The following is a 57671-nucleotide window of genomic DNA, read 5'->3' on the forward strand; positions in this document are numbered from 1 at the left end:
ACGTCCTCGTCCAGGACCGCGGCCTCGCCGTGCACGTGCGCGTCCACGAACCCCGGCAGCACCAGCCGCCCGCCCGCGTCGAGCACCACCACATCCTCGGGCAGCGCCCGCGCCCCGGCCGCGGGGCCGACGCTCTCGACCCGGCCCCCACGGACCGTCACGTCCACCGGGGAGGAGGCACCGCCGTCGGGCCCGACCAGCCGGGCGCCACGGACCACGAGCGCGCTCACGCGGGGCCTCCCTCGTCCTCGTCGCGGCCCTCGACCCAGCCGCCCACACCGCGCAGGCCGCCCGCGGCGAGCTCGGCCGCGCGGTCGCGCGGCCAACCCGCGACGCCCGGGCGAGTCTGCCACGGGTGCGGCCCGTCGAGCGGGCGGTACTCCACGCCGGCCGCGTCGAGGCGCGGCAGGTGATGCGTCACCAGTCGCTCGCGGAACGCGCGCGACGCGGGCGAGCCGGGGGACCGGTCGGCCTCGGGTGACCACATGACCTCCGCGAACGCCGCGAGGCGCGGGAACGCGGCGTAGTCGACCCGGCGGGCGGAGTCGAGGTGCTCGGACCAGAGCTCGGCCTGGCCGCCGAGCAGGACGCCCGGCCGGTCGCTGCTCGCGTGGGGCTCCGAGTCCGCTCGCGAGCCGGCGAGCTCCGACGGCAGCGGCTCGAACGCGTACACGTCGTCGAGGGTCGTGAGGAAGCCGACGGGCACCGGCTCGTCCGGGGTGTCGCCGCCGCGGTGGTCGAGGTAGACGACCTGCTCCGGGGCCATGACGACGTCGTGGCCGGCGGCGAGCGCGTCCGCCCCGACCGCCCAGCCGCGCCACGACGTCACGACCACGTCGCGCGGGAGCGCGGGGCCGAACGCCTCGTCCCACACGACCGCGCGGCGCCCGCGCGACGCGACGTGCTCCGCGAGCCGTGCGAGGAACCAGCCGTGCAGCCCGCCGACGTCGTCGAGGCCGAGCGCCTCGGCGCGCGCCACGATCGTGGGGTTCTCGCGCCACAGCGTCGTCGGCACCTCGTCGCCGCCGATCGCGACGAACGGGGCGTCGAACACCTCGAGCACCTCGTCGAGCACGTGCCGGAAGAACGTCAGCGACTCCTCGGACGGGTCGAGCACCTCCGTGCTCACCCCCCACGTGGTGCGGACCTCGTGCGGCTGCTTGCGCGTGCCGAGCTCGGGGTACGCCGCCACGGCGGCCTCGACGTGACCCGGGGCGTCGATCTCCGGCACGACGGTCACGCCGCGCTCGCGCGCGTACGCGACGATCTCGCGCAGGTCGTCCTGCGTGTAGAAGCCGCCGTGCGGGCGGCCGTCGAAGACACCGGCGCGCCACGTGCCGACGCCCGACTCGCTGCGCCACGCCCCGACCTCGGTGAGCCGGGGGTAGCGCGCGATCTCCATGCGCCAGCCCTGGTCGTCGGTGAGGTGGAGCTGCAGCACGTTGAGCCGGTGCGCGGCGGCGAGGTCGACGAACCGCAGGACGTCGGCCTTGGGCAGGAAGTGGCGCGCGACGTCGAGCAGCACGCCGCGCCAGGGGAACCGGGGGTGGTCGGCGATCGTGACGTGCGGGAGGGCGAGCGTCGGCGTGGCCGCGGCGTCGGCCGGGGCGCGGCGGAACGCGCCCGGGCCGGCGAGCTGGCGGAGCGTCTGCGCGGCGGCGTGGGCGCCGTCGAGGTCGCCGGCGTCCACGCGGACCCCGGCGGCGTCGACCGTGAGGCGGTAGCCCGACGGCGGCAGGTCGCCGTCGAGCCCGAACCTCACCACGGGAGGGGCGTCGGAGGGCGCCGGTGCCGTGCGGTCGACCGGGAGCGGGGTCGGGGGCCCGACGGGGAGAGGGGTCGAGGGACCGGCCGGCACGAGATCGAGGCCGAAGGCGTCCTCGGTCGTACGGCGCCACCAGCGGGCGGCGGCGCGCAGCGCCGGGTCCGCGACGACCCGCGTCCCGTCGAGGATCGCCGTCGTCCCTGCGCCGGGCGTCAGCGCCACCGGAGCAGGGAGGATCCCGAAGGGGTCCGTGATGGGCTCGGGGCGTGGCGCGGGCACCTTTTGAAAGGACACCGAACGAGCCTAGCCGCAACCCCCGTTGACTCCCCACCCCCCACCCCCCCACCCGCGCCGCCCCCACCCCCGTCCGGCCCCGACCACGCCCCGACCACGCCCCGACCCCGCGCCGAGCACGACATGGCGGTCGGTATGAGCGCCAGAACGACCGTCATGTCGTGTTCGGCAGAGGCGGGGGGCGGCGCGGAGCCGCGCGAACCGTCTTGACGCAAGCGTGCGTTCGGGTGGGCCGGAATCACGCAAGCGGCTTGCAATGGCGCGTATAGTCGACGGCATGTCGAGACGTCTGGCGGAGGTCGCCACCAAGGTCGGTGTCAGCGAGGCCACGGTGAGCCGCGTGCTCAACGGGAAGCCCGGCGTGTCGCAGGCGACGCGCGACGCGGTGCTCACCGCGCTCGACGTGCTCGGCTACGAGCGGCCGACCAAGCTGCGCGGCGAGCGCGGGCGCCTCGTCGGGCTCGTGCTCCCCGAGCTCGTCAACCCGATCTTCCCGGCGTTCGCCGAGGTCATCGGCGGCGCGCTCGCGCAGCAGGGCTTCACCCCGGTGCTGTGCACGCGGACCGCGGGCGGCGTGACGGAGGCCGAGTACATCGACCTGCTCCTGGGGCAGCACGTGTCGGGCGTGATCTTCGCGGGCGGCTTCTACGCCGAGCGCCTGGCCGACCACGCGCACTTCCGCCGCCTCGAGAAGCTCGGCCTGCCGGTGGTGCTCATGAACGCCTCGATCGAGGACCTCGACTTCCCGCGCGTCTCGTGCGACGACCTCGTCGCGATGAACCAGGCGCTCGGCCACGTGCTCTCGCTCGGCCACGAGAAGGTCGGCCTGCTGCTCGGGCCGGCGGACCACGTGCCGTCCGAGCGCAAGCTCGCCGCGGCGCAGGCGTTCGCCGAGCGGCAGGGCCACGTGCTCGACCCGGCGCTCGTCGTGCACAGCCAGTACTCGCTCGAGAGCGGGCAGGCCGCGGCGAACCGGCTGCTCGAGGCCGGCGCGACGGCGATCGTCTGCGCGAGCGACCCGCTCGCCCTGGGCGCCGTCCGCGCGGTGCGGCGTGCCGGCCTCGACGTGCCGAGCGACGTCTCCGTCGTCGGCTACGACGACTCGAACCTCATGAACTCCACCGACCCGGCGCTGACGACGGTCCGCCAGCCCATCGAGCCGATGGGCCGGGCCGCCGTCGACCTGCTCGCGAGCATGATCGCCGGCGCCGACGTCTCGCGCGACGAGCTCCTGTTCGAGCCCGAGCTCGTCGTGCGCGGCTCGACCGCCGCCGCGCACGCCGCCGGCCGCGAGGCCACCTCCTCCTAGCCTGCACCCCACCCCTCCAGGGCCTCGGCCCGGCCGCTCGCGCGCCGGCCCGGGGCCCTCGTCGTCGTGCCCTCGCGTCGACGTCGAACCCGGGATCTCTCCTGACCCGTGCTCGTGCGTGGGGAGAGAGCCCGGGTTCGGCGCCGGCGGGACGCGTCGTCGGCGCGGGCGGGCTCCCGCGAGGAGGGCTTCGCAAGCGGGCGTAGGTCTCTCGACGTCGAGAGATAGCGTTTCGATAACGGCACTGTCGGGTTCTTGCGCGTATCCTGTCGTCTAGTTACAGTCGTCCACGACGGCGCGGTCGGGCACCCGGTGCACGACGGCCGTCCCGGGGACCCACCCGGTCGGAACGACGCAGTGCGCAGCAGCTGGCGAAGGCACGGACCCACGGACGTGCAGCCCACGAACTCACGGAAGAGGACGCGGTGAGCAACGATCACCCCCGAGTCGCCGACGGCGAACCCACCCCCGACGCGACCCTCGCGCAGGCGGTGCGGGAGCCGGGGGCGGCGTCGCCCGACTGGTGGCGCAGCGCCGTGATCTACCAGGTGTACGTGCGCAGCTTTGCGGACGGGAACGGCGACGGCACGGGCGACCTCGCGGGCGTCCGCCAGCACCTCACCTACCTGCGCGACCTCGGCGTCGACGCGATCTGGTTCACCCCCTGGTACGTGTCGCCGCTCGCCGACGGCGGCTACGACGTCGCGGACTACCGCGCGATCGACCCCCAGTTCGGCTCGCTCGCCGAGGCGGAGCAGCTCATCGCGGAGGCGCGCGAGCTCGGCATCCGCACGATCATCGACGTCGTCCCCAACCACGTCTCGTCCGAGCACGAGTGGTTCAAGGCCGCCCTCGCCGCCGGCCCCGGGTCGCCCGAGCGCGAGCGCTTCTGGTTCCACCCGGGCAAGGGTGAGGACGGCTCCCAGATCCCGACGCGCTGGGTCTCGGAGTTCCAGGGCAGCACGTGGACGCGCACGACGAACCCCGACGGCACGCCCGGCGAGTGGTACCTGCACGTGTTCGCGCCCGAGCAGCCGGACCTCAACTGGAACCACCCCGACGTGCGCCGCGAGCACGAGGACATCCTGCGGTTCTGGTTCGACCGCGGCGCCGCGGGCATCCGCATCGACTCGGCGGCCCAGCTCGTCAAGGACCCGGCGCTGCCCGAGGTCCCGGCCCACCCCGGCCCGGGCGAGCACCCGCACGTCGACCGCGACGAGCTGCACGACATCTACCGCGGCTGGCGCGCCGTCGCGGACTCCTACGAGGAGCCCCGCGTGCTCGTGGGCGAGGTGTGGCTCGCGGACCGCGCCCGGTTCGCCCAGTACCTGCGCCCGGACGAGATGCACACGGCGTTCAACTTCGACTTCATGGCGCGCCCGTGGGACGCGAAGGCGCTGCGCGAGTCCGTGCAGACGACGCTCGACGCGCACGCCCCGGTCGCGGCGCCCGCGACGTGGGTGCTCTCGAACCACGACGTCACGCGCCCGGTGACGCGGTACGGCCGCGAGGACAGCTCGTTCGCGTTCGCGACCAAGCGCTTCGGCACGCCGACGGACCTGGAGACCGGGCGCCGTCGGGCCCGCGCCGCCGCGCTGCTCTCCGCCGCGCTGCCCGGCTCGCTCTACCTCTACCAGGGGGACGAGCTCGGGCTTCCCGAGGTCGAGGACCTGCCGCTCGACGCGATCCAGGACCCCATGCACTTCCGCTCCGACGGCGTCGACCCCGGCCGCGACGGCTGCCGCGTCCCGCTCCCGTGGACGCGCGGCGGCACGAGCAACGGGTTCGGGCCCGACGGCGGCGCGCGGCCCTGGCTGCCCCAGCCCGCGGGCTGGGGGGAGCTCTCGGTCGAGGCGCAGGCCGACGACGAGACGTCGATGCTCACGCTCTACCGCCGCGTCCTCGCGACGCGGCGCGCCGAGCCCGCGCTGCACGGCGAGGCGTTCCGCTGGCTCGACTCCCTGGGAGGGGTCGCGCTCGGCGACGACGTGCTCGCGTTCGTCCGCGAGGACACCCGCGGCGACGACGACCGCGCGGTCACGTGCGTCGTCAACCTCGGGGCCGAGGACGTGCCGCTGCCCGCGGACGCCGAGGTCCTCCTCCACAGCGGCACCTCGCACGGGGCGGACGTGTCGGAGCCACCGACGCGCCTCGCCCCCGACACCGCGGTCTGGCTGCGCGCATGACACCGCGCACGGGCCGGCACGCGGCCTGACCGCCACCAGTCCCCGGGCCGCGAGCCGGTCGGCCCGGACACCCAGCACCCACCCAGCACACCCAACCAGCACCACCGGAACACAGGAGTGACGATGAAGTCCACACGTCAGGCGATCGCCTTCACCCTCGCGGGGGCGCTCGCGATCAGCACGCTCGCCGCGTGCTCGAGCGGCGGCTCGGGCAGCGACGACGAGAGCAGCGGCTCGGACGGCGACGGGAAGGTCACCCTCAAGGTGGTCTCCCTCCTCCCGGGCTCCGAGCAGGAGGCGATCGACGCCTTCAACGCGCAGGTCGAGGAGTTCGAGGCCGCGAACCCGGACATCGACATCGTGCCGGAGGAGTACGAGTGGAAGGCGACGACGTTCGCCCCCCAGCTCGCCGGCGGCACGCTGCCCGACGTCTTCGAGATCCCGTTCACCGACGCGAAGACGCTCGTCGAGAACGGCCAGCTCGCCGACCTCGACGAGCAGTTCCGCACCCTGCCCTACGCCGACAAGTTCAACCCGGCGATCATCGAGGCCGGGACGGGCGCCGACGGCCACGTCTACGCGATCCCCGCGAAGAACGTCTACGGCGTGGGCCTGCACTACAACCGCGCGCTCTTCGAGTCGGCCGGGCTCGACCCCGACCAGCCGCCGACCACGTGGGACGAGGTCCGCGAGGACGCGAAGAAGATCGCGGACGCCAACCCCGGCGTCGCGGGCTACATGCAGATGTCGCAGAACAACACGGGCGGCTGGCAGCTCACGGTCAACACGTTCGCGCGCGGTGGCCGCACGCAGGAGGTCGCGGAGGACGGGACCGCCACCTCCACGCTCACCAACGACGGCACCAAGGAAGCGCTCGAGTGGCTCAAGGCCATGCGCTGGGAGGACAACTCCCTCGGGAGCAACTTCCTCCTCGACTGGGGCACGATGAACCAGGCGTTCGCCGCCGGCCAGGTCGCGATGTACACGTCGGGCTCCGACGTCTTCACGTCGCTCGTCCAGACGAACGCGGTCGACCCCGCCACCTACGGCCTCGCGGCGCTCCCGCTCGAGGGCGACGACGCGGGCGTCCTCACGGGCGGCACGCTCGCCGCGATGCCGGCCAACGTGGACGAGTCCAAGAAGGAGGCCGCGATCAAGTGGATCGACTTCTTCTACCTCGCCAAGCTCGTCGACGAGAAGCGCGCGGTCGCCGACGCCGAGACGCTCGTCGCGAACGACCAGCCCGTGGGCACCCCGGTCCTGCCGATGTTCTCCCAGGAGCAGTACGAGCAGAACCAGGAGTGGATCAAGGACTACATCAACGTCCCGCTCGACCAGATGACGAGCTACACGGACACGATGTTCGACCTGCCGCTCGTCGGTGAGCCGTCGCAGAAGACGCAGGAGATCTACGCGCTGCTCGACCCGGTCGTCCAGGCCGTCCTGACGGACGAGAACGCCGACGTGGACGCGCTGCTGGAGCAGGCGAACACCGAGGCGCAGGCCCTGCTCGACCAGGGCTGACGCCCCGCGGTCGCGCGGTCCGTACGGGCCGCGCGACCCGCAGACCCGGGTCGGCCGGCAGCGCCCCCTGCCGGCCGACCCGAACCCCGCCGGTGCCCGACGGCGCGACGCACCTCGCGTCGTCGGGCACCTCCCCACCGCACCGAAGGACGTTCGCCCGTGACCGCCACCACCGCCCCGCCGCGACGGGGACCCGCCTCCCACGCGCGGGCCGACCGCGACGGCCGACGCCGCAGCCCCGTGACGTGGTTCCGTGGCGGCGGCCTGAGCAACCTCGTGTTCCTGCTGCCGCTCATCCTGATCTTCGGCGTCTTCTCGTGGTTCCCCATCGTGCGCGCGGTGATCATGAGCTTCCAGGAGACGAACCTCGTGAGCGACCCGACGTTCGTCGGGCTCGACAACTTCCGTCAGGTGCTGAACGACCCGCTCCTGTGGAAGGCCGTGAAGAACACGCTGTACTTCGCGTTCCTCGCGCTCCTGTTCGGGTACCCGATCCCGCTGATCGCGGCCGTCCTCATGCGCGAGGTCCGCCGGGCGCGCGGGCTGTACTCCGCGCTCGCCTACCTGCCGGTCGTCGTGCCGCCGGTCGTCGCCGTGCTGCTGTGGAAGTTCTTCTACAACGGCAGCCCGACGGGCGTGTTCAACACGATCCTCGGCTGGGTCGGCCTCGGCCCGTACCCGTGGCTCCAGGACGCCTCGACGGCCATGCCGTCGCTGGTGCTCGCCGCCACGTGGGCCGGCGCGGGCGGGACGATCATCATCTACCTCGCCGCCCTGACGAGCGTGCCGCCCGAGCTCTACGACGCCTCCGAGGTGGACGGCGCGGGGCTGTGGCGCAAGATCTGGCACGTCACGCTCCCGGCCCTGCGCGGCGTCCTGTTCATCACGCTGATCCTCCAGGTCATCGGGACCGCGCAGGTGTTCCTCGAGCCCTACCTGTTCACGGGCGGCGGGCCGAACAACGCGACCCTGACGATCCTGCTGCTCATCTACCGCTACGCCTTCCAGAACAGCCTCGGCGGCGACTACGGGGCGGCGACCGCGCTGTCGATCATGCTCGCGGCCGTCCTCGCGGTCTTCTCGATCCTCTACTTCCGGCTCACCCGGTCCTGGAGCACGTCATGACTCTCTCGCCCACCGACAACCCGAGCGAGATCGGCGTCGTCTCGCAGGACTCCGCGGCGACGGCCGACAGCACGCCGGCGGTCCCGACGGACGGCACGGGCACGGCCCGACGCGCCGCCGAGGCGAGCCGCTCCCGGCGCGAGTCCGAGCGCCGCAGGGTGCGCGCCCGCCGTCGCAAGGCGCTCGACGGCGTCGAGGACCGTGGCGCGCTCTCCGAGGCGGACTGGCGCCGCCCGTCGATCCGGTGGGGGATGGGCAGCACGCACGTGCTGCTGCTCGTGATCCTCGTGGTCGCCGGGCTCGGCCCGATGCTGCTGCTCGCCAAGTACGCCGTCACGCCGACCCAGGACATCCTGCGCACCCCGATGGCGATCTTCCCGAACGGCATCGCGTGGGACAACCTCGACAAGGCGTGGAACGACGTCCAGGTCAGCCGGTACTTCCTCAACACGATCTGGCTCGCGGTCGGGTCGTGGGCGTCGCAGATCCTCGTCGCGACGACGGGCGGCTACGCGCTGTCCGTCCTGCGGCCGAAGTACGGGAAGGTCGTCCAGGCGCTCGTCCTGTCGACCATGTTCGTCCCCGCGATCGTGCTGCTCGTCCCGCTGTACCTGACGATCCTCGACCCGCCGCTGCTCGGCCGGTCGCTCATCAACAGCTTCTGGGCCGTGTGGCTCCCGGCGGGTGCGAGCGCGTTCAACGTGCTGCTGGTCCAGCGGTTCTTCGACAGCCTCCCGCGCGAGGTGTTCGAGGCCGCCCGCATGGACGGCGCCGGGCCGTACCGGCTGTTCTGGTCGATCGTGCTGCCGATGTCCAAGCCGATCATCGGCGTGGTCTCGGTCTTCGCGGTCATCGCGGCGTGGAAGGACTTCCTCTGGCCGCTGCTGGTCCTCAAGGACCCGGCGATCCAGCCGCTGTCCGTGCGCCTGCCGTCCATCGAGGCGTCGACCGACCTCGGCGTGTTCCTCGCGGCCCTCGCGATCTCGACGCTCATCCCGGTGGGCCTGTTCCTCGTCTTCCAGCGCATGTTCCTCCAGGGCGCCGGCCTGGGCGGAGCGGTCAAGGGCTGACCTTCGGCCCGCTGCCGAACACGACTTCGGTGTCGTCGTCCGAGGGATGACGACACCGAAGTCGTTCTCGACCGAGAGCAGGGTCGTCGGGGGAGCGGGGCCCGACGGCGGGTTGTCACCAGCGGTTGTGGACCTCCTCGGCCCAGCCGACGAGGCCGTCGAACCGCACCGGCTCCGGTGCGGCGTCGCGGTCGGTCCCCGCGGCGGGTGGCGTGAACGTGCCGGACCAGTGGCCGAAGCACTGGTCGGTCGACGACGAGACGACGCCGAGGTGCGTCCGCGTGACCTTCGTGTGGAAGGGCTCGAACGTCGCGTCGAGCCCGCCGCCGGTGACCCGCCACGGCCGGTGCGGGTGGGCGAGGTCGTAGTCCCACGCGAGCTCGTCGGGGAGGTGCTGGATCCGCCCGTCGACGAGGACCGCGTTCTCGGTCGACCCCGTGCCGACGGTCCACCGTCCGCCCACCTGGATCCCGACGACCCGCCCGTGGCTCTCGCCCGAGCCCGCGCCCCAGTTCCACCGGACGTCGTACGGCCAGCGCCCGCGGCCGTGGTCGAGGACGGCCCACGACGACCCGGCGGGAACGTCGACCGTCCGGCCGTCGACCCACAGCGTGCCGTGCGCCGGGCGGGCGACGTCCTTGACCGTGTACTGGAAGCGCGAGTCGCTCCACGGCACGACGACGGCGAGCCGCTCGTGCCCGGGCGGCAGCTCGGCGACGACGTCGAACGAGACGTCGCGGGTCCGCGCCCGCAGGCGCGTCCCGCCGTCGACCTCGTCGAGGTCGATCGCGAGGTTCTTCGCCCGTGCGCGGGCGGGACCGTCGCCGAGCGAGCCGGGCAGCTCGACGCCGCGCGCGGGCACGACGGTCGCGCCCGCGCCCCACGTGCGGCCGGACTCCCGGTCCAGTGCCCAGACCTCGTGCACCGCCGCGTAGTCGAGCGAGGACACCGTCAGCGCGAGCACGTGCGTCGGGGTGACGACGCCCCAGTACTCCCAGCGCTTGTTCCGGCCCGCATGGCGGCGGCCGTCCCGCGCGACGCCGGACGTGTCGACGAGCGGCTGGCGCGCCCAGCCGATCGAGCGGCGGTCGAGCAGGCCGTCGGGCAGGGTGAGCGGCACGCGCTCGGTGATCTCCGGGAGCGGCACCGCTCCACCTCCACGTGGTCCGGCTCGGGCGGTCCTGCGCGGCGGGCGACGGTGCCCGGTGCCCGGCCCGAGGAGCGAGCGAGGCCGAGTCTAGGGGGCCGGGCGAGGTGACCGGACGAGGTGACACTCTGTCCCGTCAATGTCACGTCCCTCCGGTCCGCTTCCGGGCGGGCGGGGGTCGGAGCAGGTGCCATGATCGGGAGCATGCCCCCGTTCTCCCCCCAGGACGTCGCTGCCGACACGGGCCGGGCCGCCGCGCCCGCTGCGTCCGCCAGCGCCCCCACGAGCGACGTCGACCCCGGTCCCACCCCCGACCTGCGCCCCTACGACGCCCTGCTGCTCTACTCGTTCGGCGGGCCCAACAAGCCCGAGGACGTCGTGCCGTTCCTGCGCAACGTCACCGCGGGCAAGGGCATCCCGGACTCGCGCCTCGAGGAGGTCGGCGAGCACTACTACGGCTTCGGCGGCAAGAGCCCCATCAACGAGCAGAACCTCGCGCTCAAGGCCGCGCTCGAGGCCGAGCTCGCGCGCCGCGGCGTCGAGCTGCCCGTCGTGTGGGGCAACCGCAACTGGGAGCCGTACACGACCGACGCGATCGACGAGCTCGAGGCGCTGGGCGCGAAGAACGCGGTCGCGCTCGTGACGTCCGCGTACTCGTCGTACTCCGGCTGCCGCCAGTACCGCGAGGACCTCGCGGTCGTGCTCGACGGGCGCGGCCAGCTCGGCCCCGACGGCTCGACGGGCGTGCAGTTCGACAAGGTGCGCTCCTACTTCAACCACCCCGGCTTCGCGCAGGCGAACGTCGACGCCGTCCTCGACGGCTACGCGGCGCTCGCGGCCAAGGGCGGCGACGGCGCCGCCGCGCGCCTCGTGTTCGTCACGCACTCCATCCCGGACACGATGGAGGCCGCGTCGCGCGTCTCGCACGCGACGTACTCGGAGCAGCACCTCGACCTCGCGCGCGTGATCGCCGCCGAGGTGTCGGCGCGCCTCGGGCACGACGTCGCGTGGGACCTCGCGTACTGCTCGCGCTCGGGGCCGCCGAGCCAGCCGTGGCTCGAGCCCGACGTCAACGACCACCTGGAGGCCCTCGCGCAGGACGGCGTCCGCGACGTCGTGCTCTCGCCGATCGGCTTCGTGTCGGACCACATGGAGGTCGCGTACGACCTCGACACCGAGGCGATGGAGACGGCGACCGGGCTCGGGATGACCGCGGTCCGTGCCGGGACCGTCGGCACGCGCGAGCCGTTCGTGCGCGGGCTGGTCGACCTGCTCGTCGAGCGCGCGGCCCTCGCGCGCGGCGAGGCCGTCGAGGAGGCCACCGTCGGCGACCTCCCGGCGTTCCGGTCGGTGTGCGCGCCGGGCTGCTGCCTGCGTCGCGACGGCGAGCCGAGCGGCGTCCCCGCGCTGTGCAGCACCGACATCCACAGCTGAGCCACCGCGGCGAAGATCCCGCACCGACCAGGGAGGAACCCCGATGAACGACGCCGCGCGCGTCCCCGCGGACCACGAGCAGATCAACACCACCATCCGCTACGCGATGTGGTCCGTCTTCGCGACGGCGGCGCCCCTGCCCGCCGACGCCGACGAGCGGGCAGGCCTCGTGGCCGACGCGCTGACCGCGGTCGGCGGCGGCGACGACCCGGCGGCGACCGACGGCGACCTCGTCGTGCGCGGGTGGTACGACGTCGCGGGCCTGCGCTCGGACGCCGACCTCATGGTGTGGTGGCACGGCCCGACGATCGAGTCCGTCCAGGGCGCCTACCAGCGCCTGCGCGCGAGCGGCCTCGGGGCGCACCTGGAGCCGGTGTGGTCGAACGCGGCGCTGCACCGCCCGGCCGAGTTCAACCGCGGCCACGTGCCTGCGTTCCTCGCGGGGGAGGCGCCGCGCGACTACCTCAGCGTGTACCCGTTCGTGCGCTCCTACGACTGGTACCTCCTGCCCGACGCCGAGCGCCGCACCATGCTGCGCGACCACGGCCTCGCGGCGAAGGACTACCCGGACGTGCGCGCCAACACGGTCGCGTCGTTCGCGCTCGGCGACTACGAGTGGATCCTCGCGTTCGAGGCCGACGAGCTGCACCGGATCGTCGACCTCATGCGCGAGCTGCGCGCCACGGAGGCCCGCCGCCACGTGCGCGAGGAGGTCCCGTTCTTCACGGGCCCGCGCACGACGCTCACGGCCTGGGCCGACCGCCAGCCCCTGTCCTGACCGCCTCGGCCCCCGGCCCCACCGAGTCGAACACGACATGAGGGTCGTTATCCACGGGACAACGACCCTCATGTCGTGTTCGACGGCGGGCCCACGGCGTTCTCATGCCGGTGCGCGCCGCTCTGGACGTCAGCCGGCGGGTACGGCGTCAGGTTCGCCCTCGCGGACGAAGGCCGCCAGCAGCTGCGCGAGCTCGAGATCGGCGTCGTCGTGGCTCAGGACCGTCTCGCGGACCACGTTCAGCCGCAGGCGCGTGCCGTCGCGCAGCACGATCCGCGCGCGCAGAGGCCGGACCTTGCGGAGCTCGACGCGGGCGATCTCGTCGAACTCGACGAGCCGGTGGCGCGCGACGAGCTCCTCGACCGGTGTCTGGAGCAGGACGGCGAGCCGCGAGCCGGCGCTCTTGAGCATGACCTTGCGGCGGACGAGGACGATGCCGTGGCGCAGGACGACGACATCGTGGGGCAGCCCGCCCACCGTCACGGGCGCCAACCCGCCGCGGGCGCCGCGGGGCACCCGTACCGTGGGGCGCCCCGGCGAGGGGGAGGCGACCTCGATCCCGAGCCCGTCCAGGTGGCGCGGCACGTCCTGAGCCGTGGCCGGGTCGAGAGCGAGACGTGCCGTGCCGGACAGGTCGAGGACGTCGCCCTTCGGGCCGGTCAACTCCATCGGGCCGCTCCAGGACAGGCGCCAGGTCGCGACGCCCGACGAGACGGCGGCTGCACGCAGGGCCGCCTCTGTGATCCCCACGAGCTGCTCGTGCGCGTCCTCCCGGGGTGTGGCCGGGATCAGCACGCGACGGACATCGTCCAGCCGGCCCGTGCTGACAGCGCCGAGCAGTGTGGAGAGGTCGGACCGGCCGGTGCCCGTGGCGCTCGCCGCTGCTCCGAAGAGCGCGTCGGCGACTTGTTGGTCGTTGAGGGGCATCGATGCCGCCACAAGCGTGGCCCAGTCGACCTGGCGGCGGGTGCCGTAGTCCACCGACTGCCGCACGAGGCGGCTGGCCAGCTCTGAGAAGTCGGGGAGCAGTGCGGTCGCCGACCGGTCGTCCACCGGAGCGGGGACGTCCCGGGCCGCCGCCATCGCGGCGACTCGTGCGGAGATCGGGGGATGGGAGTCCCATAGCGAGCGGGCTGCCGGAGGCGCCGAGTCCCGGAGGGCTGTGAGCTCTTCCCCGCGCTCGCGCAAGAAGTTCTCGAACCCGTCGAAGACCGATTCAGGGGTGGGTGCGTATCCCACCTCCCAACCGATCTCGACGTAACGGGCCAGGAAGTGGCGCCAGGCCGCGTCGAGCGCCGGGAGCTCCTGCAATGCCCTCTGCGCCGTGTCACGTCCTGCGACACGGACGGAGAGCAGATCGGCCTCCAGCTCCTGCCTGCGGCCGACGGCGGCTGAGACGAGAGCGAAGAACTTGGCGTACTGCGCGAGAATCCAGGCGACGACCGTGCCATCGAGCTCCCGCACGACAGAAACCATGGACTGACGGCCGCGGTACGTGAGCGGGCCGAGGCGGGTGTGGGACCGGGAGTAGTGGCCGAGCTCGTGCGCGAGGACCGACCGGAGCTGGGCGGCGGTCAGGCCCTGCAGCAGCGGGACGCCCAGGTACAGGCGGCGCGTCCCGCCGACGAGACCGAGCAGGCGCGTGTCCTCGCTGACGGCGGCATTGACGTCGGCGACGAGCCGGATCTCGTCGGGGGCGCGCGTGTCCGCGACCTGCGCGAGCTCGCGGACCGTGGCCCAGAGTTCCGGGGCGTCGTCGTCCGTGAGCGGCATCCCGCCGGGCTCCTGCTTCTCTGCCCGCGCGACACGGACGAGCGCGACGACGAGTCCGACCGCGACGACCACGGTGATGAATCCGAGCTTCGCGGCGCCGCCGCCGATGTGCGCCGAGAAAGCCCACACGGTCGCCGCGCCGAGGCCGACGACGGCGCCGAGCGCGAGGACGTAGAACCCGACGAGGAGGAGGACCGACAGCGCGGCGCGCAGGGTCGTGGTCATGGGCGTGCCTCTCACGATGCGCCGCACCCGCGCGGCGGTCTGGCGCCGGAGCATAGTGGCCCGTGTGCCCGGGGCACCAGTTCCGTCCGCCGGCCCCTCCCCGGATGCTCAGCATGCTGATCGATGCGACGGTGGAGCATGACCACCGCAGCCGTCCCGGCGGGCGCCGTCCCCGCGCCCGCGCCCTCCGACCGCGTCCGTCAGGTCGTCGTCCTCGTCGGCTCGCTCGTCGCCGCCGGTGCCGCGGCCTACGGCGCGGGCGCGTTCGGCGGCACGGCCGTCGAGCAGACCGCCGGAGGCGCGCTGTCCTCGACCGCGACGCCCGTGGCGCCCGACAACCCGGCGTTCCGCATCTGGTCCGTGATCTACCTCGGGCTCTTCGCGTTCGCGGTCTACCAGGCGCTGCCGCGGCACGCGACCAGCCCGCGCCTGCGCGCGACCGCGTGGTGGGTCCTCGTCTCCATGGTCCTCAACGCCGCGTGGATCGGCGTCGTGCAGGCCGGGTGGATCCCGTTCAGCGTCGTCGTCATCGCGGCGCTGCTCGCGGTCGACGCGGTGGTCGTCGTGCGGCTCGTGCGCCGGCGGCCCGAGTCGACCGCGCAGGCCGTCGTCCTCGACGGGACGACGGGCCTGTACACCGGCTGGGTGAGCGTCGCGACGCTCGCGAACGTCGCCGCGGCGCTCGCGGACGCGGGCGTCGGCGAGCTCGGCCTCGGCGCGACGGGCTGGTCCGTCGTGCTCGTCGTCCTCGCCGCGGCGCTGTCGGTCGCGTGGGCGGCGTTCGCCGCCGGGCGCCGCGCGGTCGCCCTCGGCATCGGCCTCGCGATGTCGTGGGGTCTCGCGTGGATCGCCGTCGGGCGCTTCCAGGGCGAGCTCGTGGACACCGCCGTGGCCTGGGCGGCCGTCGGCGCGTCCGCGGTCGCGCTCGTCGCCGCGGTCGTCGCGGCGACCCGCCCGGCGCGCGCCTGATCACCCGCCGAGCACGGGATCCGCGACCGGATCGAGCCCAGGACGGTCGCGGAGCCCGTGCTCGGCGGGGCCGAGCCTCGCGGGTCAGGGGTAGAGGCCTCGGATCTGGTGCGCCTCCGCCACACGCTGGACGCCGATGACGAGCGCGGCGTCCCGCAGGCTCAGCTCCTCGCGGCGTGCGAGGGTCGCGACCTCCTCGTACGCGTGGAGCATGCGGTGCTCGAGCTTCTCGCCGATCTCCTCCGCGGTCCACCAGTACGCCTGGTTGGCCTGCACCCACTCGAAGTAGGACACGACGACGCCGCCCGCGTTCGCGAGCACGTCCGGCACGACCGTCACGCCGTTCTTGGTGAGGACGCGGTCGCCCTCCGCGGTCGTCGGACCGTTCGCGCCCTCGACGACCCACCGGGCGCGCACGGTGCGCGCGGTGTCACCGTCGAGCACGCCCTCGACCGCGGCCGGGACGAGCACGTCGACGTCGAGCGCGAGCAGCGCGTCGTTGTCGACCGGATCGGCGCGGTCGAACCCCACCACGCTGCCGGTCGCGGCGACGTGCTCGAGCAGCCCGCGCACGTCCAGCCCGTCCGGGTCGTGCACGCCCCCGTACTGGTCGGACACCGCGACGACGCGCGCCCCGCGGGCCGCGAAGATCGCGGCGGCGTGCGACCCGACCTTGCCGAAGCCCTGGATCGCGACGCTCACGTCGGACAGCGGCACGCCCGCCTCGTCGAGCGCCGCGGCGGTGACGTGCACGACGCCCGCGCTGGTCGCCGTCGTGCGGCCGAGCGACCCGCCCACGGTGATCGGCTTGCCGGTCACGACGGCCGGGATCGTGTAGCCCTGGTTCACCGAGTAGGTGTCCATGACCCAGGCCATGGTCTGCTCGCTCGTGCCCATGTCGGGCGCCATGATGTCCCGCTCCGGGCCGATGACCGGCATGATCTCCGACGTGTAGCGGCGCGTGACGCGCTCGAGCTCGGCCTCGGAGTAGCAGCGCGGGTCGATCGCGACGCCGCCCTTCGCCCCGCCGTACGGCAGGTCGACGAGGGCGCACTTCCACGTCATCCACATGGCGAGCGCGCGCACCTCGTCGATGTCGACGCTCGGGGAGTAGCGCAGCCCGCCCTTGCCGGGGCCGCGCGACACGTTGTGCTGCACGCGGTAGCCGTGGAAGAGGACGGTGCGGCCGTCGTCGCGCCGCAGCGGGACGGCGACGTTCACCTCGCGCCGCGGCGTCGCGAGCATCTCGTGCAGACCCTCGTCGTAGCCGAGGAACCCGACCGCGCCGGCGAGCTGCGCGTGCGCGGTGTCGAGGGCGGACGCGGGGGCGTGCTGCGGGGTCGTGCGGGGGGTGGGGTCGTGCGGGGTGGGTTCGCCGCTCGTGAGGGTGGGCGGCACGGACGTCGTCGTCACGGTTCCTCCGGTTCGAGGTTCTCCTCGGTGCCGCGGGGGTGTGCGGCACCGAGGGTCACGCTACCCCCGGCGCGGGCGCTCGCCGCTCACGCGCCCCGGTGGTGTCCGAGCGCGTCGATCGCCGCGAGCTCGTCCGCCGTGAGCCTGAACCCGGTCACCTGGAAGTTCGCCTCGATGCGCTCCGGCGTCACCGACTTGGGGATGACGACGAACCCGTGGTCGAGGTGCCAGCGCAGCACGACCTGCGTGGGCGTGACGCCGTGCGCCGCGGCGACCTCCGCGAGGACCGGCGCGTCGAGGTCGGTGCGCTTGAACGGGCTGTACCCCTCGAGCACGACGCCGCGCTGCGCGAGCTCGTGCGCGAGGCGGTGGTCGTAGTCGGCGGGGCTCCAGGGGATCTGGTCGACGGCGGGTGCCTCACCGACCTGCTCCGAGACGACGTCGACCTGCTCGACCGAGTAGTTGCTCACCCCGATCGACCGGGCCTTGCCCTCGTTCCGCAGCTCGACGAACCGCTCCCACACCCACGGCGACGCCTCGCCCGCCGGCGGCCAGTGGATGAGCCACAGGTCCACGTGGTCCGTGCCGAGGTCGCGCAGCGACGCCTCGAGCGTCTCGCGCTCGCGCCCCGCGGCGTCCGGCGGGAGCTTGGTCGTGACGAACACGTCGTCGCGGTCCACGGCCGAGTCGGCGAGCGCGCGCCCGACCTGCGCCTCGTTGCCGTAGCCCGTCGCGGTGTCGACGTGCCGGTAGCCCACGTCGAGCGCGTGGCGCACGGCGCGGTACGCGTCGTCGCCCTCGGACTGCCACGTCCCGAGCCCGAGCAGCGGCATCGCCCCGCCGGGCAGTCCGACGGTCGGGACAGGGCCGGGGGAGGAGCTGGAGGAGGTCATACCGCCAGTCTCCGCGCCCGACGCCGCCGCGCGCCACCGCGCGGCCCCCACCGGGTCCTCGCCGAGCCCTGGATCTCTCCCCAGGACGGGCAGACGGTGAGGAGAGAACCAGGGTTCGGCGGCTGGGCGCGGGCGGTCAGCGGCGCGTGCGGCGGCGGTACTGGGCCGGGGTCTCGCCTGCCAGGCGCGCGAACGTGCGGGTGAACGACGGCTGGTCGTAGAAGCCGCTCTCGGCCGCGACCTCACCGATCGAGACCGTGGTCCCCGCGAGCAGGCGCGTCGCGTGGTCGACCCGGGTGCGCAGCACGAGCTGGCGCGGCGTCACGCCGTACACGCGTCGCACCCGCCGGTCGAGCACCGCGGGCGTGCACCCCGCCGCCTCGGCGAGCCGCGCCGTCGTCCAGCGCGCACCGAGGTCCGCCTCGACCGCGGCGACGAGCGCGGCGAGGGAACCCATCGTCGCGTCGTCCGCCGCGCCCGCGCGCAGGTCGTGCGAGACCGAGACGATCCCCACGAGGTGACCGGCGTCGTCGTGCACGGGGAGCTTGGACGTGAGGAACCAGCCCGACGTGCCGCCGAGCCGCCGGATGCGCTCGAGCTCGCCGCGCAGCGCGCGCCCGCGCAGCACCTCGGCGTCCTGCTGCTCGTAGCGCTCGGCGAGCTGCGCGACGAACAGGTCGCGCGCGCGTCGGCCCAGCACCGCGCGGCGCGAGCGCTCGTTCGTCCGCGCGACGAACACCGGGTTGACCGCGACGTACCGGCCCGTGACGTCCTTCGCGCAGAACATCGTGTCCGGCAGCTCGTCCATGAGCGCGACCATGGCGGGGCTGAGCGCTCTGAGCAGCGCCGCGCCCTCGGGCCACGGTTTGTCGCGGACGGGTGCCATGTCGCCCCGGATCGTACAAGACGAGTCACCGCGACCCGAGGCACCCTGGAGGGATGAGCAACGACGCGCCTGCCCGGCCGCTCCCCACCCCCGGAGCCGTCGGCGACACGAGCCTCACCTCCCCGGACGACCTCGTCGAGGAGGCCGTCACGCTGGCCCGCCGCTGGCTCGCCGCGAGCGAGGGAGCGGGCGACGCGCGCGCCCGCCGGACCGCCGAGCGGCTCGGCGCGCTCGTCTCCGACCCCGCGGGCCTCGAGCTCGCGGTCCGGTTCGTCGACGACGTCGCGCGCCCCCAGGACGTGCACGTCGCCGCACGCGCGCTCGGCCGCCTCGGCGAGCTCGCGGGCAGCGCGGGGTCGTTCCTCGGGCCGGTCGACCGGTCCCTCCTGCGCGTCGGGGCGGGCGTCGCGCCGGTGCTGCCGCGCGTCGTCGTCCCGGCCGCGCGCGTGCGCCTGCGCCAGCTCGTGGGCCACCTCGTGGCCGACGCCGGCCGCGGCCTCGGCCCGCACCTCGCCCGGACCCGCGCGGAGGGCTACGCGCTCAACGTCAACCTCCTCGGCGAGGCCGTGCTCGGCGAGGCCGAGGCGGACGCGCGCCTCGAGCGCATGCTCGCGCTCGTGCGGCGTCCCGACGTCGACTACGTGTCGGTCAAGGTGTCGTCCGTCGCGTCGCAGCTCGTCACGTGGGACCTCGACGGGTCGTGCGCGCGCGTCGTCGAGCGGCTGCTGCCGCTGTACCGGGCGGCGCGCGACCACGGCGTCTTCCTCAACCTCGACATGGAGGAGTACAAGGACCTCGCGCTCACGACCGCGGTCTTCCGCGAGATCCTCGCGCACGACGACCTGCACGACCTCGAGGCCGGAATCGTGCTCCAGGCGTACCTGCCCGACGCGCTCGGCGCGCTCGACGGGCTCACCCGCTTCGCGACCGAGCGCGTCGCCGCCGGGGGAGCGCCGATCAAGGTCCGCCTCGTCAAGGGCGCGAACCTCGCGATGGAGGCCGTCGAGGCCGAGCTGCACGGGTGGCCGCAGGCGCCCTACCTCACGAAGCCCGACGTCGACGCGAACTACGTCCGCCTCCTCGACCACGCGCTGCGCGCGCCGCGGACCGACGCCGTCCGCATCGGCGTGGCGAGCCACAACCTCTTCCACGTCGCGCTCGCCGTGCTCCTCGGCCGGGCCCGCGGCGTGAGCCACGCGCTCGACGTCGAGATGCTCCAGGGCATGGCCCCCGGCGAGGCGCGCGCCGTGCGCGACGAGGTCGCGGCCGACCGCGTCGAGTCCGGCCCGCACGCGGGGCGTGGTGGGCGCGTCGTGCTGTACACGCCCGTCGTGCGCGACGAGGACTTCGACGTCGCGATCTCCTACCTCGTGCGCCGCCTCGAGGAGAACGCCGCCGAGCAGAACTTCCTGCACGCCATGTTCGCGCCCGACGGGTCGCCTGCGGGCAGCCCCATGGAGCGCCAGGAGGCCGCGTTCCGCGCGTCCGTGCGCCACGGGGTCCACTACGCGGAGGCCGACGTGACGCCGCGCCGCCGCCCGCGTGCGGACGCCCCGACCGCCGTCGGTCCGCACCAGCCCGCCGAACCCGTGGTCATCGGCCACGATGGCGCCGAACCCGCCCGTAATCCCGGGTTCGGCACCGGGTTCGCGAACGCGGCCGACACCGACCCCGCCGTCGCCGCCTCGCGCGACTGGGCCCGCCACGTCACCGGGACCGGCTCCGGGTACGTCCCCGTCCGCACGCCCGAGCTCACCACGACCGCCCAGGTGGACGACGCCGTCGCGACCGCCGTGCGCGCGACCGCCGCGTGGTCGCAGGTCACCCCGGCGGCCCGCGCCGCCGCCCTGCGCGCCGTCGCCCGGCGCCTGGAGGAGACGCGCACCGACCTCGTCGCCGCGATGGTGCACGAGCCGGGCAAGACCGTCGCCGAGGCCGACCCCGAGGTGAGCGAGGCCGTCGACTTCGCGAACTACTACGCGCGGTCCGCCGAGGACCTGGACCACGTGCCCGGCGCCCGCTTCACGCCCGACGGCGTCACGCTCGTCACCCCGCCCTGGAACTTCCCCGTCGCGATCCCCGTCGGCGGGGTGCTCGCGGCGCTCGCGGCCGGGTCGGCGGTGCTCGCCAAGCCCGCTCCGCCCACGCCGCGCTGCCTCGAGGTCGCCGTCGAGGCGATCCACGCGGGCCTGCGCGACGCCGTCGCAGCCGCGCCGGGGGACTTCGCCGGGCTGGACGCAGGCTCGGTCACCGAGGTCGTGCAGTACGTCCGCGTCCCCGACGACGAGCTCGGCACGCGCCTCGTCACGCACGACGACGTCGCGCGCGTCGTGCTCACGGGCTCGATCGAGACCGCGCAGCTCTTCGCGCGGTGGAAGCCGTCGCGCCCGGTGCTCGCCGAGACGTCGGGCAAGAACGCGCTCGTCGTCACGCCGTCGGCGGACCTCGACCTCGCGGTCGCGGACCTCGTGCGGTCGGCGTTCGGGCACGCGGGGCAGAAGTGCTCGGCCGCGTCGCTCGCGATCCTCGTCGGCTCGGCGGGCGACCCGCGGACCGAGACGGGGCGCCGCGTGCGGCGCCAGCTCGTGGACGCGGTGCGCTCGCTCGCCGTCGGTCCGGCGACCGACGTCGCGACGACCGTGGGCCCGCTCACCGAGCCCGCGTCGGGCAAGCTCTTGCACGCGCTGACGACGCTGGAGCCGGGGGAGTCCTGGCTCGTGCGGCCGCGGCTGCTGGACGGCGGCCCCGACCTGGAGGGCCGCCTCTGGACGCCGGGTCTCAAGGAGGGTGTCGCGCCCGGCTCGCCGTTCCACCTCACCGAGTACTTCGGGCCGGTCCTCGGGATCATGACGGCCGCGACCCTCGACGAGGCGATCGCGCTGCAGAACGCGGTCCCGTTCGGTCTCACGGGCGGCATCCACAGCCTCGACGACGCCGAGGTCGAGCGCTGGCTCGACGCCGTCCAGGTGGGCAACGCCTACGTCAACCGGCACATCACCGGCGCGATCGTGCAGCGGCAGTCGTTCGGCGGCTGGAAGCAGTCGGCCGTCGGACCGGGCGCCAAGGCGGGCGGCCCGAACTACGTCGCGCAGCTCGGCCGCTGGGCCGACGCGACGGGCGGGGCCGCGGACGAGGGCGCGGGCACGTCGTCGGGCACCAGGGCGCCCGGGCGAGCCGCGCCCGCCGACGCCGCACCGCCCGCCCGCGACGCCGCGCCCGAGGCGTGGCTCACCTGGGCTCAGGCCGACGACACGCGGTGGTGGGAGCAGGAGTTCTCCGTGGCGCACGACCCCTCGGGCCTGCGCGCCGAGTCGAACGTCTTCCGCTACCGGCCGGTGGACGTCCTCACCGTGCGCGCCGGAGCGGACGCGCTCCCCGTCGAGGTCGAGCGGGTCCTGCACGCCGCCCGCACGGCGGGCGTGCCGGCGGTCGTCGTGCCGAGCACGGGCGACGCCGCGGTGAGCGACGAGGAGTTCGCGCGCCGCGTCGCGTCGGGCGCGGTCCGGGGTCGCGTCCGCGTCGTCGGGTCGGCACCCGGGCTGCACGAGGCCGCCGCCGAGCGCGTCGGCGAGGTCACGGTCCTGGACCACCCCGTCGTCGCGAGCGGTCGTCGCGAGCTGCTCACGGTCCTGCACGAGCAGGCAGTCAGCCGCACCACGCACCGCTACGGCCACGTGAAGCGCTGATCCCGGGACCTCGTGGGTGCCGTCTACGCCGACGAGACGGTGACGGAGGCCGCGTCGCGGAACGCGCGCAGGCGCTCCGCCTGCTCGGCCACGGCGTCGGTGAGCCCGGCGTCCCAGGGGACCCACGGGTCGGTGAGGACCGAGAGCCGTCGCCCCGACGCGCGGGGCCGCCAGGTCCCGACGACCTCGCCGCCGGCGAGCACGGCTCCGGGCCGGCCGAGGACACGCCACAGGTCCTTGGCGCGGGCCGCGTCCGGGACGAGCGTCGGGCGGTCGCGGAGCTGGAGGTACAGGTCGTACGGCCCCACGAGCCGGACGACGGGAGCGCCGGGCTGGGCGTCGCGGACGCGCGCCGTGGCGTCCGCGAGGTGCTCGACGTCGTCGGCCAGGATCCAGCGCTCGACCGGGCGCGCGCCCGGGTCCGCGTCGGCGACCTCGACGCGCACCGCGTCGTCGGGCCAGTGGGCCCGGACGTCCTTGACCGGCGCCTCGAGGAAACCGGCGACGTCCTGGACGCTCGCGGCGGGGAAGAAGCGCAGGTACCCGCGCACGACGTCGAGGCGCGGCACCGCCTCGGCCCCGAGCCGTCCGTACAGCGACGGCTCGAGGTCGGGGACCCGTCGCAGGACCGGCGGCGACGTGCCGGGCTCGAGCTCGAGCCCGGCCTGGAGCGCGGCGAGCCGGAACGTCTGCTCGTAGCTGTGGGTCGCGCCGCACGACCGGCACCAGCGCAGGTGCGGCTCCGGGAGGTGCTGCGTCAGCCGCGTCGACAGGTCGCCCTTGACCGTGGGCTCGACGACCAGCTCGCGCTCCCACCGCGCCTCGGTGCGCAGCGCGTCGAGCACGGCGACGCCCGCCGCGCGCAGCGGCGCGCTCGCGTCGAAGACCCGCTTGGCGGCGTCGGCCTCCGAGAGCGGGGCGGTGGCGACCGCGACGTCGGCGAGGTCGGCACGACGGTAGACGTGCGGGGCGCCGCGCAGGGTCCAGGCGAGAGCGAGGGTCGGCGGCAGCCTGCCCGGCCGCACGCCCGCGACGCCGCGCACCGCGAGGGCCCAGGCCGCGCCGTCGGGCCCGGTGTCCTGCACCCCCAGGTCGAGCACCGCGACCTCGTCGGGCGCGGCGGCCGTGCCCGGTGCCCGGTCGAGCTGCTGGGCGTGCCAGCGTGCCGCGAGGACGTCGGCGCGGGGGAGCGTCATGACAGGTCGTGAGGTCACGGGCCCAGGCTACGAGCGACCACCCACCTGGGGACCGGTCCGCCGCGGCACCCGACGCACGCGCCGCCGTCCGACCGCGTCAGACCGAGTCGCGCTCGACGAGCTCGGGAGCGAGGACCTGCGACGCGATCTCGTCCCCACGCCCGCCGACGAGGTCGAGCAGGAGGTCGGTCGCACCGCGCACCATCTCGACCATGGGGTTCTGGACCGTGGTGAGGGGCGGGACCGTCGAGGCCGCGGTCGCGAGGTTGTCGAACCCGACGACGGACACGTCGCGCGGCACGTCGCGCCCGTGCGCCGCGAGGACGCGCAGCGCACCCTCCGCCATGAGGTCCGAGGCGACGAACAGCCCGTCGACGTCGGGGTGCGCGGCGAGGATGCGCTCCATCGCGGCGGCCCCGCCCGCGACGGCGAAGTCGCCGATCTCGACCGCGTCGTCGGGCAGGCCGGCGCCCTGCAGCACCTCGCGCCAGCCCGTGAGCCGGTCGACGCCGGCGGTCATGTCCTGCGGTCCCGCGATCGTCGCGATGCGGCGGCGGCCCGCCTCGACGAGCCGGCGCGCCGCGAGGCGGCCGCCCTCGACGTTGTCGACGTCGACGTAGAGGAGGTCGGGCGTCGGGCGGAACGGCCGCCCGACGAACACCGCGGGCAGCCGGGCCGCGAGCAGCGCCTCCTCGAGCTCGTCGTCGCGGTGGTGCGACGCGACGATCGCGCCGTCCACGTGCCCGCTGCTCAGGTACCGCACGATGCGGCCCGGCTGCTCGTCGGGCCGCGCGAAGAGCAGGACGAGCTGCAGGTCCGTGCCGCCGAGCGCCGCGCTCACGCCGCGCATCGTGCCCGCGAGGAACGGGTCGGTGAGGATGCGCTCGTCCGGCTCGGGGACCACGAGGGCGATCGAGTCGGTGCGGCGCGTCACGAGGGAGCGGGCGGCGCGGTTGGGCGTGTAGCCGAGCTGGGCGACGGCGGCGTCGACCGCCGCCTGGGCCTCGGGCGACACGCGCAGGCCGCCGTTGATCGCGCGCGACGCGGTCGAGCGCGAGACGCCCGCCGTCTGGGCCACCTCGTCCAGGGTCGGCGCGGAGCGCAGGCTGTTCATCAGGACAGTATCCCGCGCGCGCCCGGCCGACCGCACCGCCCCGCTCACCGTGTCGTCACTCCCCGGCGGTGGCGTCCGCGGCGGACGCGTCGCCCGCGGGCACCGCGTCGTCGCGCGCCGGCACGGCGTTGTCGCGCGCGACCTGCGCGTACCAGGCGCCGCTCGCCTTCACCGTGCGCTCCTGCGTCTCGTAGTCGACGCGGACGATGCCGAACCGCTTGGTGTAGCCGAGCGCCCACTCGAAGTTGTCGAGAAGCGACCACGCGAAGTACCCGCGCACGTCCGCGCCGGCGTCGATCGCGTCGCGCGTGGCGCGCAGGTGCGCGTCGATGAACTCGAGCCGGTCCTGGTCGTCCACGGAGCCGTCCTCTCCGACCTGGTCGGGGTAGGCCGCGCCGTTCTCCGTGATGTACATCGCCACGCCGCGCGGGCCGGTGAAGTCCCGCTGCAGGCGCGTGAGCAGGCGCGTCAGCCCCTCGGGCTGCACCTCCCAGCCCATGTCCGTGCGAGGCAGCCCGCGCGAGCGGTCGTGCGCGTCGTCGGCGGCGGGGAACGGGGACGACGTCGCGCGGACCGGCGCGTCGTCCGCGGGCTCGTCGCGCACGCCCTCGGGGCGCGTCCCGCCGCCGGACTCGGCCGCGGGCAGCGGGTGCCCCGAGACCGCGCCGCCGTTGTAGTAGTTGACCCCGAGCGTGTCGATCGGGGTCGAGATGATCTCGAGGTCGCCGTCCTTGACGTGGTCCAGCAGCCCGTAGGGCGCGACGTCCTCCAGGACGTCCGCGGGGTACTCGCCGTGGAAGACGGGGTCGAGGAAGATCCGGTTGAACTGCCCGTCGATCCGGCGCGCGGCGTCGACGTCGGCCGGGTCCTGCGGGTCGACCGGGTCGGAGACCGTGAAGTTCAGGGTCAGGCCGAGGTTCGCCTCGGGCGCGCGCTCGCGCAGCGCCTGCACGGCGAGACCGTGGCCGAGCAGCAGGTGGTGCGCCGCGGCGAGGCCGTCCTCGCGCGACTGACGACCGGGCGCGTGCACGCCCGCGGTGTACCCGAGGAACGCCGAGCACCACGGCTCGTTGAGCGTCGTCCACACGCCCACGCGGTCGCCCAGCGCCTCGTGCATCGTCACCGCGTACTCGGCGAAGAGGTACGCCGTGTCGCGCGACGTCCAGCCGCCCTTCTCCTCGAGCGCCTGCGGCAGGTCCCAGTGGTAGAGCGTGAGCCACGGCAGGATGTCCGCGCCGAGCAGCTCGTCCACGAGGCGGTCGTAGAACGCCAGCCCGGCCGGGTTGACGGCGCCCCCGTCGGGACGCACGCGGGCCCACGAGGTCGAGAACCGGTAGGTGCCGAGGTTGAGGTCGCGCATGAGCGCGACGTCCTCACGGTACCGGTGGTAGTGGTCGCACGCGACCATGCCGTCGTCGCCGTTCACGACGGCGCCCGGGACGCGGGCGAACGCGTCCCACACGGAGTCCGTCCGACCGTCCGTGTGCCCGGCGCCCTCGATCTGGAACGCGGCGGTCGCGGCGCCCCAGAGGAAGCCCGGGGGCATCTCGACGCGCCCGGTCGCGGTCGCCGGGTTCGGGAGGAGGGGCGCGGACGGGACGAAGCTGGTCATGGGTCGATTGTCCTTCGAGAGGTCGAGGAGTGGCACGCGGGCGGGCCGGTGGGCTGCCCGCGCGACGGTCGGCCGCACGGCCGGTCGCGCGCCACGCCGAGGTGGCGCGCGACCGGGTGCCGCGCGGTGGCGCCGGGCGTCAGCCCTTGACGGCGCCCTGCATGATGCCCGCCACGAGCTGGCGGCCGGTGAAGATGAAGATGACGATCAGCGGCAGGGTCACGAGGAAGATCCCCGCCATCACGAGCGAGTAGTCGACGAAGAAGTTCGCCTGGAGGGACCGCACCACCAGCGGCAGCGTCGGGTTGTTCTGGTTGAGCACGATCGAGGGCCAGAAGAAGTTCGTCCACTGCTGCACGAACGTGAACAGGCCGAGCATCGCGGCGGCGGGACGCGCCGCGGGGAGCGCGATCGACCAGAACGTGCGGAACATCGACGCGCCGTCGACGCGGGCCGCCTCGATGAGCTCGTACGGCAGCGCCTCGCCCAGGTACTGCGTCATCCAGAAGACGCCGAACGCGGTGACGAGCGCCGGCACGATGACCGCCTGGAGCTTGCCGATCCAGCCGAGGTCCGACATGAGGATGTACATCGGGATGACGCCGAGCTGCGTCGGGACCGCCATCGTCGCGATGACGAACACGAGCAGCGGTCCCCGCCCGCGGAACCGGAGCTTGGCGAACGAGAAGCCCGCGAGCGTCGAGAAGAGCACGACGGACAGCGACGTGAGCACCGCGACGACCACCGAGTTCCAGGCGGCCTTCCAGAAGTTGATCGCGTCCGAGTTCATGACCTCGGCGAACCGGTCGAACAGGCTCGCGTCCGGGAGGAGCTGGGGCAGCGCGCTGCGCGAGATCTCCTCCGGCGTGGAGGAGCCCAGGATCAGCGTGAAGTACAGCGGGAAGATCGAGACGAGCAGGACGACCCCGAGGATCGTGTACGTGACCCACCGGGGGCGGCGCTGGGTGCCGCCGACGTTCTTCCCGGCGCGGCGGCGTCGGGCGGCCGCGCGGGCCGCACCCGGCCCGGCGGTCTGGGCGATGACGGGGACGGAGCTCATCGCTTCCTCCGGTCGGTCGTGCTGGCGGCGGTCGTGTCGGCATCCGTGTCACCCGTGCTCGAGCGCTGCGCCGACATGGCGCGCTCGGCGCGCAGGCGCTTCTGGGTCTCGCGGCGACGACGGACCCACCGCGGCGGTCGTGGTTGGGCGTTCGACGTCGCGATCCGTCGGGTGACGAGGAAGTTGACGATCCCGACGAGGATGATGAGGAGGAACAGCAGCCAGGCGACGGCGGCCGCGCGGCCGAAGTTCTTCTGGTTGCCCCAGGCGACGTCGTAGAGGTAGAGCACGGTCGTCATCCACTGGCGGTCGGCGCCGCCGAGGCCCTGCGCGTCGAACATGCGCGGCTCGTCGAAGATCTGCAGGCCGCCGATCGTCGACGTGATGACGACGAAGATGATCGTCGCGCGGATCTGCGGGACGGTCACGGAGAAGAACTGGCGCACGCGACCGGCGCCGTCGATGATCGCGGCCTCGTAGAGCTCGCGCGGCACGGCCTGCATCGCGGCGAGGAAGATCAGCGCGTTGTAGCCGGTCCAGCGGAAGTTCACCATCGACGCGATGGCGACATGGCTCGCGAGCGCGTCCGCGTGCCAGCGGATCGGCTCGATGCCGACGACCCCGAGGAGCTCGTTGATGAGGCCGTACTGGTCGGCGAAGAGGCGGCCGAAGATCATCGAGACCGCGACGGGGGCGACGACGTACGGGAGCAGGACCCCCATGCGCCAGAACGTCGCGGCGCGGAGGTTCTGGTCGAGCAGCGCGGCGATCGCGATGGCGGCGACCACCTGCGGCACGGACGACAGGACGAAGATCGAGACGGTGTTGCGCAGCGACTTCCAGAACGTCGGCTGCGCGAGCACGTCCGTGTAGTTCTGGAGGCCGACGAAGTCGCCCTGGCCGCCGAGCAGGTTCCAGTCGTAGACCGACACCACGGCCGTGTACACGAGCGGGAAGAGACCCGTGATCGCGAACAGGATGAAGAAGGGCGAGATGTAGAGGTAGGGCGAGACCTTGACGTCCCAGCGGCTCAGGCGCTGGGAGAAGCCGACGCGGCGCGGCGTGCGCGGCGTCGGCCCGCTGAGCCCCGGGGAGGGCTGGGTGGGCGAGAGGACGGCCATGTGAGGTTCCTGGGCTGCTGGTGACTGCGGGTGGCGGTCGGGCGGCCGCCGGGGCGGCGGCGCCCGGCGGTGGACGCGAGCGGGGGGGGGGGGGGGGGGGGGGGGGGGGGGGGGGCCGGGGCGGCACCGTGGTGCCGCCCCGGCCCCGTCAGGTCACAGGCCCAGGTCCTGGAAGGACTGGAGCGTCTTCTGCCACGAGGACGCGGCGTCGTCGGTCTTCTCGACGTCCACGCGCTTGATGCCGTCCTGGACGGTCGTGTGGATCGAGAAGTAGTTGGCGCCCTTGAACGGCGCGCTGTCGATCGCGAGCGCACGGTTCACGAAGATCGTGCCGACCGGGGCGTCGTTGAAGAAGTCGTTCGTGAACGACTGCACGGCGTCGGACTCCTGTGCCTCGATCTGCGACGGGAACGTGCCCGCGTTCTCGAAGGCCGTCGTCTGCTGCGCCGGGTCGGTCAGCCAGGCAGCGAGCTCCTTCGCAGCCTCGGCGTTCGGGCCGGAGGCCGGGACCGTGAGGAACGAGCCGCCCCAGTTGAGGCCGCCTCCGGGGAAGACGTCGGCGACGTTCCAGCCGGTGACGCCACCCGAGCGCTCCTCGACCGGGCCGGTCATCCACGCGGGGCAGATCATCGTCGCGAAGCCGTCGTTCTGGAACGCGGCGTCCCAGTCGCCCGACCACTGCTCGAGGCCTGCGGAGAGCTCGTTCGTCGTCGACTGCTCGAGGACCGTGTCGTAGATGTCGATGATCGGCTGGTTCGTGGCGAGGTCCTTGGGCGTGCCGTCGGACTCCTCGTACGCGTTGTCGATCTGGTTGACCATCGCCTGCGAGATGGACATCGCGGAGTCGTACCAGGCCGAGTCGCTCGCCGCGACGAAGGTCTTGCCCGCGGCGAAGTAGTCGTCCCACGTCGCGTCCTCGCCACCGAGGAGCTCCGCCACCTCGGCGGGGTCGGTCGGCAGGCCGGCGGCCTCGAAGAGGTCCTGGCGGTAGCAGATCGCGCTCGGGCCGATGTCGGTCCCGTAGCCGATGAGCTTGCCGTCCGGCGTCGTCGCCTGCTGGACCTTCCAGTCCACCCAGCGGCCGTCGAGTGACGAGTCGGTGAGGTCGGTGAAGAGGTCGGGGTACTGCATGAGCTCGGGGAGCCAGTCGACCTCGATGGCCTCGATGTCCGCCAGGCCCTCGCCGCCGGCGGCGAGCTTGGTGGTGAGGTTGGTGCGCGCGTCCTCGGACTTGGCGGCCTTGGTCTGCTTCACGGTGACGTTCGGGTGCGCCTCCGTGTACGCCGCGAGGAGCTCGTCGGTGTAGCCGAAGTCGTTGAACGTGGCGACGGTGAGGGTGATCTTCTCGCCGTCGCCGGAGCCCGTCTCGTCGTCGTTCGAGCCGGAGCCGCTCGAGCACGCGGTCAGGGTGAGGGTGATGGCCGCGAGGCCTGCGACGGCGGTGATCGCCTTGCGGGGCCGGCGGGTCGTACGGGTGCTGCTCAGCACGGTGACTCCCTTGTCGGTGGGGCGGGGTCGTGGCAGCGCTCCCACCTCGAAGTGGTAGCGCTTCCACACAACGGCCTGATCGTGCTTTCCCCGCGGAACCCGTGTCAAGCGCCGGAAGGTCGTGACGCAGTGTGGTCGCGCTCCCACGCACGCATCGTCGCAGGTCAGGGCGTTCTCAGGACCTACCGATCGGTCGGGTTCGGGGGAAATCGTTACCGGTTCGAGACCGGCTCCGCGGGCGCGTGCGAGTCCGCGAGCGCCCTCAGCGGCCGAGCCACTCCCGGCCCGCGGCCTCCTCCGCCGCCAGGGCGGCGCGGACGGCCTGCGCGGCGGCCTGCTCGATCGCGCCCCCGAACAGCGGCACCGACGCCTTCACCTCGCCCGCGTAGCGCTCGACGGTTCCCTCGCCGTCCGGGGCGAGGCTCACCGTGCCGGTGAGCCGCACCGGGGCGCCGGTGATCTCGAGCGACACGGTCCCCGACCGCTCGCCGTCGCGCTCCGGCTCCCACGCCTCGGCCTGCCGGATCTCGAGCTGGCCGCCGACGAAGGACCGGACGTGGGCCGGGATCTGGTCGGTGGGCAGGGTGCGGCGGACCGTCACGGTGAAGCCCTCGGCGGCGCTGCCGGTGACGTCGACCTGCTCGACGTGGGCCCCGTCGCCGCCGGAGCGCGCGGCGCGCCAGCGCACGAACTCCTCGTCGGCGAGCATCGCGCCGACCACGGGGACGGCGGCGGGGTAGCGGAGCTCGACGCTCAGGTGCACGGGACCTCCTCGGGCCCTGGGTCGACCTGCCGCCGGCCCGGGCGGGTCGGCCACGGGTCGGTCGCAGGTCGGTCGACGGGTTCGGGCGACCGCGCGCGCGGGCGCTGAGGGGACTCTACCTGTCCGACCCCTCTACGCTGGGGTCCGTGTCTGCCATGAGTGACCTCATCTCCCGCCACGCCGACCTCAGCCCGGCGGACAACGAGTGGTTGCACCTGCTCGTGGGCGACTGGCAGGTGATCTCCGACCTCGCGTTCGCCGACCTCGTGCTCTGGCTGCCCACGACCGACGGCAACTTCGTCGCGGTCTCGCAGTGCCGCCCGTCGACCGGCGCGACCGTCCACTACGACGACATCGTCGGCTCGTTCGCGCCGGAGGGTCAGCGACCGCAGCTCGAGCGCGCGCTCACCGAGGTGCGCTCGCAGCGCTCGCGCGAGCCGCGCTGGTTCGGCGCGTACGCCGTGCGCGAGGAGGCCATCCCGGTCGTGCACGACGGTCGCGCGATCGCCGTCGTCGCGCGGCAGACCAACCTCGGCAGCGGGCGCACGCCCAGCCGCCTCGAGCTCAACTACGTCGAGGCCGCGGACGATCTCGTCGCGATGATCTCGCGCGGCGAGTTCCCCTTCCCGAACGCCGCGACCGGCCCGCGCCGGGGTGCCCCGCGCGTCGGCGACGGCCTCATCCGGCTGAACTCCGAGGGCGAGGTCCTCTACGCCAGCCCCAACGCGCTGAGCTGCTTCCACCGCCTGGGCGTCATCGGCCCGCTCGTCGGGCGGTCGCTCGCCGAGGTGACGGCCGACCTCATCGAGCACCAGACCCCCGTCGACGAGTCGCTGCCGCTCGTGGTCATGGGCCGGGCGCCGTGGCGCACGGAGATCGAGGCGCAGCGCGTCGCCCTGTCGCTGCGCGCGCTGCCGCTCACCGAGTCGGGCCAGCGCATCGGCGCCGTCCTGCTGTGCCGCGACGTGTCGGAGCTGCGCCGCCGGGAACGCGAGCTCATCACCAAGGACGCGACGATCCGCGAGATCCACCACCGCGTGAAGAACAACCTCCAGACGGTCGCCGCGCTCCTGCGGCTGCAGGCCCGGCGCATGGACGTGCCCGAGGCCCGTGCCGCGCTCGAGGAGGCCATGCGCCGCGTCGCGACGATCGCGCTCGTGCACGAGAGCCTGTCGCAGACGCTCGACGAGGAGGTCGAGTTCGACGACATGGTGGGCCGGGCCCTGCGCCTCGCCGCTGACGTCGCGTCCGCGGACACGAGCGTGCGCACGGTCCGGACCGGGAGCTTCGGCCTCGTGCCCGCGGAGGACGCGACGCCGCTCGCGCTCATCCTCACCGAGCTCGTCACCAACGCCGTCGAGCACGGGCTCGCGAAGCAGGACACCGGGACCGTCGAGGTCGCGGTCGAGCGCGAGGGCTCGGCCCTGCGCATCGTGGTCGCGGACGACGGCGTCGGCATGCCCGACGGCGACGTCGCCCGGGCGGGCAAGGCCGCGAAGAGCGGGCTGGGCACGCAGATCGTGCGCACGCTCGTGACGAACGAGCTCGGCGGCACCATCGAGTGGTCGCCGCGTCCCGGCGGGGGCACGCAGGTCGTGCTCGCCCTCGTCCTGCGCGACGGCAACCGCCAGGCCTGAGCGCGCGCGTCCCGGCGGGACCGCCTGGCGCGACCGCCTGGTGGGCCGGCCGGCGGGACGGCCCGGTGGCGCCGCGTGGCGCGACCGCCCGGTACGACGACGGGCCGTCACCCCGGGAGGGTGACGGCCCGTCGTCGACCTGCTGCTCGACGCCCGTGGCGGGCGGAGCGCGGTGGAGCGTGTCAGCCGGCGCGGCGCGCGCGGGCGGTGCGGCGCTTGAGGGCGCGGCGCTCGTCCTCGGAGAGGCCGCCCCAGACGCCCGCGTCCTGCCCGGACTCGATAGCCCACTTGAGGCACGTGTCGACGACGTCGCAGCGGCGGCACACGGCCTTCGCCTCCTCGATCTGGAGGAGCGCGGGGCCCGTGTTGCCGATCGGGAAGAAGAGCTCGGGGTCTTCGTCGAGGCAGGCTGCGCGGTGGCGCCAGTCCATGGTCGTCGTCTCCTTGGCAGAGGGGAGCCTGGTCGCGAGGTGATGACTCGTCGCGGTGATGCCCGGCAGGGGGCTGCCTGGACCAGGGCTCGAGGCGGGGGTGATTGATGCTTGAACCAGGTTCACACCTCGTGAAGCGCAGCACAAGGGGTTACGAGAAAGTTTCCGTCGCATGAATCGTGAGGTCTTCGTCACACGGGTGTGAAGCCGCAGGTCGGCGCGTACGCTGGGTGATCGTGCCTCCCCGCAAGCCCTCCGGACACCCGCCCGAGCAGCCCCCGACGACGCCCGACCCGGCGCCCGACGGCGGGGTGCGGCCCCCGGCGCTGACCGCGCTCCTCGTCGGGGTCGGTATCGAGGTCGCGGTGCTCGTCGTCGGCGCCGTCCTCCTCCTCGTGGAGCTCGCGCGCGGCGGGTCGCAGTCGTTCGGGGTGAGCGTGTTCCTCGTCGTCTTCGCGCTGGGCGTCGCCGCGGTCCTCGCCGCGAGCATGCGCGGCCTGCTGCGGGGGCAGCGCTGGGCGCGGTCGCCCGTCGCGACGTGGCAGATCCTGCAGGGCGTCGTCGCGATCAGCTCGCTCCAGGTCGGCGTGACGCCGTGGGTCGTCGCGGCGCTCGTGCTCGCGGTCGTGGTCCTGGTCCTGCTCATGCTGCGTCCGGTCGTCGAGGCGACGACCCGCGACTCCCGGGCCGCCGCCTGACCCGTCCCGGCGCGTCACGACCGAGGCTCCGACGGCTCGTCCCCGGACGCCCCTGAGCGTCGAGCGCCCGCCGGGGGCAGCGCGAGCTGCACCGGGGCGAGCCGGGCGCCCTGGACGAGCACCCCGCGCCCGGGCCGCGGCCGCCCCGGCTCGGCGAGCCATTCCAGGCCGCGGCCGAACACCTCGCCGCTGCCGCGTTCGGCCGGCGCCAGCACGATGCCGGAGCGCACGCCGCGCAGGTCCGCGAGCGGACCGCGCAGCGCCGACGCCGCCCCGCCGGTCGTCGCGGACGCGACGAGCACGAGGCCGTCCCGGCACGCCGCCGCGAGCCGCTCGCCCTCGACCACGCAGAGCTGGGCGAGGACGTCCAGGTCGTCGACCACGACCACCTCGGGCGGTCCCGGCAGCTCGCCCCTGCGCTCCCACGGGGTCCTGCGGGTGCCCTCGCGCGTGCCGGCGGTGACGGCGTCGAGGAGCGCACCCACGTCGGCAGGCGCGTAGCGCCGCACGACGGTCGTGCTGGTGCCGGCCTCCGCCGCGAGCGTGTCGTCGCGCGCGACGACCGCCCGGAGGACGCCCTCGCGCGCCAGGTGCCGCGCGAGGAGGGCGAGCGCGCTCGTGCGCCCCGAGCCGGGCGGTCCGACGACGAGCGCTCCCCGCGACACGTCCAGCGTGACGGTGCCGGCGGTGTCGCCGCCGCGGCCCACCGGGACCCGGAGCGTCAGGGCCCCGGCCGGGCGTGGTCCGGACGTTGCGGGGCGTGGGGCGGGTGACGCGAGCTCGGCGGTCACGACCCGCTCGGGCACCGGCAGGAGCCGGAACGCGCCCGGTCGCCCCTCTCCGCCTCCAGGACCCGTCCCGGTGCGGCCGGCCGGGGACGCAGTGCTCCCCGGCGTCGGCCACGGCGTCGGCCCCGGTGGTGGCTGCGGGGGCAGGGCGACCTGGCACAGGAGCGGCTCGCCGGGCCCGAGCCACACCGCACGCCCCGCCGGACCTCCCCGCCCCGCGAACGGCGACGGCAGGCCCAGCGCGACGTCGTCGTGCCGGTCGCGCGACACCATCGCCGCACGCACCGCGACCAGCGACGACAACCCCGCGACCGTCGGGCCGCCGCACCCGACGGCGACGGCGGTGGGGCCGGCGAGCACGTCCGCGAGCGCGTCCGCGCCGGCCCCGCCCGCCGTCCCCGCGAGCACCGACCGGACGGCGTCGGCGTCGTCCACGAGCAGGAGCGTCCTGTCGGCGCCGTCGATCCCCGCGGGGCGCTCCTGCCCGTCGTCGTGACCCGCGAGCAGCCGCAGGAGGCGGGCGAGGCGGCGCGGGTCGCGGCGGTCGACGACCGTCCCGGTCCCGGGGTGGGACGCGAGGTCGGCGAGCCCCTCGCCGACGGCGTGGACCGTCCAGCCGCGCTCGAGGGCCGCCCACCCCACGGTGCGCAGGGCCGTCGTCCGGCCCGAGCGCGCGCGGCCCAGCACCGCGAGGTGCCCGTCGCGCGGGTCCCACCGGACGACCGTCCGGCGCTGGAGGTCCGGCGCGTCGCCGAGCGCGACGGGGAGCGTCGTGGTCTCGGTGCGCGCCGCGCCGTCCACGAGGTCGGCTCGTCCGCCGCCCCGGTGCGAGGGGTCGTCGGGGAGCCCGCCCGACCCGAGGGCTGGGTCGTGAGCCGCCGCTGCGACCGTGCGCGCGACGTCGGCGAGGTCGTCCTGCGCGACCCGGTCCGGCAGGGCGGGCAGCCACGGCGGCGGCGCCGGGCGCAGGCCGGCGCGCTCCGCGACGTCGCGGGCCGCGGTGACGATCCGGGGAAGCCGGTCGTCCCGGGCTCGGGGCGCTCCTGCGTCGGGAGCGTCGTCGTCGGCCCGGGAGGCGCCACGGGGGAGCCCGCGTGCGACGGCCCACGGGGGAGCAGCGCGGGCACTCGACGCCGGGACGGGCGACGGCGCCCCGGCGCGGGCGCACTGCACCGCGAGCGGCGGTTCGGCGCCCCGGCGCAGGACGAGCCGCCCCGGCACCGAGGCCGGGACGAGCGCCGCGAGCGGCGACTCGACGACGTCGCGCGAGTCCGCGACGTCGACCACCCGCAGGGCGAGGCGCAGGGTGATGTTGGCCCGCACGTCCGCGCTCACCGCCCCGGCGGGCCGCTGCGTCGCGAGCACCAGGTGCACGCCGAGCGAGCGACCCTGGGCCGCGACCCGCAGCAGGCCGGGCAGCAGGTCGGGCAGGTCGTCGGCGAGCGCGCGGAACTCGTCCACCACGACGACGAGCCGCGGCAGCCGGCCCCGGGGCAGCTCGTCGACGCTCGTCGCCCCCGCGGCCGCGAGCACGCGCTCGCGCCGGTGCAGCTCCGCCCGCAGCCCGGCGAGCGCGCGCCCGGCGAGCCCCGGGTCCAGGTCGGTGACCGTGCCCACGACGTGGGGCAGCCGGCTGCACGCCCCGAAGCTCGCGCCGCCCTTGAAGTCGACGAGCGCGAACGACAGCTCCTCCGGGGAACGGCCGAGCGAGAGCCCCGCGACGAGGGTCTGCAGGAGCTCCGACTTGCCGGCGCCCGTCGTCCCGGCGACGAGCACGTGCGGGCCGTCGCGGACGAGGTCCACCGTCACCGGTGCGCCCCCGGGCCCCACCCCGAGCACCGTGCACAGCCCGGAGCCGTCGCGTCGCGTCGCGTCCCGCCAGCGTGCGCCGACCCACGCGGCGAGGTCGTCCGGCGCGTCCGGCAGGCCGAGGAGGTGTCCGAGCGAGACGTCCGGCGGCAGCGAGGGCGCCGTCGGGTCGCCGGGCTCGTGCCCGTCCGGGTCGGTGCCGACGAGCCGGCCGTGGTGGTCCGCCGCCGCGAGCCGTCGGGCGAGGGCGCAGGCCCACTCCGCGCTCGCACCGACGTGCTCGCGCACGGTGCGCGCGTCGTCGGGGCCGGTGACGACGGCGGTCGGGCCGGAGACGTCCACGACCGTCCGGCACCACGCCGGGACGCGCGCCGCGTCGTCCAGCACGAGGAGCACGTCGATCGCAGCAGGCGCGAGCCGTTCCCAGGCTCGTGAGAGCTCGCCCGCGGTGGGGGCGCCGTCGACGACGAGGACGGACGCCGCACCGGGCTCCGGCCGTGCGTCGTCCAGGGACCCGACGACGCCGGCGCGCGGGAGCCAGCGGCACCAGGCCCAGTCGGCCGCGGCGTGCGACGGGTGCCGGACCGTCGGCACGGCACCCGTCGTCAGGAGCTCCCCGAGCACGGCCCGTGCCGCGGCGAGCGCGGCGGGGCGCGGGCCCACGACGGCGACGCACCCGTCGGGCAGCCGCACCGGGAGCGCCGGGGAGCCCGCGGTGCCGTCGCCCGGCCCGGCGGAGTGCGTGGTCGGAGCGGCGCCGACCACGGGCGGAGCCGGGGCGCGGGCCGGGACGACGGGGGCGATGCGGGCGACCGTCGCCCAGGTGAGCGCGTCCGCGGGCCGCGGTCGCAGCGGGTCGACGGGGGTCGCGGCTCGCGAGCGGTCGGCGTCCGACGTCGGCGGGGCGACGGACGCCGGTCCCGGCGCGCCACCGGGCCGTCGGCCCGCGCGGCGTCGGCGGGCCTCGACGAGGGCGGGAACGAGGAGCGCCAGCGGCCCGGCGAGCGCGAGCAGCGCGTACAGGGGCTGGCGGAACGCCACGGCGAGGGTGAGCGACGCGACCGCGGGCGCGGCTGCGGCAGCGAGATGGCTCCCGCTCGGTCGGCCCGGCGACGTGTCCCGTGCGGCGGGGTCGGCGGGGCCGGTGCGCGGACCGTGCACGAGGTCGGGGCGCGGGCGCAGGGCGTAGGCGCCGCGACGCGTCACGAGCGCGTCGCCCTCGCGCCAGCGGACCCCGCGCCACGACGGGACCCGGCGACCGGCCCGGGCCGGTCGCGCGAGGAGGACGGCCGCGTCGTCGGGGACGCGTCGGGTACCGCGCGGTGCGCGGACGCGGACCCGTGCGCCCCGGCGCGTGCTGCGCCAGCGGACGCGCAGGTCGTCGACCCGGGCCCGGCCGCGACGCGCCTCGTGGCGGCCCACGGGCACCAGGCGACCGGCGTCGGCGCCCCCGAGCACCGCGACGTGCCACGGCGCGGCCAGCACGGCGTCCGGGCGCGCCGCCCCTGCCGGGGTGGCCCCGGCACGACCGCGCGGCGCGAGCGCGACCGTCGCCCCGGGGAGCAGGGGCCGGGTCCCGCAGCGCTGGTCGTCGTCGACGGGGACGCCGTCCACGAGCAGGGCGGCGGTGCGCAGCTCGGGTCGGCACACGAGGTCGGCGAGACCGGCGCGCACGTCGCCCAGGCGCGCCCCCGCAGGGAGCAGGACGTCCGTCGCGGGGTGCACCGTGACGCGGAGCCAGGCCTCGCCCGCGGGCGCGGTACGCGCCGGCGGGGACGGGGACGCGGCGGGATCGAGGGAGCGCGACGGAGGGGCGAGAGCGGGCGGCACCCGGCGAGGGTGCCCGACGGAGCGGCCTCGTGCCCGGGAACGCGCGCGCCCCTGTGGACGGAGTTCCGTCCACAGGGGCGCGCGTCGGCCGTGAGGCCTGGGCGAGCCGCGGCTCAGTCCACGGCGAGCGCCGCGACGGGCGACGTGCGGGCAGCGGTCCGGCCCGGCACGACGGACGCGACGAGCCCCGCCACGAGGGCGACGACGAGCACGAGCGCGACGTCCCGCCACGGCACCGCGAGCGACACGTCGCCCATGACGCTCAGCGCCGTCGCCGCGCCCGCCCAGCCGTACAGGACGCCCAGCACGATGCCCAGGACCGCGCCCACGCCCGCGATGAGCATGCCCTCGATCGCGAGCATCCACCGCAGCTGCGCCCGGCTGAGGCCGATCGCGCGCAGCGTCGCCGACTCGCGTCGCCGCTCGATCACGGAGAGCGAGAGCGTGTTCGCCACGCCGATGAGGGCGATGACGACGGCGACCGCGAGCAGCCCCACGATGACCCCGAGGATCGTGTCGATGACGCTCTGCATGGCCGCACGCTCGACGGCGATGCCGGCCACCTCCACCGGCGTGTCCGACTCGACGATCGCGTCCTGGATCGCGGGCACGACCTGCGTCGCGTCGCCCGTGTCGTCGAGCCCGACCCACAGCCGGGACACGAGGGCGTCCGGGGCGAGGGTCTTCGCGTCGTCCGCGTCGAGGAGCCAGCCGTCCCCGATGGCCCCGACGTGGGCCGTCACGTCGAGGGTCCCCCCGTCCGGACCGGTGAGCTCGAGCGTGTCGCCCTCGGCGACGTCCCAGGCGTCCGCGTCGGCCTCGGGGACCATGACCGTGCCCGGGGCGAACGCGGCGAGCACGTCGGGCGAGCGCACGACCGCGCGGGCCTGGTCCGGGTCGACCCCGTGCATCGTGATCTCGGCGCCGTCGAGCAGCGTGACCGTGACCCCGGAGAGCTCGACGACGCGCGAGACGCCCTCGGTCCCCGAGACCGCGCGCACCACGTCGCTCGGCACGGCGTCCTCGGTCGACCCGTAGGCGTCCGTCGCGACGAGGACGTCGACCGGGTACTGGTCGTCGAGCGCGGCGTCGAGGGACGTCCGGGCGCTCGCGGCGCCGGTCGACATCATCGCGACGAGCGTGACGCCGATGAGCAGCGCGGTGCTGGTCGCCGTGGTGCGGCGCGGGTTGCGCAGCGTGTTCGCGGTGGCGAGCCGCGCCGTCGATCCCGTGCCGGCCAGCAGCCGGCCCACGAACGACACGACCCCGGGCAGCCAGTACACGGCGCCGACGAGGACGCCGACGAACGACAGGGCGCCGCCCGCGACCCCCGCGAGGAGGCCGATCTCGGGGCTGCCGGTGCTGCCCAGCCAGATGCCGCCGCCGAGGACGGCGAGCCCCCCGAGGGTGAGCAGGGTCGCGACGACGAGGCGCGCGCGCCCACCACCGCGCGCGAGGTTCGGCGCGTCCGAGGGGCGCAGCGCCTCGAGCGGCGCGACGCGCGTGGCGGCGCGCGCCGGGGCGAACGACGCGACGACCGTGACGAGGGTCCCGACGAGCAGCGGGACGAGGACGACCGCGGGCGTCACCGTGATGGTCGCCGGGATCGGCACGCCGAGGTCGGCGCCACGGGCCACGAGGAGCGCGACCTGCGTGAGCAGGCCACCCAGCAGGATGCCGCCGACCGACGCGAGGACGCCGAGGATCGTCGCCTCCGTCAGGACCGACCGGGCGAGCTGCGACCGGTTCGCGCCGACGGCGCGCAGGAGGGCCAGCGTGCGCGTGCGCTGCGCGACGAGCACCTGGAACGTGTTGGCGATGACGAGCGCGGCGACGAGCAGGGCCACGGCGGCGAAGCCGAGGATGACGTACGTGAAGACGTCCTGGTCACCCGTCATCTTGCGGGTCTGCGCCTGGGCGTGCTCGTCGGGCGTCACGGCCTGGGCATCGTCGGGCGACGCCGCGACGAGCGCGGTGCGCGCGGTCTCGAGGTCCGTGCCGGGCGCGAGCCCGACCATCGCCGCCGAGTACAGGCGCTCCGGGTCGTCGGGGCTCGCCTGCGCGGCCTCCCACGCGGCGACGTCCTCCGCCGTCACGACGACGGCCCCGCCCATCTGGGCGTACGCGCCGTACGGGTCGTCGGTCGTGCCGACGACGGTCAGCTCGTCGCGGACCTCCTCGTACGCGCCGCCGTCGGGGGCGGAGGCGTCCCACACGTTGCGCGAGCTCGTGACGGCGTCGCCGATCCCGACGCCGAGGCGCTCGGCCACGGCCGTGGGCAGCGAGACCTGTCCCGAGGCGGTGGGCATGGAGCCCTCGACGACCTCGAGCGCCTCGAAGCGCGGGTCGGAGGGCGCGGGGACGCCGAGCTGGAACACGCGCTTCGAGCCGTGCGACAGGTCGAGGTAGGTGAACTGGACCGCGTCGACCGCGTCGACGCCGCTCACGGAACGCAGGGCGTCGACGTCGGACGCCGTGAGGTCGCTCGGCGCGGACACGACGAGGTCCGCGTCGGCGAACTGCGCGGCGATCGAGTCGTTCGTGGTCTGGGTGATGACGTTGCCCGCGATCAGGGTCGCCGTGACGAACGCCGTCCCGATGACGATCGCGACGCCGGCCGCGACGAGGCGGCCGATGCTGCGGCGCATCTGCGCCAGGGTGAGGCGGAGCATCAGGCGCGCACCGCCTGCGACGCGGGGGCGGAGCCGTCGGCGCCCGGCGCCTCGAGCGTGCGCAGGGCGTCGAGCCCGGCGAGCACCGACTCGGGCGTCGGGTCGCTGATGTCGCCCGCGATCCGCCCGTCGGCGATGAGCACGACGCGGTCCGCGTACGCGGCGGCCGTCGGGTCGTGCGTGACCATGATGATCGTGCGGCCGAGCTCGCGGACCGACCGGCGCAGGAAGCTGAGCACCTCCGCGCCCGAGCGCGAGTCGAGGTTGCCCGTCGGCTCGTCCGCGAAGACGACCTCCGGACCGGCGATGAGGGCGCGCGCGATGGCGACGCGCTGCTGCTGGCCGCCGGAGAGCTCGCTCGGGCGGTGGCTCAGGCGTGCCTCGAGCCCGAGCGTGCGCACGAGCGTGTCGAACCACGGCCGGTCGACCTTGCCGCCCGCGAGCTCGACGGGCAGCGTGATGTTCTGCTCCGCCGTGAACATGGGGAGCAGGTTGAACGACTGGAAGACGAAGCCGACCCGGTCGCGGCGCAGCTGCGTGAGCGCGTTGTCGTTCAGGCCCGTGACCTCGGTGTCGCCGATGAAGGCGTGGCCGCTCGTCGCGGTGTCCAGCCCTGCGAGCAGGTGCATGAGCGTCGACTTGCCCGAGCCCGACGGCCCCATGATGGCCGTGAAGTGGCCGCGCTCGAAGTCCACGTCCACGCCGTCGAGCGCGTGCACCGCTGCCTCGCCCGTGCCGTAGGTCTTGCGCAGCGAGCGGGCCCGCACCGCGGGCGGGCCGGCAGGGGCGGGGTCGGCGGGTCGGTACACGGTCGTGTCCACGTCATCTCCTGAGTGCGTCGAGTTCGTCGTCGGGCCGTCGTGCGGCACGCCGGTCCGGTGGTCGGAGGCGTGCGCCGGGGATCGTGGACGACGCTACGGACCCGGCCCGCCCCGCCGCGTCCGGCGAGGGTCGGGTCCTGCACGCGAGCAGGGTCATCCCGTGGTCGTACCCGACCCGGGCCGAGGGCTGACACGACGGCGCCCCACGGGTCCGGGGACCGGTGGGGCGCCGTCGGGACGGTCGGGAGTCAGGAGCCCGGGCGGACCAGGCCCGTCTCGTAGGCCGTGACGACGGCCTGGACGCGGTCGCGCGCGCCGAGCTTGGCGAGGATGCGGCCGACGTGGGTCTTGACCGTCGCCTCGGCGACGAACAGGTCGCTCGCGATCTCCGTGTTGGACCGGCCGCGCGCCATGAGGACGAGCACCTCGCGCTCGCGCTCGGTGAGACCCTCGACGGCGGCGTGCGCGGGGGAGTCGTCGGCCTGCTCGGCGGGCAGCGCCGTCACCAGGTGCTCGAGCAGGCGCCGGGTGGACGACGGGGCGATCACGGCGTCGCCGCGGTGCACCGTGCGGATCGCCGCGAGCATCTCCTCGGGCGGCGCGTCCTTGAGCAGGAACCCGCTCGCGCCGGAGCGGATCGCCTCGAGCACGTACTCGTCGAGGTCGAACGTCGTGAGCACGATCACCTTGGGCGCGTGCCCGCCGTCGGCCGCGGCGGCGGTGAGCCGGGCCGTCGTCTGGAGCCCGTCCAGGTGCGGCATGCGGACGTCCATGAGCACGACGTCGACCGGGTGGTCCGCGAGGAGGCGCAGCGCCTGCAGGCCGTCGCCCGCCTCGACCGCGACCGTGAGGTCGGGCTGCGAGTCGATCACCATGCGGAAGCCCGCGCGCACGAGCTGCTGGTCGTCGACGAGCGCGATGCGCACGGGCTCGACCGGCGCGAGCGGGTCGGCGGCGTACGCGCCGCCGGGGTCGGGGAGGGCGTCGGTCATGGCGTCCTGTCGGTCGGTCGGTCGAGGGCCGGGTGCGGGGGCTCCGCGTCGACGGCCGGCGGCGGCGGGGCCGTCGCGGCGGCCGGGTGGCCCGGGGCCATCCTGCCCGACGCCGCGGGCGCGGGTGCGGGGACGACCCGACCCGGGGGTCGGGGGAGGGCGGCCGGTCCGGGGGCCGCGCCGGGCAGGGCGGGCACGGGGATGCGCAGGTGCACGCGGAACCCGCCGCCGGGACGCGGGCCCACCTGCACGGACCCGCCGAAGAGCGCGGCCCGCTCGCGCATGCCCAGCACGCCGTAACCGCCGGGCCGGGCCTCCTGGTGCGCCGCGGCGGCGGCCGAGGCGCCGCGCCCGTCGTCCTCGACCTCGAGGTCGAGCGTGGTGGCGCCCCAGCGCACGACGACGGTGACCTCCGGGTCCGGGCCGGCGTGCTTGAGCACGTTGGTCAGGGCCTCCTGGCACACGCGGTAGACCGTGAGCCCTGCCCCGGGGGGCAGCGGTCGCGCCTGGCCGACGCGGACGAAGGACACGCGCATGCCGCTGTCGCGCACCTGTGCGACGAGCGTCTCGAGGTCGGCGGTGTCCGGCTGCGGGGCGCGCTCGAGCGCCGCCGTCGCGCCGCTCGCGGGCGCCGGGTGGCCGGGTGCGGCGGGCCCGTACGGCGAGCCGGCGGGCGGCGCGCCCGCCGGCCCCCGTCCCGGCAGCGCGAGGGTGCCCCCGGGCCCGACGGCGGCTCCCGGCGGCGCGGCGACGCGCGGCTGCTCCGTCCGGAGGACGCCGAGGAGCCGGCGCATGTCCGCCAGGGCCGTGCGGCCCGTCTCGGACACGGTCGCGAGCGCGCGCGTCGCGGCGTCGGGGTCGTGGGCGGCGGCGTACCGGCCGCCGTCGGCCTGGGCGATGATGACGGAGAGGGAGTGGGCGACGATGTCGTGCATCTCGCGCGCGATGCGGGCGCGCTCGGCGGCGGTCGCGATCTGCGCCTGCTGGTCGCGCTCGACCTCGAGGCGTTCCGCGCGGTCGACGAGCGCGGCGATCGTCTCGCGCCGGGAACGGCGCACGAGGCCGAACGCCCACACCGCGAGGAACGTCATGCCCCCGAACGCGGACGTGAAGAAGACCATCGTCGCGAGGTCGGTGAGGCGACCGGACATCAGGCCGAGCGCCACCCCGAGGACGACCGCGCCCACGAGCGAGGACACGATGGCCGTCCGGTGCGCCCAGCGGGGCCCGTAGACCGTGACCGAGTAGAGCGCGACCAGCACCGCGAAGTCGGCGGGGAAGATCAGGAAGTAGCCGGCCAGCAGGTGCACCAGCGCGACGGAGTACACGGTGATCGACGACGCGAGCGGGTTGGACCGGCGCCAGGGCAGCGGGGCGAGCAGGAGGGCCGCCCAGAACGCGGCCCAGCCGCCGCTCGTGCCGACGCCGCTCGCGCCGGCCGAGGAGAACGCCGCGGACGCGGGCACGAACACGACGGCGAGGACGAGCGTGACGGTGAGGTCCACACCGAACCGGTGCTCGTCGGACCACTGCCCGAGCCGCTCGTACCATCCCATGCGTCAAGCCTAGGCAGAGGGCGGCGGCGGGGCGTCCGACCAGGGTCGCAGAGTTCACGAGACACGATGGGACCGAAGTCGTACTGATGCCCTAGCATGAGCGAATGACCCACGTACTGCTAGCGGAGGACGACCCGGCGATTGCCGAACCTTTGGCGCGCGCACTGACACGTGAGGGTTACAACGTCGTCGTCCAAGGAACTGGTCAAGGAGCGATCGACTCCGCGAGCGGTGCGGACATCGTGGTGCTCGATCTGGGCCTTCCGGACATGGACGGCCTCGACGTCGCGCGCGAGATCCGGCACAAGGGTCTCACCACCCCGGTGCTCGTGCTCACCGCCCGGGCCGACGAGGTGGACCTCGTCGTCGGCCTGGACGCCGGTGCCGACGACTACGTCACGAAGCCGTTCCGGCTCGCCGAGCTGCTCGCCCGGGTGCGGGCGCTCCTGCGCCGCTCGCACGGTGAGCAGGTGGACGAGGAGGAGCTCGCCGCGCAGGACGTGCGCATCGACGTCTCCGCGCACCGCGCGTTCCAGGGCGAGCGCGAGCTGCACCTGACCACCAAGGAGTTCGAGCTGCTGCGCGTGCTCGTCGCCAGCGCGGGCTCGGTCGTCGTGCGCGACGCCCTCATGCGCGACGTGTGGGGCTCCGAGCCGGTCGGCTCGACCAAGACGCTCGACATGCACGTGTCGTGGCTGCGCCGCAAGCTCGGCGACGACGCGAACGCGCCGCGCTACATCTCGACCGTCCGCGGTCTCGGCTTCCGCTTCGAGACCGGCGAGAGCTGACCGACCCCGACCGGGGACGAGGGACACGGGGAGCGAGGAGCAGCGTGCGGCGTCGGATGCTGCAGGCGACGGTGGCGGCCGTGGCCGTCGCCGTCATCCTCCTCGGGTTCCCGCTCGCGTTCTACGGCGCGCGGTTCGTGCTGCAGGGGGAGGTCGACGACGTCACGTCGCGCGTCGAGCGCCTCTCGCGCTCGATCGACGCCCGCCTCGCCGCGGGCGACGAGATCCCCGACTACGTCATCACGGACGCGGTCCAGCCCCGCGCGAGCGACCCTCCGGCGCAGGTCTACGTCACCCTGCCCGACGGGACGGTGCTCACGGCGGGCGAGGAGATCACCGGGCGGGGGATCGAGCAGCCGCTGCACTCCGAGTCGGGTGCGCTCGTCACGCTCACCGTCTCCTACTGGGACGCGTACCTCCAGGCGGCGCAGGTCGTGCTGCTCGTCGTCGCCGCGGCCATCGTCGCGTTCGCCGCGGGCATCGGGATGGCGGTGTGGCAGGCGAACCGCATCTCGGCGCCGCTGGTCTACCTCGCGGCGTCCGCCGAGCAGCTCGGGTCGGGACAGGTGCGCCCGCGGCTCGAGCCGTCGGGGGTCGAGGAGATCGACCTCGTGGCCGCCGAGCTCGCGCGCAGCTCCGACCGGCTCGCGGGTCGGCTCGCGGCGGAGCGCCAGTTCGCCGCCGACGCGTCGCACCAGCTCCGCACGCCGCTCACGGCGCTCAGCATGCGGCTGGAGGAGATCTCGATGGCCTCGGACGACCCGGCCGTCCAGGAGGAGGCCCGGATCTCGCTCGAGCAGGTCGAGCGACTGGTCGGCGTCGTCGACGACCTCCTCGCCTCGTCGCGGCGCGCGCAGGGCGGGACGACGGAGGCCGTCAGCCTGCTCGACGTCGTGCACCAGCAGGAGGAGGAGTGGGTCCCGACGTTCGCGAAGGCGGGCCGTGAGCTCGTCGTCGACGTCCCCGCGGAGTACCAGGTGCTCGCGACGCCCGGGGCGCTCGCGCAGGTCCTGGCGACGCTCATCGAGAACTCGCTCAAGCACGGCGGCGGGACGACGACGGTCCGCGCGCGCCCGTCCGGCACGAGCGGTGCGATCGTCACGGAGGTGTCGGACGAGGGCGCCGGCGTCCCCGACGACCTCGCCCCCCGGATCTTCGAGCGCGAGGTGACCTCCGGCGCCGGCACGGGCCTGGGTCTCGCGCTCGCGCGCGACCTCGCGGCGTCCGACGGCGGTCGGCTCGAGCTCGCGCAGCGTCGGCCCGCGGTGTTCGCGCTCTTCCTCGCGGGGGTGCCGCGGCGCCTCGACCCGCGGGTCGTCCTGCCGACGGGGGTCGCGGTCTCCGCGCACGGGCGTCGTCGCCGGCGCCGCGGCTGACGCGACCGGGTCCCGGTGGGGGCGTCAGGGAGTCGCGGTCTCCCGGCCGGCGACGTCGTCCCGCGCCCGGTCGCCCGTGAACACGAGGCGTCGGTAGGCGACGTAGCGGAACGCCGTGCCGAGCGCGAGCCCGACGACGTTCGCGGAGACGTTCTTGGCGAGCGGGGACGTGAGGCCCAGCGCGTACGTGGAGATCGCGAGGCAGCCGACCGCGATGAGCATCCCGCCCACGTTGACGACGACGAAGGCCGCGAGCTCGCGGCCGCGCGCCTGGGTGCGGCGTGCGGAGAACGTCCAGTAGCGGTTGCCGACCCACGCGACGAGCGTCGCGACCGTGACGGACACGATCTTGGCGGTGAGCGGCTTGTGGCCGAGGACCTCGCCCGGTCCGAAGCTGAGCAGGTTGAACAGGCCCAGGTCGACGACGTAGGCGACCGCCCCGACCGACCCGAACTTCGCGAGCTCCCGCACCCGGGCGAGGACGCGCTCGCGCCGCGGCAGGGCCGCCGCGTTCGCCTCGGCTCGCCGGTCCAGGTCGCTCGTCACCCTCCGAGGCTACCGGCCGCTCCTGAGCGTCGCCCGGGTGCCGGGGGCGGCCACCGGGTCGCGGGGCCGAGGAGCCGACGGTCCGGAGTCCGGGCGACGCGCGGTCCCGCGCCGCCCAGGCACTAGGGTGGGTGCACGTGGCAGCCCCAGTGATCGCCGTGGTCGGCGGAGGACAGCTCGCGCGCATGATGGCCCCCGCGGCCGGAGAGCTCGGCGTGCACCTGCGCGTGCTCGTCGAGGCCCCGGACACGTCCGCGGCCCAGGTGGTGGTCGACGCGCCCGTGGGCGCCGCGTCCGACGAGGCCGCGATCCGCTCGCTCATCGCCCCCGCGGGTGCCGCCCCGGCGGACGTGCTGACCTTCGAGCACGAGCACGTCCCGAACGCGCTGCTCACCGACCTCCTCGAGCACGGCACGCCCGTGCGTCCCGGACCCGACGCGCTCGTGCACGCGCAGGACAAGATCGTCATGCGGCGCCGGCTCACCGAGCTCGGCGTGCCGTGCCCGCGCTGGGCCGCGCTCCCCACCGCGCCCGACGCCGCCCGCACCGCTCTCGCGGACTTCCTCGCCGAGGTCGGGGGCGAGGCCGTGGTGAAGACGGCGCGCGGCGGGTACGACGGCAAGGGCGTGCGCGTCGTGTCGGTCGCCGAGGGCGGCGCCGAGCAGGTCGCGGAGTGGATCGAGGCGGCCGCCACGGGCGGCCCCGAGCTCCTCGTCGAGGAGAAGGTGCCCTTCACGCGCGAGCTGGCCGTCCTCGTGGCGCGCCGTCCGTCCGGAGGGATCGACGGTCGGGGCGAGGTGCGGACCTGGCCCGTGGTCGAGTCGATCCAGCGGGACGGCGTGTGCGCCGAGGTGATCGCGCCCGCGCCCGGTCTCACGGAGGCCGAGGCGGAGCGTGCCCGCGACGCGGCGGTCCGGATCGCCGAGGGCCTCGGCGTCACGGGGGTGCTCGCGGTCGAGATGTTCGAGGTCCCGGGCGACGACGGGCCGCGCGTGCTGGTCAACGAGCTCGCGATGCGCCCGCACAACTCCGGGCACTGGACCATCGACGGCGCGGTGACCAGCCAGTTCGAGCAGCACCTGCGGGCCGTGCTCGACCTGCCCCTCGGCGACACGACGGCCACCGCCCGCTGGACCGTCATGGCGAACGTGCTCGGCTCGACGCTCGGCGAGCTGACCGACGCGCTGCCCGACGTCCTCGCCGCCTTCCCCGACGCGAAGGTCAACCTGTACGGCAAGGGCGTGCGCCCCGGGCGCAAGCTGGGCCACGTGAACGTGAGCGGCGACGACCTGGGCGAGGCCCGGCGTCGGGCCCTGGCCGCAGCCGCGATCCTGCGGGGCGAGGGCCCCGAGGGCACCCCGAACGAGGAGCGAGCATGAGCGAGAACCCCGTCGTCGGCATCGTCATGGGGTCGGACTCCGACTGGCCCGTCATGGAGGCCGCGGCCGACGCGCTCGCCGAGTTCGGCGTGCCCGTCGAGGTCGACGTCGTCTCGGCGCACCGCATGCCCGTCGAGATGATCGACTACGGGCGCGGCGCCGCCGAGCGCGGCCTGCGCGTGATCGTCGCGGGCGCCGGGGGAGCGGCGCACCTGCCGGGCATGCTCGCCGCCGTGACGCCGCTGCCGGTGATCGGCGTCCCCGTGCCGCTGCGCCACCTCGACGGCATGGACTCGCTCCTGTCGATCGTGCAGATGCCCGCGGGCGTCCCCGTCGCGACGGTCTCCGTCGGCGGGGCGCGCAACGCGGGCCTGCTCGCCGCGCGCATTCTCGCGGCCGGCACCGACGACGACGCCGCGCGGCTGCGGGAGAAGATGGTCGCCTTCCAGGCGGACCTGGGCGACCAGGCGCGCGCGAAGGGTGCGCGCCTGCGCGCGTCGAGGTCCGGGGAGCAGCGTACGGGCTTCGGCGGCTAGCAACCCGATCGTCCGGCGTCGTTCACCGTCACGACAGCCCGGCGCCACCGACCACCCCTAGCGTGCACGAGACCGGCTGGACGGCTGGTCCCGCCCGTCGGGCGGCGTCTGCTGACCGGGCACCGCCTCGTCGACGAGCGCCCGTCGCGCGGCGGAGCGGTCAGCGGAGGCGCCGTGGCGATCACCGACACGTACCCGGAGGTCAGGAACGACGGACCGGCGGCCGGAGCCCATCCGGTTCGTCCGCGGCACGTCCGGGAGCACCCGACGAGCACGGGCCGCACACCGTACCGGGCCGACCTCGACGGGCTCCGTGCGGTCGCCGTCGCTCTGGTCGCGGTCTACCACGTCTGGGTCCACCGGGTCTCGGGCGGTGTCGACGTCTTCCTCCTGCTCTCCGGGTTCTTCGTCGGCGGCGGCCTGCTGCGGACGTTCGCCCGGGGGACGCCGGTCGACCTGCGGACCTATCTCCCACGCCTCGCCCGCCGGCTGCTGCCTGCGCTCGTGCTGGTGCTCGCGGCCGTGATCGCCGCGACGACCTGGTGGCTGCCGCAGACGCGCTGGGCGGACGTGTCGACCGACACGCTCGCCGCGCTGCTCCACGTCGAGAACTGGCGGCTCGCGCTCGCCGACGGCGACTACGGTGCCGCGGACGTGGGCCGGAGCCCGCTCCAGCACGTCTGGTCGATGTCCGTCCAGGGGCAGGTCTTCGTCCTCGTCCCTCTCCTGCTCCTCGTGGCCTGGTGGCTCGCCGGCCGCGCGGGGGTGGAGCGTCGGTCGACGGTCCTGCACGGGGTCGTCGCAGCCCTCGCCGGCGCGTCGTTCCTGTATGCGGCGTTCTCGGCACGGGTCGACCAGGGCTTCGCGTACTACGACACGGCGGCCCGTGCCTGGGAGTACCTCGCCGGGACGTTGCTCGCGATCCTCGCCCTGCGCGTGCGTCCTCGCCGCTCGATCGCCGTCGCGGCGGGCTGGGTCGGGTTCGTCCTCGTGCTCGTCACGGGCGCGGTGGTCGACGGCGCGACGGCCTTTCCGGGGCCGGCGACCCTGGTTCCGGTGGTGGGAGCGGCACTGGTCGTCGTCGCGGGTGCTGTGCCCGCGGGTGCCGGTCCGATGCCACGCGGCAGCGCGACCCGGCTGCTCGCGTGGCGCCCGCTGGCACGGGCAGGCGGGTACGCGTACGCGTTCTACCTGTGGCACTGGCCCGTCCTGGTCTTCGCGGTGGTCGTGCGCGAGCGCCCGGTCGGCTGGCTCGCCGGGACCGGGGTCCTCGTCCTGTCGGCGCTCCTCGCCGTGGTGACCAAGCACGCCGTGGAGGATCCGCTCCGGGCGGTGCGTGCTGAGTCGTCGACGCCGCCTCGTTCCGCGCGTCCCGCGCAGCAGCGGTGGCGCGGCCGCGGGACGGCCGCCGTGGTGGTCGTCCTCGGCGTCGCCGTCGTGGCCGCACCGCTCGTCTGGGGCGCGCACGTGCGCAGCGTCCGCGCCTCGGTCGACACCGCCGGGCAGGACCTGACGACCCACCCCGGGGCGATGGCCGTCGCGGAGCCGCTCGTCTTCTCGACGGCCCCCGGGCTCCGGCCCGTGCCCGACCCGTTGTCGGCCAGCGAGGACAAGGTGCGCGCCGTGTTCGACGGATGCGGTGTCCAGGCGGGCGAGACGACGGTGACGGTCTGCTCCTACGGCGACCTCGACGCGCAGCGCGTCGTCGCCGTCGTGGGCGGTTCCCACGCGGAACAGTGGATCGACGCTCTCGCCCACGTCGGAGAGCTCGAGGGATTCCGTGTCGACACCATGATCCGCTGGGGATGCTCGCTCATCGACGGCGCTGACGGGATGGAGGAGATCCTCGCCGGCGACCCGACGTGCCTCGCCTGGTCGCAGAACGCGCTCGTCGAGCTGGAGCGGCGGCACCCCGACGTCGTCTTCACCACGTCCACGAGGCCGGCACCGGCGGCTGCGGGGCAGCACGAGGCGGTCCCAGGGGCGTACGTCCGGGCGTGGGAACGCCTCGGAGCACGGGGGATCGGGGTGGTCGCTCTCCGGGACAACCCGTGGTTGCCGGTGAACGCGGTCGCGTGCGTCGCGGAGCACGGGGCGGACCCGACGGTCTGCGCCGTCCCGAGGAGCTCGGTGCTGGACGACCAGGATCCGACGACGACGCTCGCTCTGGAGCCGGCCGACGCGGTGCGGTTCGTCGACGTGGACGACGTCATCTGCCCCGATGACGTGTGCCCGTTCGTGCAGGGCGGCCGTCTCGTCTATCGCGACGAGCACCACCTCACCGCGACGTACACGGCGTCCATGGTCCCGGTGCTCCGCGAACGGCTCGGTCCCGCGCTCGGCTGGTGGTGAGACCCGCAGCCTCTACTGCGGTAGCCCACCCACCTGGCCGGGGGCGAGGTTGCCGTCACGGATGTCGATCCAGAACTGCCCCACGGTCTCGGGGTTCAGCTGCACGGTGGACCCGACGTTCCCGCCCGGGCGGTAGTCGGGGTTCGAGATCGGCGGCGTGCCCGTGATGCCGTCGGGGCCGTTGGCCTTGCGGAACGCGAGGGCGAGCTTGCCGAGGTCGACGATGCCCGTGCTCTCGTCGACGGTGAGCGACCCGAGGCCGGAGTCCAGCAGCGAGACCTGGTCGCCGGGGCGGAACAGGATGCTCGGGTTCGCCGCCTTCGAGCTGATGGCGCCGACGACCTGGCGCTGGCGCTCGGCGCGGCCGATGTCGCCCTTCGGGTCGGAGTAGCGCATCCGCGAGAACGCGAGCGCGGTGTGGCCGTCGGCGACGTGGCACCCGGCGGTCCACACGAGTTCGCTGCGTTCGTCGTTCACGTCGTAGTCGAGGCACAGCTCGACGCCGCCGACGGCGTCGACGATGCCCTCGACCCCGCCGAACCCGACCTCGACGTAGTGGTCGACCGTGAGGCCGGTGAGCTGCTCGACCGTCTGCACGAGCAGCGGAGGGCCACCCCACGAGTACGCCGAGTTGAGCTTGCTCGCGCCGTTGCCCGGGATCTCCGCGTAGGTGTCGCGCGGCAGGCTGATGAGCGCGACCGGGCCGCTCGGCGGGGCGTGCAGGACCATGATCGTGTCCGTGCGCGCGCCCTCGGTGCCGTCCTCGCTGATGCCCTCGCCGCGCGCGTCGGAGCCCGCGAGGAGATAGGTGTTCCCGGGCGTGCCGGGCGCACCGGAGAGGGCCTCGACGTGCTGGATCTTGCCGTTCGCCCAGATGAGCAGGCCGACCGGCCAGGCGAGGAGCGCGACGATCACGACGCACGCGACGAGCCCGACGACGCGGCCCTTGCGGACGCGGAACCCGCCCCCGCCGGTTCGAGGGGTCCCCGTGCCCGACGGCGGTCGCCCACCCCCGCCACCGGGTCGGCCGGTGCTCGGCCGCGGCGCCGCGCCCGGACGGCTCCGCGTCGTCGTGGGCACGGCCTGCGCACCCGCGTGGGGCGACGACGAGACGCGCGGAGGTGCCGCCGTCGCCTGGCGGGGCTGGCGCGACGGCGCGACCGACGGCGGGAGCGCGGACGCCGCGGAGCTCGTCCGCGCGCGTGCGCCGCGCGCGGGCGGCGCCGGCGGCGGCGTGCCCTTGCGTGCGGGGGTCACGGGGATCTCGCGCGACGACTGGCGCTTGATGCGGGGCTCGAGGCGCACGGCGTCGTCGGGCACGGCGGGGCGGGGGCGCGCCGGGGCGCGCCCGCTGTTGCCCACGGCGATCGCGTCGTCGACGGACGACGGACGCGGGGCGCGGCCGCCCTGGGGCGTGAAGCTCGGGGGGAGCGACCGGGGGTCGCGCGAGGGGTCTGTCATGGCGTCACCCGCACTGCGCGGTCTCGTCGGCGGCGGAGAACGCCTCCTTGCCGGCTTCCTTCGTCTGCACCGGAGCCGGTTCCGGCGCGGCCTCTCCGGTCCCCACGGGGGTCTCCTCGGTACCCGACGACGGAGCGGTGTCGTCCGTGGCGGCGTCGGAGCCGACCGCGGGCCCTTCCGGCGACGGGGCGACGACGGGCTCGTCGGCCCGCACCTTCGCCCACAGCTCGTCGGCCTCCGGGGTCCAGACGACCGTCGCGTCGGGATTCTTCGGGTCTGCCGTGTTCGGGACGGTCATGAAGGTGATGTTGCCACTCGTCGCGCCCTTGAGGCTGAAGGCGAGCCCGGCGAGGCTCGGGAGCGACGACAGGTTGGCACTCATGGTCAGAGACTTGGTGCCCGCGTCGACGAACCCGTAGATCTGGCCGAGGTCCGCGAGCACGTTCTTCGAGAGCACCTGGTTCACCGTCGCGGCGAGGAGCTGCTGCTGGCGGCCGATACGGCTGAGGTCCGAGCCGTCGCCCACGCCGTAGCGCGCCCGCGCGAACCCGAGCGCCTGGGCACCGTCGAGCGTCTGCATCCCCGCGTCCAGCCGAAGGTCCGCCTTGGGCGAGTCGATCGGCTCGGGGATGCAGATGGGGACGCCGCCGATCGCCGTGACCATGTTCTGGAATCCGGCGAAGTCGACGACGACGAAGCCGTCGACGAACACGTCGGTCAGGCTCTCGACGGTCTGGGTCGTGCACGCCGCGGCCGAGTCGACGTCACCGCCGACGGTCGCGCCGTTCGCGAACGCGGCGTTGAAGCGCGTGTTGGCCGGCGCGGTCGTCTTGCCGTTCGTCGTGTGGCAGGCCGGGACGTCGACGCGCGAGTCACGGGGGATCGAGATCATCTCCACGCGCGTCCGGTCGGCGGAGACGTGCACGAGGATCGTGGTGTCCGAGCGCATCCCCTCGACGCCCGCGACCTCGTGGCCGTTCTCGCCGCCGCGCTCGTCGGAGCCCATCACGAGGATGTTGAGGGGCTTCCCGGCGTTGGGGTCGCTCGGGTCCGGGGTGGGCTGCTCAGGTCGGTCCGTCAGGAGCTCGAGCCCGTCCGACGGCGCGATGTTCCCCTGGATTCTCGACACCGCGGCGGCGCCGCCGACCGCGCCGAACGCGAGCACCGCCGTGGCGACGAGCCCGACGGCGCGGGCCGTCCCGTGAGCCCTCATGGCCCGCGCGTGCGCCGGACCGCGCGACGGCTGGTCGGCCGCCGCATCGCGGGTCTGGGTGCGGGTACGAGAGCTCACGGGGAACGAGCATAGGCGCGGCCTGCGGTCTCGCGGCGACCGGTGAGCGGCCACGACGTGGAGGAGTTGTGTCGGGGACCTAGGAGGGCGTCTCGGAAGAACGAGACAGACGCCCTCGCCGGCAGCTGCCCACGAGTGCACTAGCCTACGCTCGAAGGGGAGCATGGATGCTTCCCGGCTCGTCGCCCCGAACGCGAGGTGTGTGTGCTTACGGTCCGCCGGTCGCTCTCCACGCTCAGATCTCTTGCCCGTCGCATCGTCGCCGTCGACGAGCGGACTCAGAGGACTGGCGATGACGTCCTGCGGATCGACGAGACGGCCCGGCGTGCCCACGACGCTCTCGACGACCTGGTACGAGAGACGAGGGCGCTCCGCGAGGAGAACGCCACGCTGGGGGCTCGGATCGGTGAGCTCGAACGGGCCCAGGCCACGTGGGCCGTCGAGGGGGCACGCTCCCTCTCGGCGTTGCACGACACGGTCAACCTCGCTCTTCGCCGAGGTGCCTTCGCGCGTCATGTCACGCGCGTCGTGGTTCTCGTCCACCACGCAGAGGCGTGGGACAGCCTGGACGAGGTCGTGAAGATCATGGTGGAGTCCGAGGACTTCGACCCGATCGTGGTGTCGATTCCCCGACGGTTCGACGGCGTCGGCCCGTTGAGCGACGAGAACGTCGTCCACGAGGCACTCACCGCCCGGGGGGTCCGCCACCTGCGCGCCGACACCGATCGGGTGAGCGACGTGCTCCGCTTCGTGAAGGCGCTCGAACCGGACATCGTCATCCGCCAGTCTCAGTGGGACCGGGACGTCGACGACCTGCTCGCGGTCGAGTTCCTCGACTTCGCGCGGCTGTGCCTCGTTCCCTACGAGACGATGAACCTCGTGCAGAACGTCCCGGGTCCCCGCGGGACGACGAAGGACACGGCGGTCGACGCCGAGCTGCACCGTGCCGCCTGGCTCGTCTTCTGCGCCAACGAGGAGGCGCAGAGTGCCGCCGTCAGAGAGGGCCTGCTGGAAGGCCGCCAGTTCCGGGTCGTCGGCCATCCCAAGCTGGACGTCCTCCGCGCGGCCGCGCCGGACTGGCCCGTCCGGAGGGAGCAGCCCGCGAGGACGCCCCGGCCACGGGTCGTCTGGTCGTCCCATCACACGATCGGGAGCGGATGGACCCGCTTCGGCCTCTTTCCCGAGGTGGCGGAGGAGATGCTCGAGTGGGCCCGCGAAGGGGACGTCGAGATCGTCTGGATGCCGCACCCGGCGCTCCTGCCTTATACGAAGCGGCCGTCGTCGCCCTTCACGTCGGCGCAGATGGCCGACTGGCGGGAACGCTGGGACGCGCTGGAGAACACTCGGGTCGTGCTGGGGACTCAGTACGCGCCGGTGCTCGCAGCAGCCGACGTGATGATCACCGACGGGCTCAGCATGCTCGTGGAGTTCCAGGTTCTCACCAAGCCGGTGGTGTTCCTCGAACGGTCCGGCCACCGGCCGTTCACAGCGGTCGGGCGGAAGGTCGTCGAAGGCACCCACGTCGTCGACGATGTCGCCGGTGCCCGGCGAGCGGTGCAGCACGTGCTCGCGGACGGCGACGAGCTCGGCCCGGTCCAGGCGCGCAACGTCGACGTGCTGTTCGGCGCGCCGGGGGCGGCGGAGCGTATCGTCCGGGTCCTGCGCGAGGAGATCGCGGCCCTGCGCGCTTCGTCGCGCACCGGCTCGTTCGACGGTACGCGGTAGCCTGCTCCGCGTGCCCGGAACGTCCACCACTCCACGCCCCCGCGTCGTCGCGGTCGTCGTCGCCTACAACCGCCGCGAGCTGCTCGTCGAGGCGCTCGACGCGCTCGCTGCTCAGGATCGCGCACCCGACGCCGTCGTCGTCGTCGACAACGCGTCCGACGACGGCTCGAAGGATGTCGCTGCCAGGCACCCGGTCGAGGCGACGGTGGTCGCCCTTGACGAGAACACGGGAGGCGCAGGGGGGTTCACGATCGGGATCGCGCACGCGATCGACGTCCTGGGTGCCGAGCTCGTCTGGCTGATGGACGACGACACGATCCCGACTCCGAGCGCGCTGGCCGCTCTCCTCCAGGCACGGGACGAGTACGTCGGCGCGGTGGCCCTCCTCGGGAGCCGGGTCGTGTGGCACGACGGTCGGGACCATCCGATGAACACGCCGCGCATCCGTCCGGGCGCCACACCGAGCGAGCTCGCCGCCGCCCACGCCGCAGGCAGCACTCCCGTGCGGTCGTCCTCGTTCGTGTCGATGCTCGTCGACGCGCGGGCCGTCCGTTTCCACGGGCTCCCCGTCGCGGACTACTTCATCTGGAACGACGACTTCGAGTACTCGGCGCGGCTGCTGCGTCGAGGCACCGGGCTCGCGGTGCACGGGAGCGTTGTCGAGCACCGGACGAAGACCTTCGGCGCGACGGACGCAGACCCCGGTGAGCGCTTCTACTACGAGGTGCGCAACAAGGTCTGGATGCTCACCAGGTCGTCGTCTCTCGACCCCTGGGAGCGACTGCTCTACGGTGGCGCGACCGTGAGGCGCTGGGCGCGCACGCTTCGGCGGTCGCGCCGCCGCCACGTCCTGGTGCGCAGCGGCGCGCGAGGGCTGAGGGATGGCGTGCTCCGTTCGCCGCGCCCCAACGCCGACGTCCTGCGCGGTGCGACCGCCGACCGTGGTCCGGTCGAGAGGCTTGACCGCGCCCGAGGCCGGGCGACGGCGTGACCTCGCCTTTCTCGGTGCTTCTTCCCGTCTATCGCGGTGATCGGCCGGACTACCTCCGGCGTGCGTTTCGGTCGGTGGTCGACGACCAGGAGCTTCGTCCTGCCGAGGTGGTCGTGGTGCGGGACGGTCCGGTCGGTGCCGAGCTCGCGGAGGCTCTGGCGGAGCTCACGTCCCAGAGCGTGGTCCCGGTGGTCCGCGTCGACCTCGAGGAGAACGTCGGGCTCGCGCTCGCCCTCGAGGCAGGTCTCGCTGCCTGCTCGCACGAGATCGTCGCGCGCCAGGACGCGGACGACATCAGCCGCCCGCGTCGCTTCGCCGTGCAGGTCCCCCTGGTGGTTGGCGGCCTGGACGTCGTCGGGTCCGCCATCGAAGAGTTCGGGAGCGACCTCGACGGGGAGACCCCGGGCCTCGTGCGCGTGCCTCCGCTCAGCGCGCGGGAGATCGCGGAGACGTCGCGGTTCGCCTCCCCCTTCAACCACCCGACGGTCGTCTACCGCCGCTCGGTGGTGGCGGCCGTCGGCGGCTATGAGGACCTGCCGCTCATGGAGGACTACTGGCTCTTCGCACGGCTCGTCGCCCATGGTGCACGGATGGCGAACGTCCCTGAGCCGCTCGTGCGCTACCGGGTAGGGGCCGGTGCCTATGCCCGTCGTGGCGGGAGCACGCTCCTGCGCTCCGAGCTCGAGCTTCAGCGACGACTCCGCCGGGAGGGGTTCACGACGCTCGGCCAGGCGGCGCGCAACGTCGCGGTCCGGGGCGGCTACCGTCTGGTCCCTGAGACGCTACGCCGCTCGCTCTACCAGACCTGGATCCGGCTCCGGCGCTCCGGCTGAGCGGGGTCTGGCGAACTCTGGTCCCAGCGCGACGGCCGACGGCCGGAAGGTGAACATTTCGTGGCGAACAGGACCCGCGTGCGACTGGGCGGCCCGGGGTTCGGCGGGGCGGCTAGTCTGTTCCGGTTGTCATCCCTACCGAGGAGTATGAGTGGACGCGGATCTTGTCGTCGTGGGATCGGGCTTCTTCGGCCTGACCGTTGCTGAGCGGATCGCCGAGGAGCACGGCCGGAAGGTCCTCGTGATCGACCGCCGCTCCCACATCGGCGGCAACGCCTACAGCGAGGCGGAGCAGTCGACCGGCATCGAGGTGCACCGCTACGGCGCC

At 74.5% G+C, this 57671-nt stretch carries 42 protein-coding genes and 1 pseudogene (1 of these 43 running past the window's edge); 20 read left to right on the plus strand and 23 right to left on the minus strand.

The features are described from left to right. Together ACTJIY_RS10165 and ACTJIY_RS10170 are read right to left on the minus strand one after the other, a co-directional pair. Positions 1–230: pseudogene (locus ACTJIY_RS10165) on the minus strand (hypothetical protein); the annotation flags it as partial. Beyond that, positions 227–2059, minus strand: coding sequence for a beta-N-acetylhexosaminidase (locus tag ACTJIY_RS10170; protein WP_440675054.1), 1833 nt, complete (start codon positions 2057–2059; stop codon positions 227–229). The gene ACTJIY_RS10170 and the pseudogene ACTJIY_RS10165, both read right to left, overlap by 4 nt. A gap of 277 nt (positions 2060–2336) precedes the next feature. Here ACTJIY_RS10170 and ACTJIY_RS10175 point away from each other — a divergent pair, with 277 nt between their 5' ends. The 5 genes from ACTJIY_RS10175 (at position 2337) to ACTJIY_RS10195 (ending at position 9273) form a co-directional block, all read left to right on the plus strand. Next, the gene (locus ACTJIY_RS10175; protein ID WP_253053070.1) at positions 2337–3368 is read left to right on the plus strand and encodes a LacI family DNA-binding transcriptional regulator; all 1032 of its coding nucleotides are present in this window, start codon (positions 2337–2339) and stop codon (positions 3366–3368) included. Positions 3369–3859: 491 nt separating this feature from the next. Beyond that, entirely contained in the window at positions 3860–5554 is a 1695-nt protein-coding gene (locus ACTJIY_RS10180) for a glycoside hydrolase family 13 protein (RefSeq protein ID WP_440675055.1), read from the plus strand. A 123-nt stretch (positions 5555–5677) separates the two neighbouring features. After that, positions 5678–7078 carry an ABC transporter substrate-binding protein gene (locus ACTJIY_RS10185; RefSeq protein WP_253053072.1) on the plus strand — a complete coding sequence of 467 codons (1401 nt, stop codon included), beginning with the start codon at positions 5678–5680 and terminating at the stop codon, positions 7076–7078. A 159-nt stretch (positions 7079–7237) separates the two neighbouring features. Then, positions 7238–8203 carry a carbohydrate ABC transporter permease gene (locus ACTJIY_RS10190; protein ID WP_374615002.1) on the plus strand — a complete coding sequence of 322 codons (966 nt, stop codon included), beginning with the start codon at positions 7238–7240 and terminating at the stop codon, positions 8201–8203. Then, positions 8200–9273, plus strand: a complete 1074-nt coding sequence (locus ACTJIY_RS10195) for a carbohydrate ABC transporter permease (protein ID WP_353708650.1) — start codon at positions 8200–8202, stop codon at positions 9271–9273. The genes ACTJIY_RS10190 and ACTJIY_RS10195 overlap by 4 nt, the downstream gene beginning before the upstream one ends. Before the next feature lie 115 nt (positions 9274–9388). On the opposite strand, the gene ACTJIY_RS10200 is transcribed toward ACTJIY_RS10195, so the two are convergent. Continuing rightward, positions 9389–10420, minus strand: coding sequence for a DUF2804 domain-containing protein (locus tag ACTJIY_RS10200; protein WP_440675053.1), 1032 nt, complete (start codon positions 10418–10420; stop codon positions 9389–9391). A gap of 204 nt (positions 10421–10624) precedes the next feature. On the opposite strand from ACTJIY_RS10200, the gene ACTJIY_RS10205 reads away from it, so the two are divergent. Together ACTJIY_RS10205 and hemQ are read left to right on the plus strand one after the other, a co-directional pair. Further along, positions 10625–11854, plus strand: coding sequence for a ferrochelatase (locus ACTJIY_RS10205; RefSeq protein WP_440675052.1), 1230 nt, complete (start codon positions 10625–10627; stop codon positions 11852–11854). A 43-nt stretch (positions 11855–11897) separates the two neighbouring features. Then, entirely contained in the window at positions 11898–12632 is a 735-nt protein-coding gene (gene hemQ / locus ACTJIY_RS10210) for a hydrogen peroxide-dependent heme synthase (protein WP_440675051.1), read from the plus strand. A gap of 129 nt (positions 12633–12761) precedes the next feature. Here hemQ and ACTJIY_RS10215 read toward each other — a convergent pair whose 3' ends face one another. Beyond that, a complete protein-coding gene (locus ACTJIY_RS10215; RefSeq protein ID WP_440675050.1) occupies positions 12762–14630 on the minus strand; it encodes a M48 family metallopeptidase in 1869 nt (622 codons plus the stop codon). A 138-nt stretch (positions 14631–14768) separates the two neighbouring features. Between ACTJIY_RS10215 and ACTJIY_RS10220 the strand changes: the two genes are divergently transcribed. After that, positions 14769–15599 (plus strand): tryptophan-rich sensory protein, encoded by an 831-nt coding sequence (locus ACTJIY_RS10220; RefSeq protein ID WP_353708655.1) that lies wholly within the window; start codon positions 14769–14771, stop codon positions 15597–15599. An 84-nt stretch (positions 15600–15683) separates the two neighbouring features. On the opposite strand, the gene ACTJIY_RS10225 is transcribed toward ACTJIY_RS10220, so the two are convergent. From ACTJIY_RS10225 to ACTJIY_RS10235, 3 genes are all read right to left on the minus strand, one after another. After that, positions 15684–17012, minus strand: a complete 1329-nt coding sequence (locus ACTJIY_RS10225) for a Glu/Leu/Phe/Val family dehydrogenase (RefSeq protein WP_440675049.1) — start codon at positions 17010–17012, stop codon at positions 15684–15686. An 86-nt stretch (positions 17013–17098) separates the two neighbouring features. Continuing rightward, a complete protein-coding gene (locus ACTJIY_RS10230) occupies positions 17099–17905 on the minus strand; it encodes an aldo/keto reductase (RefSeq protein WP_440675048.1) in 807 nt (268 codons plus the stop codon). Between the two features lie 136 nt (positions 17906–18041). Next, positions 18042–18791: a helix-turn-helix domain-containing protein gene (locus tag ACTJIY_RS10235; RefSeq protein ID WP_440675047.1), complete on the minus strand. Its 750-nt coding sequence runs from the start codon at positions 18789–18791 to the stop codon at positions 18042–18044. 53 nt (positions 18792–18844) lie between these two features. Here ACTJIY_RS10235 and ACTJIY_RS10240 point away from each other — a divergent pair, with 53 nt between their 5' ends. Then, positions 18845–22477, plus strand: a complete 3633-nt coding sequence (locus tag ACTJIY_RS10240; RefSeq protein ID WP_440675046.1) for a bifunctional proline dehydrogenase/L-glutamate gamma-semialdehyde dehydrogenase — start codon at positions 18845–18847, stop codon at positions 22475–22477. A 23-nt stretch (positions 22478–22500) separates the two neighbouring features. On the opposite strand, the gene ACTJIY_RS10245 is transcribed toward ACTJIY_RS10240, so the two are convergent. From ACTJIY_RS10245 to ACTJIY_RS10275, 7 genes are all read right to left on the minus strand, one after another. Next, positions 22501–23691 (minus strand): DNA glycosylase AlkZ-like family protein, encoded by a 1191-nt coding sequence (locus ACTJIY_RS10245; RefSeq protein WP_440675045.1) that lies wholly within the window; start codon positions 23689–23691, stop codon positions 22501–22503. A 79-nt stretch (positions 23692–23770) separates the two neighbouring features. After that, positions 23771–24787, minus strand: coding sequence for a LacI family DNA-binding transcriptional regulator (locus tag ACTJIY_RS10250; RefSeq protein ID WP_440675044.1), 1017 nt, complete (start codon positions 24785–24787; stop codon positions 23771–23773). 55 nt (positions 24788–24842) lie between these two features. After that, a complete protein-coding gene (locus ACTJIY_RS10255) occupies positions 24843–26399 on the minus strand; it encodes a glycoside hydrolase family 1 protein (RefSeq protein ID WP_440675043.1) in 1557 nt (518 codons plus the stop codon). Between the two features lie 139 nt (positions 26400–26538). After that, complete coding sequence (locus ACTJIY_RS10260; protein WP_253053095.1) at positions 26539–27459, minus strand: carbohydrate ABC transporter permease; 921 nt, start codon at positions 27457–27459, stop codon at positions 26539–26541. Beyond that, positions 27456–28580, minus strand: coding sequence for a carbohydrate ABC transporter permease (locus ACTJIY_RS10265; RefSeq protein ID WP_253053097.1), 1125 nt, complete (start codon positions 28578–28580; stop codon positions 27456–27458). The genes ACTJIY_RS10260 and ACTJIY_RS10265 overlap by 4 nt, the downstream gene beginning before the upstream one ends. Positions 28581–28733: 153 nt before the next feature. Then, positions 28734–30068 (minus strand): ABC transporter substrate-binding protein, encoded by a 1335-nt coding sequence (locus ACTJIY_RS10270; protein WP_439158852.1) that lies wholly within the window; start codon positions 30066–30068, stop codon positions 28734–28736. 262 nt (positions 30069–30330) lie between these two features. Next, a complete protein-coding gene (locus tag ACTJIY_RS10275; RefSeq protein WP_439158853.1) occupies positions 30331–30831 on the minus strand; it encodes a DUF2505 domain-containing protein in 501 nt (166 codons plus the stop codon). A gap of 155 nt (positions 30832–30986) precedes the next feature. On the opposite strand from ACTJIY_RS10275, the gene ACTJIY_RS10280 reads away from it, so the two are divergent. Then, positions 30987–32468, plus strand: a complete 1482-nt coding sequence (locus ACTJIY_RS10280) for a sensor histidine kinase (RefSeq protein WP_253053699.1) — start codon at positions 30987–30989, stop codon at positions 32466–32468. Positions 32469–32650: 182 nt separating this feature from the next. On the opposite strand, the gene ACTJIY_RS10285 is transcribed toward ACTJIY_RS10280, so the two are convergent. Beyond that, positions 32651–32899 (minus strand): WhiB family transcriptional regulator, encoded by a 249-nt coding sequence (locus ACTJIY_RS10285; RefSeq protein WP_021481972.1) that lies wholly within the window; start codon positions 32897–32899, stop codon positions 32651–32653. A 236-nt stretch (positions 32900–33135) separates the two neighbouring features. On the opposite strand from ACTJIY_RS10285, the gene ACTJIY_RS10290 reads away from it, so the two are divergent. Further along, complete coding sequence (locus ACTJIY_RS10290) at positions 33136–33597, plus strand: hypothetical protein (protein WP_440675042.1); 462 nt, start codon at positions 33136–33138, stop codon at positions 33595–33597. Between the two features lie 14 nt (positions 33598–33611). Here ACTJIY_RS10290 and ACTJIY_RS10295 read toward each other — a convergent pair whose 3' ends face one another. The 5 genes from ACTJIY_RS10295 to ACTJIY_RS10315 form a co-directional block, all read right to left on the minus strand. Beyond that, positions 33612–38024: an FtsK/SpoIIIE domain-containing protein gene (locus tag ACTJIY_RS10295; RefSeq protein WP_440675041.1), complete on the minus strand. Its 4413-nt coding sequence runs from the start codon at positions 38022–38024 to the stop codon at positions 33612–33614. A 113-nt stretch (positions 38025–38137) separates the two neighbouring features. Beyond that, positions 38138–40672 carry an ABC transporter permease gene (locus tag ACTJIY_RS10300; protein WP_440697236.1) on the minus strand — a complete coding sequence of 845 codons (2535 nt, stop codon included), beginning with the start codon at positions 40670–40672 and terminating at the stop codon, positions 38138–38140. A gap of 23 nt (positions 40673–40695) precedes the next feature. Next, on the minus strand, positions 40696–41517 hold the full coding sequence (locus ACTJIY_RS10305) for an ABC transporter ATP-binding protein (protein WP_253053109.1): 822 nt from the start codon (positions 41515–41517) through the stop codon (positions 40696–40698). 248 nt (positions 41518–41765) lie between these two features. Continuing rightward, positions 41766–42509 carry a response regulator gene (locus ACTJIY_RS10310; RefSeq protein WP_253053111.1) on the minus strand — a complete coding sequence of 248 codons (744 nt, stop codon included), beginning with the start codon at positions 42507–42509 and terminating at the stop codon, positions 41766–41768. Then, positions 42506–44065: a sensor histidine kinase gene (locus ACTJIY_RS10315; protein ID WP_439158137.1), complete on the minus strand. Its 1560-nt coding sequence runs from the start codon at positions 44063–44065 to the stop codon at positions 42506–42508. Before ACTJIY_RS10315 ends, ACTJIY_RS10310 begins: the two co-directional genes overlap by 4 nt. Before the next feature lie 104 nt (positions 44066–44169). Here ACTJIY_RS10315 and ACTJIY_RS10320 point away from each other — a divergent pair, with 104 nt between their 5' ends. Together ACTJIY_RS10320 and ACTJIY_RS10325 are read left to right on the plus strand one after the other, a co-directional pair. Then, complete coding sequence (locus ACTJIY_RS10320) at positions 44170–44853, plus strand: response regulator transcription factor (protein WP_031316534.1); 684 nt, start codon at positions 44170–44172, stop codon at positions 44851–44853. 44 nt (positions 44854–44897) lie between these two features. Then, positions 44898–46229 (plus strand): ATP-binding protein, encoded by a 1332-nt coding sequence (locus tag ACTJIY_RS10325; protein ID WP_253053115.1) that lies wholly within the window; start codon positions 44898–44900, stop codon positions 46227–46229. Positions 46230–46253: 24 nt separating this feature from the next. Here ACTJIY_RS10325 and ACTJIY_RS10330 read toward each other — a convergent pair whose 3' ends face one another. Next, positions 46254–46775 (minus strand): GtrA family protein, encoded by a 522-nt coding sequence (locus ACTJIY_RS10330; RefSeq protein ID WP_440675039.1) that lies wholly within the window; start codon positions 46773–46775, stop codon positions 46254–46256. Between the two features lie 137 nt (positions 46776–46912). Here ACTJIY_RS10330 and ACTJIY_RS10335 point away from each other — a divergent pair, with 137 nt between their 5' ends. The 3 genes from ACTJIY_RS10335 to ACTJIY_RS10345 all read left to right on the plus strand — a co-directional run bounded on the left by ACTJIY_RS10335 (position 46913) and on the right by ACTJIY_RS10345 (position 51042). Continuing rightward, a complete protein-coding gene (locus ACTJIY_RS10335) occupies positions 46913–48154 on the plus strand; it encodes a 5-(carboxyamino)imidazole ribonucleotide synthase (protein WP_353708670.1) in 1242 nt (413 codons plus the stop codon). After that, positions 48151–48690, plus strand: a complete 540-nt coding sequence (gene purE / locus ACTJIY_RS10340) for a 5-(carboxyamino)imidazole ribonucleotide mutase (RefSeq protein WP_440675038.1) — start codon at positions 48151–48153, stop codon at positions 48688–48690. The genes ACTJIY_RS10335 and purE overlap by 4 nt, the downstream gene beginning before the upstream one ends. 174 nt (positions 48691–48864) lie before the next feature. Next, a complete protein-coding gene (locus ACTJIY_RS10345) occupies positions 48865–51042 on the plus strand; it encodes an acyltransferase family protein (protein WP_440675037.1) in 2178 nt (725 codons plus the stop codon). 12 nt (positions 51043–51054) lie between these two features. Here ACTJIY_RS10345 and ACTJIY_RS10350 read toward each other — a convergent pair whose 3' ends face one another. Further along, a complete protein-coding gene (locus ACTJIY_RS10350) occupies positions 51055–52503 on the minus strand; it encodes an LCP family glycopolymer transferase (protein ID WP_440675036.1) in 1449 nt (482 codons plus the stop codon). A 4-nt stretch (positions 52504–52507) separates the two neighbouring features. Then, entirely contained in the window at positions 52508–53794 is a 1287-nt protein-coding gene (locus ACTJIY_RS10355) for an LCP family protein (RefSeq protein WP_440675035.1), read from the minus strand. Between the two features lie 528 nt (positions 53795–54322). Here ACTJIY_RS10355 and ACTJIY_RS10360 point away from each other — a divergent pair. From ACTJIY_RS10360 to glf, 4 genes are all read left to right on the plus strand, one after another. Next, positions 54323–55519, plus strand: coding sequence for a UDP-N-acetylglucosamine 2-epimerase (locus ACTJIY_RS10360; RefSeq protein ID WP_440675034.1), 1197 nt, complete (start codon positions 54323–54325; stop codon positions 55517–55519). Between the two features lie 10 nt (positions 55520–55529). Then, the gene (locus ACTJIY_RS10365; RefSeq protein WP_440675033.1) at positions 55530–56510 is read left to right on the plus strand and encodes a glycosyltransferase; all 981 of its coding nucleotides are present in this window, start codon (positions 55530–55532) and stop codon (positions 56508–56510) included. A gap of 14 nt (positions 56511–56524) precedes the next feature. Beyond that, positions 56525–57343, plus strand: coding sequence for a glycosyltransferase (locus ACTJIY_RS10370; RefSeq protein WP_440697237.1), 819 nt, complete (start codon positions 56525–56527; stop codon positions 57341–57343). 151 nt (positions 57344–57494) lie between these two features. Continuing rightward, positions 57495–57671 carry the start of a UDP-galactopyranose mutase gene (gene glf, locus ACTJIY_RS10375; RefSeq protein WP_440675031.1) on the plus strand. Its footprint extends 1011 nt past the window's final position, so 177 of the gene's 1188 nt are visible here — the first part of the coding sequence; it begins with the start codon at positions 57495–57497; its stop codon lies beyond the right edge, outside the window.

The sequence above is a fragment of the Cellulosimicrobium sp. 22598 genome (assembly GCF_052044445.1).
GTDB classification, from domain to species: domain Bacteria; phylum Actinomycetota; class Actinomycetes; order Actinomycetales; family Cellulomonadaceae; genus Cellulosimicrobium; species Cellulosimicrobium cellulans_G.

What these genes read in the sequence shown, in the direction of transcription:
- purE (WP_440675038.1), top strand. Translation starts at nt 48,151, where the DNA reads ATGAGCGAGAACCCCGTCGTCGGCATCGTCATGGGGTCGGACTCCGAC.
- ACTJIY_RS10320 (WP_031316534.1), top strand. Translation starts at nt 44,170, where the DNA reads ATGACCCACGTACTGCTAGCGGAGGACGACCCGGCGATTGCCGAACCT.
- ACTJIY_RS10300 (WP_440697236.1), bottom strand. Translation starts at nt 40,672, where the DNA reads ATGCGCCGCAGCATCGGCCGCCTCGTCGCGGCCGGCGTCGCGATCGTC.
- ACTJIY_RS10175 (WP_253053070.1), top strand. Translation starts at nt 2,337, where the DNA reads ATGTCGAGACGTCTGGCGGAGGTCGCCACCAAGGTCGGTGTCAGCGAG.
- ACTJIY_RS10205 (WP_440675052.1), top strand. Translation starts at nt 10,625, where the DNA reads ATGCCCCCGTTCTCCCCCCAGGACGTCGCTGCCGACACGGGCCGGGCC.
- ACTJIY_RS10235 (WP_440675047.1), bottom strand. Translation starts at nt 18,791, where the DNA reads ATGGCACCCGTCCGCGACAAACCGTGGCCCGAGGGCGCGGCGCTGCTC.
- ACTJIY_RS10310 (WP_253053111.1), bottom strand. Translation starts at nt 42,509, where the DNA reads ATGACCGACGCCCTCCCCGACCCCGGCGGCGCGTACGCCGCCGACCCG.
- ACTJIY_RS10285 (WP_021481972.1), bottom strand. Translation starts at nt 32,899, where the DNA reads ATGGACTGGCGCCACCGCGCAGCCTGCCTCGACGAAGACCCCGAGCTC.
- ACTJIY_RS10280 (WP_253053699.1), top strand. Translation starts at nt 30,987, where the DNA reads ATGAGTGACCTCATCTCCCGCCACGCCGACCTCAGCCCGGCGGACAAC.
- ACTJIY_RS10255 (WP_440675043.1), bottom strand. Translation starts at nt 26,399, where the DNA reads ATGACCAGCTTCGTCCCGTCCGCGCCCCTCCTCCCGAACCCGGCGACC.
- ACTJIY_RS10215 (WP_440675050.1), bottom strand. Translation starts at nt 14,630, where the DNA reads ATGACCACGACCCTGCGCGCCGCGCTGTCGGTCCTCCTCCTCGTCGGG.
- ACTJIY_RS10185 (WP_253053072.1), top strand. Translation starts at nt 5,678, where the DNA reads ATGAAGTCCACACGTCAGGCGATCGCCTTCACCCTCGCGGGGGCGCTC.
- ACTJIY_RS10350 (WP_440675036.1), bottom strand. Translation starts at nt 52,503, where the DNA reads ATGACAGACCCCTCGCGCGACCCCCGGTCGCTCCCCCCGAGCTTCACG.
- ACTJIY_RS10265 (WP_253053097.1), bottom strand. Translation starts at nt 28,580, where the DNA reads ATGGCCGTCCTCTCGCCCACCCAGCCCTCCCCGGGGCTCAGCGGGCCG.
- ACTJIY_RS10230 (WP_440675048.1), bottom strand. Translation starts at nt 17,905, where the DNA reads ATGACCTCCTCCAGCTCCTCCCCCGGCCCTGTCCCGACCGTCGGACTG.
- ACTJIY_RS10250 (WP_440675044.1), bottom strand. Translation starts at nt 24,787, where the DNA reads ATGAACAGCCTGCGCTCCGCGCCGACCCTGGACGAGGTGGCCCAGACG.
- ACTJIY_RS10260 (WP_253053095.1), bottom strand. Translation starts at nt 27,459, where the DNA reads ATGAGCTCCGTCCCCGTCATCGCCCAGACCGCCGGGCCGGGTGCGGCC.
- ACTJIY_RS10220 (WP_353708655.1), top strand. Translation starts at nt 14,769, where the DNA reads ATGACCACCGCAGCCGTCCCGGCGGGCGCCGTCCCCGCGCCCGCGCCC.
- ACTJIY_RS10240 (WP_440675046.1), top strand. Translation starts at nt 18,845, where the DNA reads ATGAGCAACGACGCGCCTGCCCGGCCGCTCCCCACCCCCGGAGCCGTC.
- hemQ (WP_440675051.1), top strand. Translation starts at nt 11,898, where the DNA reads ATGAACGACGCCGCGCGCGTCCCCGCGGACCACGAGCAGATCAACACC.
- ACTJIY_RS10315 (WP_439158137.1), bottom strand. Translation starts at nt 44,065, where the DNA reads ATGGGATGGTACGAGCGGCTCGGGCAGTGGTCCGACGAGCACCGGTTC.
- ACTJIY_RS10195 (WP_353708650.1), top strand. Translation starts at nt 8,200, where the DNA reads ATGACTCTCTCGCCCACCGACAACCCGAGCGAGATCGGCGTCGTCTCG.